Genomic DNA, 54,826 nt, shown 5'->3' on the forward strand with positions numbered 1-54,826 from the left:
TTCGCGTTCGCCGTGCTCGCACCGAGCCTGCTCAGCCTTCTGCTGTGGTGGACCGACTCCCTGCACGGGCTGCCGTCCGAGGCGATGCTGCTCATGACCGTCGTCGTGGCGACCGCGCTGATCGGCGGCCTGTGGCCCGCCGTGCTGTCGGCCGTGCTCAGCGGGGTCCTGCTGAACGTGCTGTTCACGCCGCCGCGCTACACGCTCACGGTCGCCGAGCCCGAGAACGCCGCAGCACTCGTGCTGTTCGTGCTCGTGGGGATCGCGGTGGCGAGCGTCGTCGGCATCGCCGCGCGACGAGCCGTCGAGGCCCGGCGAGCCCGTGCCGAGGCGGACAGCCTCACGGTGCTCGCGCACACGCTGCTGACCTCCGGGCACGACCTCCGCGCGCTGCTGACCTCGGCCGTCGAGCTCTTCGGTGCCGACGGGGCGGCGGTGCTCCGGACCGACGGCCCGGAGATCGTCGCCGCCGTCGGGGACGCGCCGACGAGTCCCGAGAACGCCACCACCAGCACGTCCATCGACGACCGGACGGTCCTCGCCCTGCGCGGTGGCGCCCAGCACGCCGACGAGCGCGGGCTGCTCAATGCGTACGCCGCCTACGCGAAGGTGATGGCCGACCGCTCGCTGGCGCAGGAGGCGGAGGTCGACCGCCACCGTCTGGAAGAGGCGAACCGGACGCGCACGGCGCTGCTCGCGGCGGTCTCGCACGACCTGCGGTCGCCGCTGGCCGCGATCAAGGTCGCGGTCGCCAGCCTGCGCGGCACCTCGGTCACCTTCTCGCCCGAGGACGAGGCCGCCCTGCTGGAGACGATCGAGGAGTCCACCGACCGGCTCACCGCGCTCGTCACGAACCTGCTCGACATGAGTCGCATCCAGGCCGGCGCCGTGACCGCGCACCCGAGCGTGGTGGGGCTCGAGGACGCCGTCCTCTCCGCGCTCGCGCCGCTCGAGTCCGGTGAGCGCATCCGCGTGGACGTCGCGCCCGACCTCGACGTCCTCGCGGACCCCGGCCTGCTGGAGCGGGTGCTGGCGAACATCGGCGAGAACGCCGTGAAGTACACGCCCGCGGACACCCCCATCCGGGTCGACGCCGCGGTGGTCGGCGGTCGCGTGACGCTGCGCGTCGCCGACACCGGTCCGGGCATCGGCGACGGCGACCTCGAGCGCATCTTCGCCCCGTTCCAGCGGCTCGGCGACGTCCCGGGACAGGACGGCGTGGGCCTGGGGCTGGCCGTCGCCCGCGGCCTGACCGAGGCCATGGGCGGGACGATCGCCACCGAGCCCACCCCGGGTGGCGGGCTCACCTTCGCCATCGACCTCCCCCGAGCACCCGAGGAGCAGCCATGACCTTCGTGCTGGCCGTCGACGACGACCCCGCGATCCTGCGCACGCTCGGGATCAACCTGCGGGCGCGCGACTACGACGTCGAGACGGCGGGCGACGGTCGCTCCGCGCTGCAGATCGTCGACGAGCGGATGCCCGACGTGGTGCTGCTCGACCTCGGCCTGCCCGACCTCGACGGCATCGCCGTGCTGCGGCGCCTGCGCGAGTTCACCCAGGTTCCGGTCATCGTGGTCTCGGCGCGCACCGAGCCGGACGACAAGGTCGAGGCCCTCGACCTCGGCGCGGACGACTTCATCACCAAGCCGTTCTCGATCGAGGAGCTGATGGCACGCATCCGCGTGATGACGCGGCGCGCCGCGGCCGAGCCCGCCCTCGTCGTCCGCGCCGGCGACCTGACTCTCGACGTGACGGAGTCCCGCGCCACCCGCGACGGCGAGGAGATCCACCTGACGCCGCTCGAGTGGAAGATCGTGGCGGCGCTGGTGCGCCGGCGCGGCCGGCTGGTGCGCCAGGGCGAGCTGCTGCGCGAGGTCTGGGGCCCGGGCTACGAGGGCCAGTCGAACTACCTGCGCGTCCACCTCGCGAGCATCCGTCGCAAGCTCGAGACCGATGCCTCGCGCCCCACGCTGTTCGTCACCGAGCCCGGCATCGGGCACCGGTTCGATCCGCAGGACATGCCAGCAACCCCTTGACCACTACTCAGTGATGCTATCTACTGGTACTCAACAACACTGAGTAGCAGCAGGAGTGACGTGGGCAAGCAGCTGACCGAGATGCTCAAGGGCACGCTCGAGGGGATCGTCCTGGCGATCCTGTCGGACCGTCCGGCGTACGGCTACGAGATCACCTCGTGGCTGCGCGACCGAGGGTTCGCCGAGATCGCGGAGGGCACGGTCTACGCCCTGCTCATCCGCATCGAGAAGCGAGGGCTCGTCGACGTGTCCAAGGTGCCGTCCGAGAAGGGCCCGCCGCGCAAGGTCTACTCGCTCAACGACGAGGGCCGGCAGTACCTCGACGAGTTCTGGGAGACGTGGAGCTTCCTGACCGAACGACTCGCCCAGCTCCACGAAGGAGAGAACTGACATGACCAACCCCATCTCCCGCATGATCGGCGAGAAGAAGCAGTGGCGGCAGTACAAGGCGCGCGTCGCGGCACTCCCCCAGCCGCACCGCGCGGCCGCCGAGGCGGTCGAGCACTACCTGATGCGCGTCGGCGCGGTGTTCGTGAGTGACGCCCAGGGCCTGATGCAGATGTTCGACGACCTGGCCGAGCTCTTCGAGCAGTCCGCCGCCGACGGCACGCCCGTCCGCGACATCGTCGGCGACGACCCCGTCGCGTTCGTCGAGGACTTCATCACCAACTACCCGTCCGGCCGCTGGCTCACCAAGGAGCGCGAGCGGCTGATCGAGGCGATCACGGAGGCGGGGACATGAGCGCGATCAGCGTCCGCGACGTCCGGAAGTCGTTCGGCACGGTGGAGGTGCTGCGCGGGGTCGACCTCGAGATCGAGACTGGCAGCGTGTTCGCCCTGCTCGGCTCCAACGGCGCGGGCAAGACCACGCTGGTGCGGATCCTGGCCACCCTGCTGCGTGCCGACGCCGGCGAGGCCACGGTCGAGGGCTTCGACGTGGCCACGCAGGGCGGCGACGTCCGCGGCGCGATCAGCCTCACCGGGCAGTTCGCCGCCGTGGACGGGATGCTCACGGGCCGCGAGAACCTCGTGCTCATCGCCCGGCTCCGGCACGTCGACGATCCCGGTGCCGTCGCCGACGAGCTGCTCGCGCGGTTCGACCTCGTCGAGGCCGGCGCCCGGCGCGTGGGCACCTACTCCGGCGGCATGCAGCGGCGGCTCGACATCGCGATGAGCCTCATCGGCGACCCGCCGGTCGTCTTCCTCGACGAGCCCACCACCGGGCTCGACCCGCAGGCGCGGCTGGAGGTCTGGCGCACGATCGAGCGACTCGCCGCCGGCGGCACCACCGTGCTGCTCACCACGCAGTACCTCGACGAGGCCGAGCACCTCGCCGACCACATCGCGATCCTGCACGGCGGCCGGATCATCGCGCACGGCACGCTCGAAGAGCTCAAGCGGCTGCTGCCGCCCGCGAAGGTCGAGTACGTCGAGAAGCAGCCCACCCTCGAGGAGATCTTCCTCGCGATCATCGGCACGCCCGAGGAGGCGGCATGACCACCCACTCCGTTCGATGGACCCCCCTCAGTGACACCGCGGCCCTCACCGGCCGGTCGCTGCGGCACGTGCTGCGCAGCCCCGACACGATCATCACGACCACGGTCATGCCGATCATGTTCATGCTGCTGTTCGTCTACGTGTTCGGCGGCGCGATGGAGGTCGGCACCGACGACTACGTCGACTACCTGCTGCCCGGCATCCTGCTGATCACGGTCGCGTCCGGCATCGCCTACACGGCGTTCCGGCTGTTCATGGACCTGCAGGGCGGGATCTTCGAGCGCTTCCAGTCCATGCCGATCGCCCGGTCCGCCGTGCTGTGGGCGCACGTGCTGACCTCGCTCGTCGCGAACCTCGTCTCGCTGGCCGTCGTGGTCGGTGTGGCACTGCTGATGGGCTTCCGGTCGAGCGCCGGCGTGCTGGAGTGGCTCGCGGTGCTGGGCCTGCTGGTGCTGTTCACGCTGGCTCTCACGTGGCTCGCCGTGATCCCGGGACTGACGGCGAAGTCCGTCGACGGCGCGAGCGCGTTCGCGTACCCGCTGATCTTCCTGCCGTTCCTCAGCTCGGCGTTCGTGCCCACCGAGACGATGCCCGGACCCGTGCGCGCCTTCGCCGAGAACCAGCCGGTGACGTCGATCGTGGACGCCCTCCGCGGGCTGCTCGACGGGCAACCCGTCGCCTCGGACGTGCTGATGGCGACCGCCTGGTGCGTGGCCCTCCTGGTCGCCGCATGGGTCCTCGCGACCGCGGTCCACCGGCGGAAGGTCAGGATGGGGGCATGACCTCCTCGCCGCAGCCCCGCTGGTTCACCGACACGAAGCCCGGCCACTCCCAGTGGTTCATCGAGCGCTTCCGGGCGCTGGAAGCCGACGGCGCCGACCTGCTCGGCGAGGCGCGGTTCGCCGACATGCTGGCGGCACGCGGATCCCGCATCCTCGACGCCGGCTGCGGCACCGGGCGGATGGCGGCGGCGCTGCACGAGGCCGGGCACACGGCCTACGGCGTCGACGTCGACCCCGAGCTGATCGCCGCCGCCGAGACCGACCACTCCGGGCCGACGTATGGCGTCGCCGACCTCAGCGAGCTGGCGCTCTCGGACGTGGGCGGCGAGCCGGTCGACCTGGTCATGTGCGCCGGGAACGTGATGGTCTTCCTCGCCCCGGGCACCGAGCGGCTGGTCCTCGAGCGGCTGTGCGCGGTCACCCGTCCCGGCGGTCGCGTGGTGGTCGGCTCGCGCCCCGGAGGCGACTACGCGTTCGAGGCCCTCGACGCCGACCTCGCCTCGCTGGAGGAACGCGGCATCGCCACCGTCCAGCACCGCTTCGCCACGTGGCACCTCGACCCGTTCGAGCCCGGCGGCGACTTCGCCGTCACGGTCCTGGAGCGCGGAGAGGCGCCGATCGACGTAGCGTGAAGGGGAACCCGATCCTCGAAGGAGACTCCCCCATGAAGCTGGCCGAACTCCCCCTGCGCCTCGCCACCGGAGCGTTCATCCTCAACAGCGGCCTGAGCAAGCGGAACCTGCCGCCCGAGGCGGCCGAGGGTCTCCAGGGCATGGCCGCGAACGCCGTGCCGCAGGCCAAGGAGATGGAGCCGACGGCGTTCGGCAAGGCGCTCAGCAACGGTGAGATCGCGCTCGGCGCGGCCCTGCTGGCCCCGTTCGTGCCGTCCGCGGTGGCCGGCGCCGCGCTCACCGCGTTCGGCGGCGGGCTCATCAAGATGTACCTCAGCACGCCGGGCATGACCGCCGAGGGCTCGAGCGTCCGCCCGAGCCAGGACGGCACCGCGATCGCCAAGGACATCTGGCTCGTCGGCGCCGGCCTCAGCCTGCTGATCAGCGGTCTGACGCCGAAGAAGCCCCTGATCGGGCACTGAGTCGACCGACCACCGCCTCCGCCGCGTCGCGCAGCGCCTCCAGCTGTGAGGGACTCAGCGCGTCGAAGAACAGGTCGCGCACCTGCGCCACGTGCGCCGGCGCGGCGGAGCGGACGGTCGCCCAGCCGTCCTCGGTGAGCGCCACGAGGGGCGCGCGTCCGTCCTCCACGCACGCGTCGCGGCGCACCAGGCCGCGCTGCTCCATGCGCCGGACCTGATGCGCGAGACGGCTCTTCTCCCAGCGGAGGCGGCAGCGCAGCTCGCGCGCTCGCAGGACGCCATCGGCCTCCTCGGAGAGGTGCGCCAGCACGGCGTAGTCGGCCGCCGAGAGGTCGGCGTTCGCCTTCAGGCCCTGCGCCAGCTCGGCCATCAGGTCGTCGTGCATCGCGAGCAGTGCGCGCCACGTGCGCTGCTCCTCGTCGTCGAGCCACTCAGCCACGATTGACCAGCTCGCGCACGGCGGGGGCGATCTCGGCCGCGAACCGCTCGGTCGTGGCGGTGTCATCGGACGCGACGATGAACCCACTCGTGCCGTAGGACAGCGCGATGTCCGCCAGCTGCTCGGCCGGCAGGTCAGGCCCGATGTTGAGCAGTCGACGGATGTCGCGCGGGTCGCGCCCCGCGCCGACGGCGGCGTCGTCGATGCGCCGGTTCATGTCGGCCAGGTCCGACGCGCCACCCTCGAGGTACGACAGCGAGGGCAGCCAGCCGTCGGCGACCCGTCCCGTCATCCGCAGGATCCGCGGCTTGTACGCGCCGACCCAGATGCCCACCGGGTGCGCCGGCGCCGGGCCGCGCTTCGCGCCGTGCACGTCGTAGTGCTTGCCGCGCACCGAGAGCACGGCGCCGTTCTCCGCGTCCCAGATGCCCCGGATGATCTCGATGGCCTCCTCGAGCGCTTCGATCGACTCGCCCGGGGTGCGGCGTGGGCCACCCATCGCCACGATGCCGTCCCAGAACGCGCCGGCGCCGAGCCCGAGCTCGATGCGGCCACCGCTGAGCTGGTCGAGCGTGGCGACCGCGCGGGCCAGCACGGCCGGCGGCCGCAGCGGCAGGCTCGTGACGTTCGCCGCCAGCCGGACCCGCTCGGTTCTGGCCGCCACATAGGCCAGCAGGGTGGAGGTGTCGTGGAACTTCGCGACGTACGGGTGGTCCTGGAAGGTCACGAGGTCGAGACCCGCGCGGTCGGCCACGACCGCCTGCTCGACGGCGTGCTGGACGGGCCGGTTCGCCGGGGTGACGAAGGTGCCGAACAGCAGGTCGTGGCCGTAGGCGGTGGTGTCGGTCATGAGGCGCTCCTGGTCTCGGGGACGTCGATGTTGAAGTTGTCGCGGAAGAGGTTGTCCGGGTCGAGCTCGGCCTTCAGCCGCCGTAGTCGCGCGAGCGTCGCCGGCGGGAACGCGTCGGCGAGCCGCGCCGGATCGTCACTGCTCTCGAAGCTCAGGTAGAGCCCGTCGGACTGGCGGCGCACGGAGTCGAACCAGTAGTCGAGCCGTTGGGCGTTCGAGCCCATCGCGGTGATCGAGTAGGTCGCGTCGCGGTGGGCGTAGGCCGTGGCGTCCGACGGCACGTCGGCGACGGCACCGCCGACGGTGCGGACCTGGAAGAAGTGCGAGGCACCGCTGTTGATCAGGTCGGCCGAGGCGGACGCGAGTCCGGGCGTCATCTCGCGGGCCAGGACCGAGCGCGAGACGGGTTCGCCGCGACCGTGGTGCGGCGTCTCGGGAAACATGTTCATCACCGCCGCATACGGCGCGACGACGACCTGCTGCTGCACGAGCGGCGCGGCCTCGGCGAACGGCTGCAGCTGGCTCACGATGACGTCGGGGTCGGACGAGTCGACCATCGCCATCACCTGCGCCATGCCCTGACCGAGGATGAGGAACGGCGTGGTCTCGCGGGGCAGGTCGGCCACGACGCGACCGAACGACTCGAGGTAGGCAGCGGGATCGGGGGCACGGAACGCCAGCTGCGCCCAGCCGACGTCGGCGACCTCGTCCACCTCGAACTCGAAGGCGACGGCGATGCCGAAGTTGGCCCCGGCACCGCGGGCCGCCCAGAACAGCTCCTCGTGCTCGTCCGCCGTCGCGCGCACGAGACGGCCGTCGGCGAGCACCATCTCGACGGCGCGCAGGTGGTCGATGGTCAGGCCGTGCGCACGGCCGAGGAAGCCGATGCCGCCGGCCGTGGCGAGTCCGCCGACGCCCACTCCGCCGTAGTCGCCCGAGCTCAGGGCCCAGCCGTGCGGCTGGAGCGCCGTCGCGACGTCGCGCCAGCGCGCGCCGGGCTCGATGCGGACGAGCCGGGTGGCCTCGTCGAGGACCGTGATCGCGTTCATCCGACCGAGGTCGATGACGAGGCCGCCGTCGTTCGTCGAGCGGCCGCTGATGCCGTGTCCGCCGCTTCGGATCCCCAGCGGCAGGTGGCGGTGGGTGCGCGCGAAGGCGATCGCGCTGGCGACCTCGTCGGCGTTCGTCGGACGCAGGACGAGGCCGGGATCGCCGCCGCGCAGATAGGTCGATCGGAGCCCGGGGAACTCCGGATCGCCGGGCTCGACGACCCGGTGCGCAAGCTCCTCCGGGACGTGGTCGTAGCCGATGCCGGGGCGCCGCAGGGCGCGTCGGCGCGGTCCCTCGATGGCCTCGCGCACCTTCGGCAGGATCTCCACGGCGAACGTGCGCATCGCCGGCTCGTCCGCCCGGAGGACGAACGTGTCGTGCTCGAGCGCGAGCGCCGCCAGCTCGGCGATGCTCTCCGTGGTGATCGGGACCGCGCTCGCGTCGTCACGTGGCCAGACCGGGCTGACGACCTCGATGCGGCCGCCCGAGAGTCGCTCGAGGGTGCCCACGGCATGGGCGAGCATCTCGGGCGTCCGCTCGCCCGCGTCGACGCGCGCCACGAGGTGCAGCGCCTCGGTGCGCGCAGCCGCCCAGGCCGCCGTAGTGAGCGCGTCGTCGTCGGTCAGGAGGGCGAAGTCGTAGCCGAGCGCGTCGACGAGGTGGGCCGTCGCTGCCGTGGCCTCGACGCCGAACCGGAGCGGCCGGCCGTTCGCATAGGTTGACACATCAACATCTTACGTGGCCCTGCGTGAGAAGGTCACGTGCACGACACCGCTCTCGGCGGTCTCGGTGTGCGGGTCGTGGGTCAGCTCGAGGCCGCGCAGGTCGTCCCACAGTCGGATGCCGTCGCCCAGGATCATCGGCGTGATGCCCACGTGGAGCCGGTCGACGAGCCCCGCCCTGAGGAACTCGCGCACGGTCGACGCGCCGCCGCCGATGCGCACGTCGCCCCCGTTCGCCGCTTCCGTCGCCCGGTCGAGCGCCTCCTGCGGCGTGGCGGAGAGGAAGTGGAAGACCGTGCCGTTCTCGAACTCGATGTCGGCGCGCGGCGTGTGCGTCAGGACGAACACCGGGACGCGGAACGGCGGCTCCTCACCCCACCAGCCGCGCCAGTCCGGATCGTCGGGGAAGGTGTGGAGGCCGAACATGCCGGCGCCCATGACCTCGGCCGCGATGCCCTCGAAGTAGGCGGCGGCGTACCGGTCGTCGACGCCGGTGGTGCCCTCGCCGCTGGTGTCGCCGAACACACGCTCGCGGAACGTGCGCGTCGCGGCGTAGGCGGCGACGAGGCGCATCCAGTCCTGCCCGATCGGGTCGTCCGGCGTCCCGTCGGTGGTGGTGGCGAAGCCGTCGAGGGAGATGTTCAGATCCACGCGCACGCTCATGGGTCCTCAGTCTGGAGGCCGCGGGGCACCCCGACAAGACCGCGCCGCCCGTCCACTAGCGTGAGCCCGTGACCACGACGACCCGCCGCTTCGGCCACCGTCTCCTGCGTGACATCGGCGCGCCGGTCGAAGGCACGATCGTCGGCGCCGCGGCCGTCACCATCGCCGGCGCGCACGCGAGCTCGGCCGCCCGTGTGACGGTCGCGTGGGCGGTGGTGATCGTCGTGTATTGGCTCACCCACGTGTACCTGCATGCGCTGCGCGACCAGCTCAGCCGCCAGGCCGCTCCGCTGCACCGGCGTCTGGCCGACAACGCCGGCCTGCAGGTCGGCGTGCTCGTCGGGGGCGTGCCGGTCATCCTGGCCTACCTCGCCGCCGTCGCAGTCGGGCTGAGCCTGAGCGAGGCCGTCTACGTCTCGATCGGGTGGACGATCGTCCAGCTCGGCGGCACGGTCTTCATCGCGTCACGCGCGGCGCGCCTGTCGACGCGCCGCGCGTTCCACGAGTCCCTCATGGCCAGCCTGCTGGGCTTCCTGCTGCTGGGCGCGAAGGTCTTCCTGCACTGACCTCGCTCAGCAGCTGAAGCCGGAGGCGGCCCGGTCGCGCGCCGCCTGCAGCTGGGCGAAGTCGTCGACGAGGGAGGCGCGCGCCTCCTCGGGAGTGGAGCTGCCGTCCACGTTCTCGACCGCGTCCTCGAAGCGGTCCCACGCGTCGTCCACCTCGTCCCAGGACGCCTCGTCGGCCTCCTCGATCCGATCCTCGGCCTTCTCGATCGCCTTGCGGACCTCGAAGCGGGCGTCGCGCCACTCGTCGACCGTGGACTGGGCGTTCAGGGTCGACCCGACGTCGGCCAGCGTGGTGCGCAGCTCGTCGATCGCCTCGCAGGCGGCGGCCTCCTTCTCCTCCTGCGACTGGCCACAGGCGCTCAGGCCGAGGGTCAGCGCACTGGCGGTCAGGACGGTGGCGAGGGTCTTCTTCATGGTGCTCCTGCTCGGGGATGTCATGGGAGGGGGACGAGTGCGGGGACCTGCCACGTGCCGTCGAGGATCTCGCGGCGCGGGCGGTAGAGGCGGACGAGGAAGTTCCAGCCCTCGGGTGTGGGGATCACGTTGGGCACCTCGGGCCCGAAGTCGCCGAAGCGCACGGTGACCGAGCCGTCCTCGTTCCGGGCTGCGGTGATGTCGTTGAGGTTGTAGGCGTCGCGGTCGTTCTTCGCGAAGAAGCCCTTCGCGTCGTAGACCGAGACCGACCAGAAGCCGTCGACGGGCACGTCGCGCATCGTCAGCTCGAAGCGTCCGTCGCCCTCGGGCTGGACGCCCACGTAGGCGGCCTCGGAGCTGGGCAGTCCGCCCCAGCCCGCGGCCGTGCCGATGAGGTGGCGGACGGGATCGACGTCCTCGGGACGGCCGAACATCCGGTCGAAGCCGGTGAGGCCGCGGGCGAGGTCGAGCAGCGCGTCGCGCGTGGCGTCGAAGCTCGACGAGTCGTAGTCGGCCATCGCGAACGGCTCGGACGAACCGGCCTCGATCGTCACCTGGTCCTGGAGGCGGTTGACCTCGGCGACGTCGGCGGGATCCTGCGAGTCCACCAGGATCCGCAGCGCCACGGCGGCATACCGCGAGCCGACCTGGGCCTGCGTGAGGCGGTGGGTGCCGGAGTCGTGCAGCACGAGCGGGACGAAGTGGCCCTCGTTGACGACCATCGCCGACAGGTACCGCTCGCCGCAGTCGGGCAGCGTCAGGATCGCGTCCTGCGCGAGGTCGACGACGGCGAAGCTGTACAGGGTGTCGCGATTGAGCCGTACGACGAGCTGGTGGTCGACGGGCGAGGGCTCGCGTACGTGCGAGAACGCGTTGACGCCGCCGGCGTCGGCCTGCAGGTCGCGAAGCATGCGGGAGTTCTCGGCGTCGACGAAGTTGTCGACGTTGACGCGTACGGGCACGGATCAGGCCTTGCGCGAGGCGAGGGCGCCCCAGGCAGCGGTCACCACGAGCGCACCGAGGAACGAGCCGATGAGGCCACTGGCCCGCAGCTCGATCCCGTCGCCGGCGATGAGGCTCGACACGAGGCCGCCGAGCAGCGAGCCGAGCAGACCGGCGACGATCGCCACCGTCCAGTTCACCGACTCCATGCGACGGCCCAGGACCATCTGCGCCAAGCCACCCACGAGGATTCCGAACACGATGATCGCAATGATGAGCATGGGCACAGCGTAGGGGTCCGCGCGCCCGATGAGAACGGCCCCGCTCCCGTGGGGAGCGGGGCCGAGGGCTCCCATGTGCGGCGGTCAGCCGCGGGAGGTCACTTCTTCAGGTTGTCGACGAAGTCCGGGTTCTCGTCGAGCCAGGTCTTGACGGCGGCCTCGACACCGGCCTCCTTGTCCGCGTCGTACGCGTCGACCACGGACTTCTCGAGCGAGCCGTAGGTCTCGTCGTCGAGCGTGAAGTTCGCGAACATCTTCGCGACCTCCGGGTGCTCGTCGCCGAAGCCCTTCGTCGCGATCGCGTGCAGGGCCTCGGTCTTGCCGAGCGCGCCGTCCGGGTCCTCGAGGTCCTTGACCTTGAACTGGGCGTTGGCCCAGAAGGGACGCCACAGGGTCACCACGATCTCGCGCTGGTCCTTCACGGCCTTCTGCAGCTCGGCCAGCATCGCGGTCGTCGAGGACTCGACGAGCGTGAAGTCGTCGTCCAGGCCGTACGCCGGGATGACGCTCTCCTTGGTGGTCTTGGTCAGGCCGGCGCCGGGCTCGATGCCGATGATCTTGCCGTCGAGCTCCTTGGCGTAGTCGGGCAGATCCGCGATCGAGGAGATCTTCGAGTACTCGGGGACGGCCAGGGTCAGCGCAGCGCCCTCGTAGTAGGCGCCCAGGTCCTCCAGGTCGTCGCCGTACTGGTCCATGTACGCCTCGTGCGTGACCTCGGACCAGGCCGAGGGGTACACGTCGATGTCGCCCTTGGCGACGCCGGTGTAGAGCGGCGCGGCGTCGGCGATGTCCTTGATCTCGACGTCGTAGCCCTCGCGGTCGAGGATCTCCTTCCACAGATACGCCGTGCTGAGGCCGTCGGTCCACGACGGGATGATGCCCAGGGTGATGCTCTTGTCAGCGCCCCCGGCACCGTCTCCGTCGTCGGAGCCACAGGCGGCCAGGCCGGCGCAGAGGGCCACGAGCGCCGCGGTCAGTCCGACCACGCGGCGGATGTGTGTCGTCAACTTCTTCTCCTTGTTTCGTCTTGCTTCGTCAGGTTCGAGAATCGTGCGTTCAGTCAGTGCGTGAGGTGCGTGATCAGGCGGCCAGGGCGGGCTCCTCCGCTTCTCGCGAGCGCCGTCGCGACGGCCGGCGCCGCTTGCGCGCGCCGACGCCCGCGGTGACGCGGTCGAGGTAGATCGCGAGTGCGACCACGGACAGGCCCGCCTCGAAGCCCAGACCGACGTCCAGGCGCGAGATCGAGGTCATCACGGCGCCGCCCAGGCCGCCGCCGCCGACGAGTCCGGAGATCACCGCCATGGACAGCGCGAGCATGATCACCTGGTTGACGCCGGCCATGACGGTCGGCATCGCCAGCGGCAGCTGGATGCCGCCGAGGATCTGCCGTGGGGTGCCGCCGAAGGCGTGACCCGCCTCGACGATCTCGCGGTCCACCTGGCGGATGCCGAGCTCGGTGAGCCGCACCGCGGGCGGGAGCGCGAAGATCACGGTCGCCACCAGACCCGCGGCGACGCCGATGCCGAAGAGCATGACGACCGGCACGAGCCAGACGAAGGCCGGCATCGTCTGCATGAGGTCCATGACCGGCCGCACGAGGCGACTCACGCCGTCCCAGCGCGCGGCCGCGACGCCGATCGGCACGCCGATGAGCAGGGCGATCGCACTCGCGACGAGCACCACCGAGAGCGTCTGCATCGCGTTGTCCCACTGGTCCATCGCGATGACCGCGGTGAGGATGAGCGCCGCGCCGATCCCGAGTCGCCAGGTGGCCGACAGCGCGGCGATCACGGCCATGACGAGCACGGTGACGAGCGCGGGCGGCCACTGGAGCAGGTCGGTCAGCGCGCCCGAGACGGCGCCGATGCCGTCGGCGATCGCGTCGAAGAACCCGCCGGCGTGGTCGAGGACCCAGTCGAACGCGACCTCGATCCACTCGCCCACGGGGATCCGCGGGACGCCGGACTCCACGGTGTCGATGGTTGCCAGGGTCGAAGTCATCACACTGCTCCTGCCGTCGTGCCGATGCCGTTGTCGCCGGTCTCCTTGCCGCCGACGGAGCCCAGCGCGCTGAGCAGCGTCACCCGCGGGATCACCCCGATCAGCCGGTCGTCCTCGACGACCGCGAGCGCCGCCGGGCTGTCCGCCGCGGCGCCGAAGAGGTCGACGACGGGCACGTCGGGACGCACCGTCACCGCGGGCTGCACCAGTCCGTCGAGCGACTCCTGGCCGCGGGCCAGCGCGGAGACGACGTCCTCCTCGAGCACGACGCCTCGCAGCCGCCGCTCGCGGTCGACGACCATCAGGGTGGAGATCTGGTGCTCGCGCAGGAGTCGGTGCGCGGCGCGCGGCCCCTGGAGCGAGCCGAGCACGGCCACCGGCGGCTCCATGACCGAGGCCGCCGTCAGCACCCGGGTCCAGTCCACGTCCTGGACGAACTGGGCGACGTAGTCGTTCGCGGGGTTGTTGAGGATCTGCTCGGCCGTGCCGACCTGCACGACGCGTCCGTCCCGCATCATCGCGATGCGGTCGCCCAGTCGCATGGCCTCGTTGAGGTCGTGCGTGATGAACAGGATGGTCTTGCCCAGCCGGTGCTGCAGCTCGACCAGCTGGTCCTGCATCTCACGGCGGATCAGGGGATCGAGCGCACTGAAGGCCTCGTCCATCAGCAGCACGTCCGTCCCGGCGGCCAGCGCCCGCGCGAGGCCGACGCGCTGACGCATGCCTCCGGAGAGCTCGTCGGGCATGGAGTCGCCCCAGCCGTCCAGCCCCACCATCGCCAGGGCCTCGTTCGCCGCGCGCTCACGATCACTGCGGTTCAGACCCCGCAGCTTCAGGCCGTAGGCGGCGTTCTCGCCGACCGTGCGGTGTGGCAGCAGGGCGAAGTGCTGGAACACCATGCTCACCTGGTCGCGGCGGATCTCACGCAGCTGCTTGGCATTCGCGCGACTGACGCTCTGCCCGCCGACCGCCAGCTCGCCCGCGGTGGGGGTCAGCAGACCGTTGACCATGCGGATCAGCGTGGACTTGCCCGAGCCCGACAGGCCCATCACGACGAAGATCTCGCCGGCCTGGACGTCGAAGCTCGCGTCGATCACGGCCGGAACGAGGCCGCGCTCCATCAGGTCCTGTCGCGAGGCTCCCTGTCGCAGCGGATCGAGCGCGCGTTCGGGTCGCTTGCCGAAGACCTTGAAGACGCTCTCGGCTTGGATGACTGGCACTCGCGCTCCTGCGGATCGGTGGTCGGGTCGGGAGCGTCGCTCCCACGACGAGAGCCGATCTCTCCGGTTCGACCACCATGCGATCGCCACATCAAGCCAGGCACCACACGACAGAAATCGTCCGATGAACGCTCACGCCGCGTCCTCGAACGTATCAAGGCCCGGCGGAGCACCGAGCACCCGGTGCAGGCGAAGGGCGGCCCCAGGTGGGAGGGGGCCGTCCTTCTCCTGCTCCCTCAGAACCGGGAGAACGGCCTCGGCGTCGCGTAGCCGAAGGTCGCGTTCTCGGCGAAGGCGTCGACCCCGAAGGTGGCGTTGAGCGCACCCGCGGCGGTGTCGGTGAGCGTCAGCCGCACCGCGCCGAGGTCACGACGATCCGAGCTGCGGATCTTGAAGAGGTCCACCCGGCCGACGTCGCCGATCGTGCCGGTCACCTTGCCGCTGACGCGTCCCCGCGCCAGGTCGATGGTGAAGTCGGAGACCGTGATCGTCGACGCGCCGGCGGTCAGGCTGAGGCCGCCGCTGTGCTTGATCTGCAGACCCTTGAGGCGGTAGCCCGTGATCGGGAACCGGGCGGCGAGCGTGCCCTTGTACGCGAACGCCTTCGCGCCCGCGGTCGGAGCGGGGGTGATGCCCGCGCCCGCGATCAGGTCGTAGACCGGCGGTGCCACGACGACCTGCGTGTAGCCGACCTTCTTGCCGCTGTGCTTCGCCGACGTGGCCTGCGCCGGTGCCCCCAGGGCGGTCGCCATGCCGAGCGTGAGCACGACCGTCAGCAGCGCGAGAATTGCCTTCCTCATGATGGATTCCCCTTTCGGCGACCGGCGGATCCGGCCGCTCGAGGGGGCTTCGTAGGCGGCTTCGATTCGGATGGGTCCGAATCGGTCAGGCTCTGTGGGCCTTCCAGATGCCCATCAGGAACAGGCTGATCGCCGACGCGATGGCCAGGGCGGTCCAGCCGGCAGTGACGCCGTCGACGGCACCCGAGCGGGCGGGGCCGAGGCTGAGCAGCGCGACGACCGAGGCCGCCCAGCAGCCCACGGCGACGAGCATGCCGATGCCGAGGATGACGCCGCCGATGTGGGAGGGTCTGGTGCCGTCGCGGTGGGCCTGGTCCTGCGGCTGGCCGACGTGCGGCACGTGCAGGTGCGGCAGGTGGAGATGAGCAGTGGCCATGATGCTCTCCTTCGCTCGAGGTCGCATCGACCGGTCCTTCGACTGTACGCCCGGTGCGCCGGGTCGACAACGGTGATTGAATGGCGCCGTGAACAAGCGTTCACGGCGTCACGAGGCGCCGGCTCCCAGTGCGGCACTGATCGTGACGACGCTGTCGCTGTGCGGCATCGTCGTCTCGCTCCAGCAGACGCTCCTGCTCCCCCTGCTCCCGGTCCTGCCGGACCTGCTCGACACGTCGGTCGACAGCGCCTCGTGGCTCGTCACCGCGACCCTGCTGGCCGGAGCGATCGCCACGCCGACCGTGACGCGCCTGGCCGACATGTACGGCAAGCGCCGCATGCTGACGCTGGCCCTCACGATCTCGGTCCTCGGCTCGCTCCTCGGCGCGTTCAGCCAGGACCTGCCGCTGCTGATCGTCGCCCGGGCCCTGCAGGGCGTGGGCACCGCCGTGGTCCCGGTCGGCATCGCGATCATGCGCGACGAGCTGCCGCGCGAGCGGATCCCGCTGGGCGTGGCCCTCATGAGCGCGACGCTCGCGATCGGCGCGGGTGTCGGGCTGCCGGTGGCCGGCCTGATCTCCGAGCACCTCGACTGGCACGCGATCTTCTGGGTGACCGGCGCCGTCGGTCTCGTCCTGCTCGGCGCGGCCATGGCGGTCCTGCCCGAGTCCCCGGTCCGCACCCGCGGCACCTTCGACATCCGCGGCGCCGTCCTGCTGTCGGCCGCGTTGACCGCCCTCATGCTCGCGATCTCGAAGGGCTCGATCTGGGGGTGGACCTCGCCGACGACGCTCGGCCTGGTCGTCGTGGGCGGCCTGCTGCTGGCCGCGTGGGTCCCCATCGAGCTGCGGACGCCCAGCCCGCTGGTCGACCTGCGCGTCTCGTCGCGCCGCGCCGTCGTGCTGGTGAACTCGACGTCCATCCTCGTCGGGTTCGCGATGTTCGCGAACATGCTGCTCACCACGCAGCTGCTCCAGCTCCCCGAGGAGACCGGGTTCGGGCTCGGTCTCGGCGTGCTGGAGACCGGCTGGTGGATGGTGCCGAACGCGGCCGCGTTCGGCCTGATGGCGCCGGTCTCGGCGTGGCTGACACGCCGCTTCGGCCCCCAGGTGACCGCCCTGTCCGGGACGCTGATCATGGGCGTCGCCTACATCCTGCGCGTGTTCCTCAGCGACGACCTCGCCCAGGTCGTGATCGGCTCGGTGATCGTCGGGATGGGCACCGCCATGGTATACGGCGCGCTGCCGACGATGATCATGCGCGCCGTCCCGGTCACCGAGACGGCGTCGGCGAACGGCCTGAACGTGCTGCTGCGCTCGATCGGCACCACGAGCGCCAGCGCGATCGTCACGGCCGTCACGTCCGCGTTCGTCGTGACGGTCGGCGGGCAGGAGGTGGCCGGCGAGCAGGCCATCACCCTGCTGTTCTGGCTCGCGGCGGCCACGTCCCTCGCGGCGGCGGCGGTCACGGTCCCGACGCTGCGGATGCAGGACTTCTCCCCCGACGCCGACCGCGCCGGCACGGCGACCACGAGCCGCCCGACCCGCGTCGTGCGTGGCCAGGTCGTCGACGAGCAGGCCCGCCCGGTGCGCAGCGCCGTCGTGACCGTGCTGACCACCGACGGCAGCGCCGTCGACTGGGGCCAGGCCGACTCCGAGGGTCAGGTGGCCGTCGCGGTGCCGGGCCCGGGCGACTACTTCGTCGTCACGTCGGCCGACGGCTGGCAGCCGAGGTCGCGCATCGTCACGCTCGGCGACGAGACGCGGATGCCGCCGCTCGTGCTGCGCCACCGGCTGACGCTCGAGGGCACGATCACCGACACCGACGGCCAGCCCATCCCCGGTGCGCTCGTCATCCTGACGCACCACGCGGGCGAGGCGGTCCACTCCGCGCGCACCGACCACGACGGCCGCTACGCGGTGCCTCGACCGCCGAACGGACGCTACGTGCTCAGCGCGATCGCCGACAACGGCGCGACGGGTGCGCGGCCGGTCACGGTGTGGGAGGCCAACCGCACGGCCGACCTCACGCTCGGGACTCCCCTCGCATGACCGTCCGCGACGAGCCTGCCGCCCTGCGTGCCTCGGTGCTGCGGGCCGCCGCCGAGCTGTTCGCCCGCAACGGCTTCCCCGAGGTGACGATCCGGGCGATCGCCGCGCGCGCAGGCACCTCCCCCGCACTCGTCATGAAGGTCGCGGGCAGCAAGGAGGAGCTCTTCCACCGCACGGCGACGATCAGCGCGCCGACGCTGCCGGACGCCCCCGCGAGCGGCCTGGGCGCCGCCTTGGTCGAGGAGCTCGTCGACCGCCAGCGGCGCGGCGACCTCGAGCACCTGGGTCGTGCGCTGATGCTGCGCGTCAACGCGCCCGATCCGGAGGCGGTCCGCGCGAAGTTCCTGCGCGGCTACGTCGATCCGCTGGCCGAGCGACTCGAGGGCCCCGACGCGCGCCTGCGCGCCGAGCTGGCCGTGGCGGCGCTCACCGGTCTGGCGACCGTGCTGCGCTTCTTCGAGAGCCCCGAGCTGCTGGCCGACCTCGACGGGGTTGCGCAGGCCTACGGCCCGATCGTCCAACGGCTGCTCGACGGCGCGTGAGGGAGCGACCGCCGCCCGACTTGGGCATGCTTGCGGTCATGACGATCCTGGACGACAACCGGTACGTCGCGCTGGCCCGCCTGGTCCGGCGCCACGGCCGGTCCGACCTGCTCGCCGGAGCCCACCTCGACGAGTTCGACATCGACGACGAGACCCCGCTCGGCGACGCCGAGCGCGCGGAGGCCTTCGCCGCCGACCTCGAGCGCATGGGCCCCACGTTCATCAAGCTCGGCCAGCTGCTCTCGACGCGGTTCGACCTGCTGCCGTCCTCGTACACGACGGCGCTCGAGCGCCTGCAGGACGAGGTCGACCCGATCGACTTCGAGACCGTGCGCGAGGTCGTGGAGACCGAGCTCGGGGCCACCATCAAGGAGCGCTTCAGCGACTTCGACCCCGAGCCCCTCGCCGCCGCCTCGCTCGGGCAGGTGCACCGGGCGGTGCTGCGCAACGGGCGCGAGGTCGTGGTGAAGGTCCAGCGGCCCCACGTGCGCGAGACGGTGCGCGAGGACATGAAGGTGCTCGGCCGACTCGCCCGCGTGGCCGACAAGCGCACCGAGGCCGGGCGCAGCTTCGGGTTCGGGCGCCTGCTCGACCAGTTCCGCCGGTCGCTGGCCGGTGAGCTCGACTACCGCCGGGAGGCGCGCAACCTGGTGACCTTCGGCGAGCTCACGGCGGCCTACGACCTGCTCCTGGTCCCCCAGCCCGTGCCGGCGTACACGACCTCGAAGGTCCTCGTCATGGACTACGTCGAGGGCCGCAAGGTCACCGACATCGGTCGGCTGGGCCTGGTCGACGTCGACGCGCGGCCCATCGTCGAGCAGCTGTTCAGCGCGTACCTGCACATGATCCTCGACGCCGGCATCCTGCACGCCGACCCGCACCCCGGCAACCTCCTGCTCACCGACGACGGCCGGCTCGCGCTCCTCGACCTCGGCATGACCGCCTCGGTGCCCCCGCGGGTCCAGCACGACATCATCAAGCTGCTGCTGGCGATCAGCGACGGCGACGGCGAGGAGGCCGCCTCGATCCTCGCGAGCGCGGGACACCGGCTCGACGGGTTCGACGCCGCGGCGTTCCGCGACGACGTGGCCCACCTCGTCTCCGAGGCCGTGGCCAGCGGTGCCGACGTCGAGGTCGGTGCCGTGCTGGTGGACCTCAGCCGGCTGTCCGGCAGCCACGGCCTGCGCCCGCCCGCCGAGATGTCGATGGTCGGCAAGGCGCTGCTCAACCTCGACCGTGCCACCTCGCACCTCGACCCCGGCTTCGCTCCCGCCGAGGCGATCCGCGAGAACGTCTCGAGCATCTTCACGGCCGGGCTGACGATGTCGCCGGGCGGGATCGTCGCGGCGGCGATCGAGTCGCGGACCTTCGCGGCCGAGCTGCCCAAGCGCGCGAACCGCATCATGGACGCGCTCGCCGAGGGCGAGTTCCGGGTCAAGGTCGACGCGGTCGACGAGGAGCGCCTGCACACCGTGCTCCAGCGCGTCGCGAACCGGCTGACGCTCGGCATCATCATCGCCGCCACGATCCTCGGCGCCGCCCTGACGATGCGCGTTCCCTCGGAGTGGACCCTGCTCGGCTACCCCGGCCTGGCGATGCTGCTGTTCCTCTTCGCCGTGTGCGCGGGCGTCGCCCTGGCCGTCTGGATCGTCATGACCGACCGCAAGGTGGCCCGCACCGAGCATCCGACGGGGCCACCGCGGACCTGACTCAGGCGTCCACCCGCGGGCGTCGTCGCGCGGCCCGTCGGATGACCGAGCCGGGCTTGGACGCGAGCAGCGGGTCGAAGTCCTCGGTGATCTCCGTGAGCCGGGACTCGTCCACGAACACCGCACCGTCGCGAACCTCCTGCACGAGGTCGCGGCCCAGGATCGCGCTCGCCGTGCCCATGCCGCCCCAGATGGTGGCGTTGATGCCGAACAGGAACTCCGTGCTGCCGCCGGCCAGGAACAGGCCGGGGACGTGGGTGGTGACGCGCGGGCGGAACGGGCCGAGGTTCTTCATCAGCGGGGCGATGCCGTAGCAGGAGCCGTCGGTCGCGAGGGTGAACCGCTCCTGCGTGATCGGCGTCGACGCCTCGCAGAACACCATGCGCTCGCGCAGGTCGGGGATCATCATCGAGGCAGTGTCGAGCACACGCTCCGTGAGCTCGGCCTTGAGCTGGCGGTACTGCTCGTCGCGGCCGTAGCCCGCGCCCTGCGTCGGGTCCGAGTCCACGTTCCAGAACGCGTGCTCCTTCGGCGCGAAGCTCACGAGCTCGAGGGTCGAGTAGCCGGGCGGCGCCGAGTGCGTCCCGTGGGGATCCTTCGCGGTCGGGCAGCTGATGCCCACCGGCATCTGCTCGGGACAGCGGCCCGCGGCCACCTCCCGGTAGTAGCCGTCGACGTCGTGGTTCGGCCACACCCAGGCCAGCGGCGGGGTGTCGCGCTCGCGCAGGTCCACGTCGAGTGCGACGTAGACCGCGAACATCGGCAGTGTCATCTCGAGGTCGCGCAGGCGCCGCCGCAGCCGACGGGTGAGGTGCTCGTCGCCCACCAGCTCGGCCCACGTCTTCTTGAAGTCGGCCGCCGACACGACGACCTCCGAGCGGATCTCCTCCCCGCCCACGAGACGGACCCCGGCCGCGCGTCCGTCCTCGATCAGGATCCGCTCGACCGTGGCCTTGGTGCGGACCCGACCGCCGTGGGTCTGGATGACGTCGGTGAGGTGCGCGCCGATCACCTGGCCACCGCCGCGGGGGTAGTAGGCGCCGGCCTGGAGGTAGTGGTGCAGCAGGCCACCGTGCATGACGGCGGGCGTGCGGTGCGGGGGCCAGGTGTAGTCGCCGTTCTCCGCGAGGATCACGGCCTGGGCGTCGGCACTGAGCCCGCAGGCGTCGAGCAGCTTGGTGATCGGCCGGACGCCCCAGCGCAGCAGCGCCCACGGGCGCCGGCGCGGCTCCTCGCCCGCGGAGATGATGCGCAGGATCCGCACGCAGCGGCGCAGTCCCGCCTCCTCGTCGGGGAACGTCTCGACGAGGCGCTCGAGGTAGGCGTCCCAGCCGGTCGGCGTCTCGAAGGTGGTGCCGGGCACCATGACCCGGCAGTGGCCGTCGGGGTTCTGACGCAGCCACTCGATCCGCCGGGTGAGGGCGAGGCCCGCGAGCGCGGTCTGCATGCGGCCACCCGGCTCGCACTCGCCGACGTAGTGGGTGCCGACGTCGAACTCGAACTTGTTGCCCGCGCGGCGGAAGACCTGCGTGCTGCCGCCGACGACCTGGTTGGCCTCGAGCACCAGCACCCGCTTGCCGTTCGCGGCGAGATACGCGCCGGTCGTCAGGCCGCCGGGGCCCGCCCCCACGATGACGACGTCCCAGACGGCGGGGTCGGGCGAGGTCGTCGGAGTCTGCGTCATGGCGGCCCTTCGGAGAGTGATCTGGAGTCTGACTCCAAGTCAACCATGCTCGGGCGCCGCGGCACCCACCAACAGGCCTTCGAGCAGCACGAGTCCCGACTCGATCACGGCCGCCTCGACCCGCTCCGGCGAGAGCTCGAGGGCGTCGCGCCGCAGGGCCAGGGCGGCGACGCCGTTCCATGCGCCGAAGAGGAAGAAGGAGGCGAGCTCGGGGTCGACCCGCCGGATCGCGCCGGACTCCACCGCGTCGCGGATGCTCTCCTCGAACTCGCGGCGCAGCTCGCCGAACCGCTCGACGACCTGGACCTCGACGGGAGTCCGCGGCCCGCGCTCCCCCGTCACCATCAGGTACTTCACGACGACGGGGTGGTCGAGCACCAGCCGCAGGTAGGCGGCGCCGACACCGGCGAACCGCTCGAGCGGCGAGGTCTCGGCGGCGTACGCCGCACGCAGCGTCTCGGTGGCGACCGCGACGACCCGTTCGGTCACGGCGGCCAGCAGCCCGTCCTTCGTGCCGAAGTGCACGTAGACCGACGCCGGCGAGACGCCCGCTTGCGCGGCGACGTCCTCGATCCGGATCTCCTCGGGCGCGCGCTGCGACACGAGCAGCTCGGCCGCGTCGAGCAGCGAGGTGCGCGTGCGCTCGCGCCGACGCGCGCCACGCGCCGCGGCGGACTTCTCGGCGTCGCTCACGGCCCCACCCTAGGGGCGGCGACGCCCGGGTCAGCCGAGCGCGCGGCGGGTGGCCTCGTCGGCGGGGTAGAACGCCTCGATCGCGAGCTCGGAGAGCGTCACCTCGCGGGGCGTCCCGAAGACCGTGGTGGTCGAGATGAACGAGAGCACCCCGGCCTCGGTGCGCAGCTGGAACGGCACGACGAGCGCGGGCGAGGTGACCGGCTCGATGCCGCCGGCCACGACCTCGTCGTGCAGCTCTGCGAGGAACGAGTCACCGGTGCTCGTGTGCTCGCGGTGCAGCCGCTCGGCCAGGTGCGCGCGCCACTCGTCGAGGTTCGCGATGCGGGGTGCGAGCCCTCGCGGGTGGATCGACAGGCGGATCACGTTGACCGGCGGCTCCAGCAGCTCGGCGCCGACGCCCGCCAGCAGTCCGTACGCCGCCTCGTTCGCGGCGACGAGGTCCCAGCGGCGGTCCACCACGAGGGCCGGATAGGGGTGGTGGGCCGCGAGGATCGCCTCCAGCGCGCGGTTCGCCTCGGCCATCGGCGGATCGGCCAGGCCGTGCTCGGGGTGCGCGGGCGCGTGCCCGGCGGCGAGCAGCACCTGGTTCTGCTCGCGCAACGGCACGTCCAGCTGGGTGCACAGGCGCAGCACCATCGAGCTCGTGGGACGACTGCGTCCCGTCTCGATCCAGCTCAGGTGTCGCGTGGACACGTCGGCCCGGTTGGCCAGGTCCAGCTGGGAGAGGTGGCGGCGCTGGCGCCACTCGCGGATCAGGGTGCCGGCGGTTGCGCTCACGATCGTCAACCTAGCCACGCGAGGGCATGGTGACCATGACCTCGGAGGTCATCGACCATCAAGCGTGCTCGGGGTGTGATCGAGCCATCCACCCCGACGAACGGAGCACCTCATGACCACCACGACCAAGGCCTACGCCCTCGCCTACCTCCGCGAGGTCGACCTCGGACCCGAGATCGTCGAGTACATCGAGCGGATCGACGCGACGCTGGAGCCCTACGACGGCCGCTTCCTCGTGCACGGCGGTCAGCTCACCGGCATCGAGGGGCCCTGGGACGGCGACCTCGTGATCATCGAGTTCCCGAGCGCCGACGCGGCCCGCGCCTGGTACGACTCGGACGCCTACCGGGCGATCCTCGCGCTGCGCACCGAGCACTCGAACTCGATGACCTGCATCGTCGAGGGGGTGCCCGACGGCTACCGCGCCGTCGACAAGATCGCGTCGCTGCAGGCCTAGGAAGGACTCGCGTGCCCACCTCCGCGATCGCCGGTAGCGTGAGGTGGGTCACACGAGGAGAGGCAAAGGCCGTGAGGATCGGTGTCCCGCAGGAGATCAAGAACCACGAGTACCGTGTCGCGATCACGCCTCTTGGCGTACGCGAGCTGACCAGTCGCGGACACGAGGTGCACATCCAGACCGGCGCGGGGGTCGGCTCGTCGATCAGCGACGAGGACTACGTCGCCGCGGGCGCCACGATCGTCGGCGAGGCGGAGGCCGCGTGGGGCACCGACGGCGGGATGGATCTGGTGCTGAAGGTGAAGGAGCCCGTCGAGGCGGAGTACCACCGGATGCGCGAGGGACAGCTGCTGTTCACGTACCTGCACCTCGCGGCCGACCGCCCACTGACCGAGGAGCTGCTCACGCGGAAGATCACCGGTGTCGCCTACGAGACGGTCACCGGCGCCACCGGCGGGCTGCCGCTGCTGTACCCGATGAGCGAGGTCGCGGGCTGCCTCGCTCCGCAGGTCGGGGCGCACGCACTGATGAAGGCGCAGGGCGGTCGCGGCGTGCTGCTCGGCGGGGTGGGCGGCGTCGCGAACGCGAAGGTCGTCATCATCGGAGCCGGCGTCTCGGGGCAGAACGCGGCCAACATCGCGCTCGGCATGGGCGCCGACGTGACGCTGCTCGACACCGACCTCGACAAGCTGCGGATGAGCTTCTGGCGGTACGACAACCGCGTCCACGGACTGGCCTCATCGATGCTGGCGATCGAGCAGCAGGTGCTCCAGGCCGACCTCGTGATCGGGGCCGTGCTGCTGCCGGGCGCCGCCGCGCCGAAGCTGGTGACCAACGAGCTGGTCTCGCGGATGAAGCCCGGATCCGTCCTGGTGGACATCGCGATCGACCAGGGCGGCTGCTTCGAGGACTCGCACGCCACCACCCACGACGACCCGACCTTCACCGTGCACGGCTCGACGTTCTACTGCGTCGCCAACATGCCCGGCGCGGTCCCGAACACCTCCACCTACGCGCTGACGAACGCGACCCTCCCCTACGTGATCGCGCTCGCCGAGCACGGCTGGGTGGACGCGATGCGGGCCGACGCCGGACTCGCGCAGGGCCTCAACACGCACGCCGGCGAGGTCACCCACGCCGGCGTCGCGGCGGGCGTCGGGCTCGATTCGGTCGAGGTTGAGTCGGTGCTCGCCTCCGCCTGACGCGTCGCGCGGGCGCGAGCGGGTACGTCCCTCACATGAGCGACTCGACCCTCTACGCCGCCCTCGCCGCGACCCTCATCGCCACCGGCTGGCTGCTGCCGATGGGCGTCATCCGGACGATGGCCACGCACGAGGTCGACCGCACCCCCGGCATGCGGAACCTCGCGCGGATCTCGCTCGCCCTCGGCTGCATCTCAGCGATCGCCTGCCTCGTCATCGCGATCGTGATCCTCGGTCGCGCCGGCTGAGTCATGATGGTCCGGTGCCTGACACCACGGAAAGCGCTGTAGCCCGACAGCGCGCGAGGTCGATCCGCTTCGACATCGCACGCGCCGACGATGGCGGCCGCAACGGCCGCCAGCTGCTCGTCTTCGTCGACGACGTCGAGATGACGTCAGAGGGCGCGGGGATGGGCATCGACCCACGCGAGCTGCTGGTCCGTCGCAACCGACTGATCGCCTCGAACGTGCCACACCGCATTCCGATCGCCCGCTGCTCGTGCGGCGAGTACGGCTGCGGCTCGACCGACGTGACGATCGTCCGCGACGGGGAGGTCGTTCACTGGGACTGGCACGTCGAAGTGCCGGTTCCGCACGGGATCACCTTCGACGCCGAGACGTATGACCGGGAGGTCGCGCGGATCGGCGCTCAAGACCCCGCGGTGGTCGCAGACTGATCGCGGAGTCGCTTCGGCGCGACCCTCAGGTGGGCCCGCTCGCCCTGCTTGCCGACGAGGCTGAGGAACTCGACGGGGCCGGCGCTCGTCGCGCCGAACCAGTGCGGGGTGCGGGTGTCGAACTCGACGGCCTCGCCCGGCTTGAGGACGATGTCGTGCTCGCCCAGCACGAGCCGCAGCCGACCGTCGAGGACGAAGGCCCAGTCGTAGCCCTCGTGCGTGCGCAGCTCGGGCTCGTCGTCGTCGCGACCGGCCGGCAGCACGAACTTGTAGGCCTGGATGCCGCCCGGGCGGCGGCTCAGCGGCACGATCGTCCGCCCGTCCTTCGTCGCGAGAGGCTTCAGGGTGACGCGCGGATCGCCGGTCGGCGGGGCGTCGACGAGCTCGTCGAGCGTGACGCCGTGCGACTTCGCGAGCGGGAGGAGCTGCTCGAGCGTGGGACGGCGCAGTCCCGCCTCGAGACGCGAGAGGGTGCTGGTCGAGATGCCGGTCTCGGCGGACAGCTCGCTCAGCGTGACGTCGCGCCGCTGGCGCAGCTCCTTGAGCCGAGGGCCGACGGCATCGAGCGTGCGATCGAGATCCATGCGTCGAGTTTGCCATTTGGCAACAAGACTTGCTGAAACGCGCACGTGCGCATCATGGTCGATGCATGGAGCACACCTTCGACGACCACTACTGGAACGACATCTGGACGGGCGACCGCGCCGTCGCGATGAGCACGAGCGAGCCGAACCCCCACCTGCAGCGCGTGACGCGCGACCTCGAGCCCGGGACGGCGCTCGACGCGGGGTGCGGCGCCGGAGCCGAGGCGATCTGGCTGGCGAGCCGAGGCTGGACCGTGACGGCTGCCGACATCTCCCCAGCAGCACTCGCCTTCGGGCAGGAGCGCGCGGTGGCCGCCGGACTTGCCGGGCAGGTGGAGTGGCTGAGCGCCGACCTCTCCACGTGGGACCCCGGCACCACGTACGACCTCGTCACCACGCACTACGCCCACCCGGCAATGCCGCAGCTGGAGTTCTACGACCGCCTCGCCGAGTGGGTCGCGCCCGGCGGCACGCTGCTCATCGTGGGACACCTCCACGGCCACGACTCCCCGGACGAGGCCTCCGCGACGGCCGCGAACATCACCGCCCGCTTCGACTCACCCGGTTGGGAGATCGTGACGGCCGAGGAGTCGCAGCGCATCGTCGACGGCCCTGGCGGCCACGCGACCGTGCTGCACGACGTCGTGGTCCGTGCGGTTCGCCCGGCGTGACGCCGAGTGATGCTCAGGGGTACAGACCTCGCGCCAGGTGAGCCGTCGCCACGGTCTCGATGGCCAGCACCGTCGCCGCCTGGCGCAAGCTGACGTCGCGGCTCTTCGCGGTGCTCAGGACTCGCTCCCATGCGTGGTCCATCCGCTCCTTCAGCCGGGCCTCGACGTCCAGCTCGCTCCACCAGTACGCCTGGTTCGCCTGGACCCACTCGAAGTAGGACACGATCACGCCCCCGGCATTGGCGAGGATGTCAGGGACCACGAGGCATCCGGCATCCTCGAGGATGCGATCGGCTTCCGGCGTCGTCGGGCCGTTCGCGCCCTCCACCACGATGGACGCACGGACGCTCTCCGCGTTGCCGGCGTGGATGACGCCTTCGACCGCCGCAGGCACGAGGAGATCGACATCGGCGACGAGCAGATCGTCCCGGTGCGGCAGGTCGTCCGCACCGGGAAAGCCGACGACGCTGCCCGACTCGTCGACGTGCCGCTCCAGCGCCGGGACGTCGATGCCGAACGAGTTCTGGACCGAGCCGTACTGGTCGCTGATGACGGCGACCTTCACGCCCGCCCGCCACAGGAAGAGCGCAGCATCGCGTCCGACCTTGCCGAAGCCCTGGACGGCAGCCGTGGTCCGTTCCGGCTCGAGTCCGCGATGACGCAGCGCGGCGAGTGCGACCAGGACCACGCCCCGCGAGGTCGCACTGGCTCGTCCGAGGGAGCCGCCGAGCTGCGTCGGCTTGCCCGTCACCACGCCGGGGATGGTGAAGCCCTTGTTCACGGAATAGGTGTCCATCATCCACGCCATGACCTGGCTGTCCGTCCCGATGTCAGGCGCGGGGATGTCGGTCGTCGGGCCGAGGATCGGCATCAGCTCGCTGGTGTACCGCCGCGTCACGCGCTGGATCTCGGCACGGGAGTACTCGCGCGGGTCGAACGCGATGCCGCCCTTCGCGCCTCCGTAGGGAATGTCGACCAGCGCGCACTTCCAGGTCATCCACATCGCCAGCGCCCGGACCTCGTCGAGGTCGACGGTCGGGCTGTACCGCAAGCCGCCCTTGGACGGGCCGCGCGACATGTTGTGCTGGACGCGATGGCCGACGAGCAACTCGACCGAGCCGTCGTCGCGCCGCAGCGGCACCGAGACCGTCACCTCCCGGCGCGGCGTCGCGAGCATGTCGTACATGCCGTCGTCATAGCCGAGGATCTTGACGGCTTCGGCGAGCTGGGCTCGCGCGTCCTTCAGCGGGGTGGGGGTCGCGTCCGCGACGAGAGCGCGTGAGGGGTGGGTGGACATGGGTACCGGTCACTCCGTTGTGTCGGTGGAAGGGGCGAATCGAGGGAGGTCAGACGGGGGTGCGCTGGCGGTCGGCCTCGTACGCGACGAAGTCGACCCGTGCGGGGCGGAAGACGACGGTGTCTCCCGCCCGAGCCTGGGCGAGCGAGTCCAGCCCCTCGCGTGTCACCACGCCGATGACGGGATAGCCGCCGGTGACGGGGTGGTCGTCGAGGAACACGATGGGACCCGAGGTCGGCACCTGGACGGCACCCACCGGGACTCCTTCGCTGGGCAGCTCACCAGGGACGGCACGGGCGAGCTGGGGCCCGAGGAGACGCACGCCGATCCGGTTGCTGGCGGCTCCCACCGTCCACCGCGTCGCCACGAGGGTGGACAGCGCGGCCTCGGTGAACCAGTCGTCGCGCGGCCCGAGCACCAGTGGCAGCTCGATCGGACCGTGGGAGGGCCCGTTGGGCACCGGCGCGTGGTCGACAGGAGGGAAGCGTCCCCAGTCGGTGCCCAGGGTGACCTCGTCGCCGCGCTCGAGTGGCGCGGGACCGATGCCGGCCAGCGTGTCCCGCGAGCGCGATCCCAGCACCTGCGGGACGTCGAGGCCGCCTCGGACTGCGAGGTAGGTCCGCAGGCCCCACGTCGGCTGGCCGAGTCGGATGGTCGCGCCCGCGGGGACCTGGACGCGCGAGTTGGCTCCGTGCCGGACGCCATCGACCCACAGGGGCGCCGTCGCACCCGTCGTGGCGATCCAGGTCGCGCCCGTCGTGACGGCCTCGAACCCGCCGAAGGTGACTTCGAGCACCGCACATCCCGGCGAGTTCCCGACCAGGCGGTTCGCGAGCGCGTAGGCAGATCGGTCGGCGGCCCCGGAGACGGTCACGCCCATCGCGGCGAGACCGCGGCGGCCCTGGTCCTGGACGGTCGTGAGGATCCCGGGCTCGACGATGCGCAGGACGGGCGTGGTCGCGGGGCGCCTCACGGACGCACCTCGAAGCGCACGGCCGTGCCGGGGGTGAGCGTCACCGGCTCGGGTCGGTCGACGTCGAACAGGAGGTGGTCGGTGTGCCCGACGATGCGCCAGCCACCCGGGGAATCGGAAGGGTAGATGCCGGTGAAGTGGTCGGCCATCGCGATGGATCCGGCGGGCACCCTGGTACGCGGCTCGCTCAGCCGAGGGATCGAGGCGGTGTGACCCGGCGCGACCAGGTAGCCGAACCCGGGCGCGAAGCCCGTGAAGGCGACCCGCCACGACAGACCCGTGTGCCACTGCACGAACGCTGCACGCGTCATGCCCAGCTCCGCGCACGTGGCGTCGAGGTCGACGCCGTCGTAGACGGCCTGGATCGTCAGGACGTCGACTGCGCCGTCCGACACGGTCGCCAAGGACTGCTCCGCGGCGATCGCGGCCACGCGACGCGCCGTGGTGATCGCCGCGTCGAACTCGATGAGGACGGTCCTCACCGCCGGCACGAGCTCGGTGATCCCGTGACCCTCGGGCGTGTCGCGAGCCTGCTGCAGTCCGCGGTACAGCGCCATCATCTCCTCGAGATCGGCGACCTCCGCCAGCACGGCTGCCGTGCCGGCGGGCATCAGCCTCACCGTGTGCTCCCCACCGGCTCGTCCACCGACGACGTGAGCTCCACACCGGCGGCGGACAGTGCCGATCGCACCCGACGCGCCAACGACACGGCGCCCGGCGAATCGCCGTGGACGCAGATGCTGGCGGGGCGGACGGCTGTCGGGCCGCCGTCCAGCGTGTCGACCACGCCTCGGGTCACGACCTGCACGACTCGGTCCGCGACCGCCTGGGGATCGTGGATGACCGCTCCGTCCATCGAGCGTGGCGCGAGGCGACCGTCAGCGAGGTAGGCCCGGTCCGCGAAGGCCTCGGTGATCGTCGAGAGCCCTCGAGCAGCAGCCGACTCCAGCAGCACCGATCCGGGCAGGGACATCACCCCGAGGGACGCATCGATCCGGCACACGGCGTCGACGATCGCCTCGGCCTGCTCGGTATCGTGCACCGCCGTGTTGTAGAGCGCGCCATGGGGCTTCGCGTACCGGACCTCGCCCCCTTCTGCGCGGGCGATCCCGGACAGGGCGGCCAGCTGGTAGGCGACGAGATCTGCCAGCTCCTCGCGCGCGATCGTCATGGGTCGCCGGCCGAACCCCGCGAGATCGGGATAGCCGACGTGCGCACCGATGCGCACGCCGTTGGCCACGGCACGGGAGACGGCACGGCGCATGACGGTGGGGTCACCGGCGTGGAAGCCGCACGCGATGTTCGCCGACGTGACGACGTCGAGCAGATCGTCGTCCGTTCCGAAGCCCCACCGGCCGTACCCCTCTGCGAGGTCGGCGTTGAGGTCGATCCGATGAGGGCGTGCCCGGGGCTCAGTCGCCGAGTCGCTCACGAGCAGCCTGCTGGGATCGTGCGTCCTCGAACGCGCTCACGGCGGCGGCACTGATCTGCGTGTCGTCGTCGAGCGTGCCACCGGACACGCCGACGGCGCCGATGACGTTCCCCGTCTCGTCCATGAGGGGGCGACCGCCCGCGAAGGTGACGAGTGGTCGGCCGTTCAGCGCCGTGTTCAGTCCGTAGAACGGACCTCCGGGCTGGACGGACGAGTCAAGCGCCCCGGACTCGGCGCGGAGCGACAAGGAGGTGTAGGCCTTGGCCACGGCGAGGTCACGCGCAGCCAGGATCGCGTCGGGGTCCGCGGCGAAGGCGAGCAGGTTTCCGCCGAGATCGACCACGGCCACCGCGGAGTGAGCCTCCCGCTGAGCGGCGTGGGCGAGAGCACCGGCCACTGCGGCCTGGGCGAGGTGGAGCTCGAGTCGAGTCACAGCAGGCCTCCGTCGATGATGACCGTCTGACCGGTCATGTAGGACGAGTCGTCCGTCGCGAGGAACGCGACGGCCTTGGCGATCTCCTGCGGAGTCCCCTGACGCTTCATCGGCACGGAGGAGGCGACCATCTCGTCGAGCACCTCGCGACCACCCATGTTCTCGATCGCGGGCGCGTTGAACGGAGTGTCGACCCAACCGGGCGCGAGGCAGTTCACGCGGATGCCCTCGTCCGCGAGCTCGTTCGCCAGCGCTCGCGAGAACGCCACGATCGCGCCCTTCGACGCCGAGTAGGCCACCTGACCGGGTCCGCCACGCACGCCGGCGATGGACGAGATGTTCACGATCGCTCCGCCGCCACCTTCGGCCAGGAGCGGCACGCCGTACTTGGCCGCCAGGAAGCACGTCTTGGGATTGACGCCCATCAGCTGGTCCCAGGTCCCCTCGTCGAACTGGGTGATCGGACCGGACCTCTGGATGCCAGCGTTGTTGACGACGGCGTCGAGTCGGCCGGCCCACTCCCGGACGCGCTCGATCAGCGCCGCCACGTCCGTCGCCGAGGTCATGTCGGCGTGGACGAAGATCGCCGTGCCGGCCTCGGAGAGCTCGGCCGCCACGGCGTTCCCGTTCGTCTCGTCGAGATCCGCGACGACGACCGCGTACCCACGGCCCACCAGCTCGCGCGCCGACGCCAGTCCGATGCCCGATGCCGCTCCCGTGACGATCGCGACGGGCTGCGTGAACCTCTCGCTCATGCCTCTGCTCCTTCGGCGGGGGTGGGTCGGAAGATCGGTCCGCGCTCGACGACTCGTTCGAGCATGTCGAGGTAGTCGCCGGTGTCGTCGACCAGCCGGCGGTCCTCCTGGCCCGGGTATCCCAGGGCGAGGCGGGCGCGGTCATCCATGTAGTAGGCGCCGGACACCAGAACACCGACGGCGACGAACGCCTCAGGATGCTGCTTCGCATAAGCGCGCAGCGCGTCCTCGAGGCCGGCGTCGATCGGCTCGAGGGTCTCCAGCGCGTGCAGGAGGTCGTCGCGGAGGTCGGGTCGCAGCCTCAGCGCCTCATCGATCCACCGATCCGCGACGCCGACCTCGGCACCCGAGGGCATCCCGGCCGCCGCGGGGATCAGCACGTCGAGGACACGGACCAGCGTCTCGCGCTGCGCCGTGTTCAGGGCAGTCGGACTCATGCCGATGGGCGTCGTCACGATGCCACCTCCTGGTCACGACGACCGGCGATGAGGTGACGGACCGCGCGCAGGGTGAGCGCCGCGATGGTCGCCGTCGGGTTCTGACCCGTCGAGGTCACGAAGGTGCTCCCGTCGTAGATGTAGAGGTTCGCGATGTCGTGGGACCGGCCGTACTGGTCGACGACGCTCGTCTCCGGGTCGTCTCCCATCCGCGTCGTTCCCAGCAGGTGCCAGCCACAGTCCCGCATGAGCGGGGTGTCGTAGGTCTCGATGGCGCCGGCGGCCAGGTGCGCCTCGCGCGCCCGCGCCAGGTGGAAGTCGAGCAGCCGGCGCGTGTTCTCGCTGGTCTTGTAGATGATCTTCGGAGCGGGAAGTCCGTCGGAGTCGACGAGCGAGTCCGACAGCACGACGCGATTGGCCTCGTCCGGGAGGTCCTCGGCGATGATGCCCCACTCGAACGACCGGCCGAACGTCCGGCGCGCCGCCTCGTGGAAGGAGGGACCCCACGCCGCGAGCGGGTCGGGCTCGCCGTCTGCGTCACCGTGCTCGGCATGGCCGCCGTAACCCGAGCGGTTGCCCAGCGGGCCACCTGCCGGCATGACCTGCCACTTCGCGCCGCGGACGAATCCACGGGACAGATCGGTCTCGTAGAACTCGTGAGAGACGATCGACTGACCGGCAGGACCCAGCCAGCTCTCCAGGTCCTCCTCGTAGACGCCGTTCACCGCCGCGTACGGGTGCATCATGAGGCGGCGCCCCACCAGGCCCGAGGAGTTCGCCAGACCGTGGTCGAAGCTGTCACGACCCGACATCAGCAGCAGACGCGGGGTGCCGACGCCGTTCGCCGCCACGATCACGGTCGAGGCCGCCACGTGGTGGCGCACGCCGTCGCGATCGATGTAGACGGCACCGTCCGCCAGCCCCTGCGCGTTGACGGTGATCTCGGCCACGCGCGCTCCGGTGATGAGCCGCACGCCTGCCCGGATGGCCTCCGGCCAGTGCGTCAGGTCGGCGCTGCCCTTCGCGCCCTCGGGGCACCCGGTCTGGCACGTGCCACGCCGCACGCACGCCTCGCGGCCGCGGTAGGCCTTGGACGCGATGGCGTTGGGCGCGGGCCACCAGTGCCAGCCCAGCTGGTCCATTCCCTGCGCCGCGCGCAGGCCGATCTTGCCGATCGGCAACGGCGGCAGCGGGGGCGCCTCCCCGTCGGGGTAGGTCGGGTCGTCACCGAGCCCCGCGGTGCCCATCTGCTGGTCGATGTCCTCGTAGAACGGCTGCAGGTCCTCGTAGGTCAACGGCCAGTCGTCGGCGACCCCGTCGAGCGTCCTGACGCGGAAGTCCGACGGGAGCGCACGCACCCAGTGGGCGCCGTAGAGGATCGTCGCGCCACCGACGCCGGCGTACATGAGCGGGTTGACGTCGGACTCGGTGACGTCGATCGGGTAGTCCGCCGCCCGGCCACGCACGTTCGGGTTGGGGTGCCAGTCACGCTGCGCGGACAGCTCCCAGTCCTTCGTGGCGCCCTTGAACGCCGCACGATGGGTCCAGTCGCCCTGCTCCAGGCAGGTGACGGAGAATCCGGCAGCGATGAGCTCGCTGGCGGCGATGGCTCCGGTGGGTCCGGCGCCGACGATGAGGACCTCGACTCGGTCGGGCTGTGCCATGGGATGACGCTCCTTGCGTTGCGTGGTGGGAGGCGGGCTCAGGCGCCGACGAGCCGGCGGGACTTGCCGATCGAGAGACGAGCGAGTCCGATGGCGACGATCAGAGCGGTGCCGTTGAAGACCGGCTCGACCCAGGACGGGACGCCGAGAATGGTCAGGCCGTTGACGCCGACGGCGAGCAGGTAGACCGAGAGCACGACGCCCAGGGGGTTGAAGAAGCCGAGCCGGAACGCCGCGAGGCTGAGGAACGCGGCCGCGAACGCCGGCAGGAAGTACGCGTTCGAGATCGACGGGTTGCCCGAGCCCACCCGAGCCGTGAGGACCAGGCCCGCCAGGGCTGCGAGCGTGGAGCAGGCGATCAGGGCCGTGGCGCGCGTCCGCGCGGTGTTCACGCCAGCGAGGCGGGCAGCGACCTCGGACGAGCCCACGGCGTACAGGTTGCGGCCCCACGGTCGACGTTCGAGGACGAACCACAGCACAGCGGCGACGACGATCATGTAGTACACCGGCAGCGGAAGGCCCAGGAACGACTTCGAGCCGAGGTTCGTCAGGGCGGCCGGCACACCCTCGTAGAGCACCGCTCCCCCGGTGTACCAGAGAACGATTCCGCCGAGGACGGTGCTGGTGCCCAGACTCACGACCACCGAGGGCAGGTCGAACTTCACGATGAGGAGCGCGTGGAGGAGTCCGACCACCGCGCCGACGGCGAGCACGGCCACGATCACGACCGGAACGGGAAGTCCCTGCTTGGCGGGCAGGCCGGCGGCCAGGATGGACGCCAGCCCCAGGACCGACGCCACGGACAGGTCGAAGTCGTTGGCGATCAGCGGGATCATCACCGCGAGCGCCAGGATCGTGAGGACGGCGCTCTCGACGAGGATCGTCCGCAGGTTGGCGCTGTTGGCGAAGGACACCGGCCGCAGGATGCTGAAGACGACGAGGAGGAGGATGAACAGGCCCACCATGCCGAAGCGGGGCAGGATCGCGCGAAGTCGGTGCGCGGGCGGGACGGCGGTGGATGCGGTCGACACGTCGGTCGTCTCCGATCGGGTGCTGGATGTGGTCACGATGCTCTTCCTGGTGGTCAGTGCATCGCACTGAGAATGTCGGTGATGACGACGTCCTCGCGCCGGGCGTCGAGGACGACGCGACCCGCGCGAAGGACGACGACGCGGTCGCAGAAGTCGATGATCTCCTCGGGTTCGACCGCGGTCAGCAGGACGCCGGCACCGGTCTCCGCCGTCATGCGGAGCCGGCGCAGGATGTCCTGCTTCGCCCAGACGTCGATCCCCTGGGTGGGCTCCTCCGCGACGATGGCGGCCGGCTCGATCGCCAGCCAGCGACCGAGGATCGCCTTCTGCTGGTTGCCGCCGCTCAGCGTCAGGATCGACGCCTCGGGGTCGCGCGGCTTGACGCTCAGCTCTTCGGTCCACCGGGCCGCGAGCGCCTGCTCGCGACGTCGCGAGATCCCCCCTGCACGGATGGTCCGCGCGAGACTGCGGACCGAGATGTTCTCCCGCACGGTCAGTCCCGGCAGGACGCCGCGGCGCGGCCGGTCGCTGGGGACGTAGCCGATGCGGCGCGCGCGGGCGTCGCCTGCGGTGAGGGGCCGACCCTCGAACTCGACGGTGCCCGCGCGAGCGATCTCGCGTCCGGCGGCCAGCGCACCGAGGCGCTCCAGCCCGCTGCCCACCATGCCGAAGGCGCCGACGATCTCGCCTCCGTAGATGTCCAGATCCAGGTCGTCGATGGTGTCGTCGTGCAGCGCGCGGATCGACAGGACGGGCTCAGCGGTCCGCACGGCGGCCCTCGCCTCGTGAGTGGTGTGCACGGGCGCGTCCCCGACCATCAGCTGCACCATGTCCGGGATGGCCAGATCCGCGGTCGGGCCGGTGAAGACCGACTCGCCGTTGCGCAGGACCGTGACCGTGTCGGCGAGATCCTTGACCTCTTGCAGGCGGTGGGTGATGAAGACGATGCCGACCCCGCGTGCCGCGAAGGCCTTCATGGCATCGGCGAGCAGACCGATCTCGTGCGAGGGAAGCGCTGAGGTCGGCTCGTCGAGGACGAGGGAGTCGATCGCCGCTCCGCGGGAGCGGTCCAGCGCCCGAGCGCAGGCGATGATCGCCTGGTTGGCCAGGCTCAGGCTGGCGAGCTGCTGGTCCAGCGTGTTCTCGAGGCCGAACTCGGCGAGGGCGTTGCGGGCCCGCTTCGCCTCGGTCTTCCAGTCGATCTGTCCGAAGCGCATCGCCATCGGTCGACCGATGACGAAGTTCTCCAGGACGGTGAGGCTGGGGAGGAGGCCCAGGTCCTGGTGGACGAAGGCCACCTCCCCCATGCTGACGGTGCCCTCGTCCGCGCTGTGGTAGCCGTCCATCACCTTGACGAGGGTGGACTTGCCGGATCCGTTGAGGCCGATGAGGGCGTGGATGGAGCCGGGGGCCACCTCGAGCGAGACGTTGCGCAGCGCCTTCGTCGCCCCGAAGGTCTTGCTGACGTTCTCGATCCGGATGGGCTGATGACCCGCGGTCGAGGGCACCTGACTCACTTCGCGTCCCAGATCTTCTGGTACTCGGCGGCGTAGTCGATGTCGCCGGTCCACGGGCCGCCGGGCTCGATGCTGTCGATGTTCTCGGCGGTGATCAGGCGGATCGGGACGTTCTGCTCGACGGCCTCCTCGCCGGCCAGCATGCGGTTCATGTTGTCCATGGCCGCCCAGGTGCCCCACTCCATCGCGCCACCGACGCTGGCGGCGAGATCGCCCTTGCGGATGAGGTCGAGCGCCGGGGAGACGCCGTTGAAGGTGCCGACCTTGACCTGGTCGAGGATGCCGGCCTGCTTCATCGACGGGATGGCGGCGAGCATGGCGGCGTCGTAGGACGCGATCATGACGTTGAGGTTCGGGTCCTTGCGCGCCGCCGTCACCGCGAGCTGCGGAAGTCGGGTCGCGGCGTCACCAGCGGTGAAGTCCTGGCTGTCGACGAGCTCGCACGAGGAGCACGACTCGATCTCCTTCTGCGCCACCTCGGTCCAGGCGTAGGGAGCGTTGAACTCCGGCGAGTTGAGGACGTAGGCGTTCGTGGCGCCCTCGGTCTTCCAGATCATGTAGGCCGCCATGGCCTTGCCCTGATCCTCGATGCTGGCCTGCACGTCGTAGGAGACGCCCGACTCGGAGACCTCGTTCAGCGAGTCGTAGCTGCCGACCACCAGACCGGCGTCACGGGCGGCCTTGACCTGCCCCTTCACCGAGCTGGCCGACACGGCGTCGAGGATGATGCCGTCGGCTCCGTCGTCGATGGCCTCCTGGATGGTGCGGCTGTAGACGCGCGGATCGAACTTGCCGTCCACCACCTTGACGTCCCACCCGAGAGCCTTGCCGGCTTCGGCAGCGGCCTTGCCCGGGAGGTTGCAGCCCTCCGCCTCGAAGCCGCACGTCAGGAAGACCACCTTCTTGCCGGGCTGCGCCGCGGGTCCTTCGGTGGGGCCGGTGAACTCGGTGACCGGCTCCATCGCCTTCTCGGCAACGGCCTGGTACTCGGCGGTGTCGGCAGCGCTGCCGCTCGCGGCACCGGGATCCTCACTGCACGCGGCGAGCAACAACAGGGGTGTGGCGGCCAGGGCCGCCACCGCCATCCGCACGGGGCGCTTCTTCAACATGCCGTTCTTCCTTCTCATCAGGAGTCGGGGAGTCCCGATTCTCGGGGGAGGTGGCGCAGGCCACAGCAGGAACATACGGATTGTTCACACATTAGGCAATACCCAAATTCCGATGTGACGGGGTTTTTACCTTGATGCAACACGGGGCATTGTGCGGATCGCGATGTCCCCTTAGCCTGAGCGGCACCGCAACGCGCGGTTGTTCACGCATCACAAGAAGGATCCCATGACCGATCTGACGTCTCCGGACGCCGTCGCGGCGCTCTTCTCCGGCTCCAGCAAGCCGACGTTCGCCACGACGGGCGAGCGCGTCGCCGACGTCCTGCGAAACCTGTTGATCGAGGGCCGCCTGGAACCGGGATCGCACCTGCCGGAAGAGGCGTTCGCGCACGGCCTCAACGTCTCGCGGAACACCCTGCGCGAGGCGCTGCGGCTACTGGCCCACGAGGGGCTGGTCGTTCACGAGGTCAATCGCGGGATCTTCGTCCGCAGGCTCACCGCCGAGGACATCATCTCGATCTACCAGGTGCGAGAGTTCATCGAGGTCGCAGCGGTACGCAGCGCGTCGACCCACTCCCCCGCAGGCATCTCCCGCGCTCGACTGGCCGTCACGCAGGCCCTCGAGGCGGCCGAGGCCGGCGACTGGAACGGCGTCGGCACGGCGAACATGCGCTTCCACAACGCCTTGGTGGCGCTGGCGGGCAACGAGCGCATCAACGCCATGACCCGCCAGACCCTGGCCGAGCTGCGCCTGGCCTTCCACGTCATGCAACCGCTCAAGCCGTTCCACGAGCCCTACCTGCCGGTCAACCAGATCATCTGCCGCCTCCTGGAGGACGGCCGCACCGACGAGGCCGCCGATCACCTGACGTCCTACCTCCACACGGCTCGGGACCAGCTCGTCGACGCCTATCGCGCTCGCGCGGGTCACGACGTCTGAGAGGTTCGGCACACTCGGCAGACTCGCGAGTAACGGGGATTGCAGGGTAGAAACGCTGTCGTGTCTGCTCCCGGAGTGTCCAACTCGATCACCGTCCGCCTCACCGTTCCTGCCGGCGGCTCCGGCGTGAGCGCGCTGAGCGCGTGCGTCGAGGAGGCCGGTGGGCTCGTCACCGCGCTCGACGTGACGGGCTCGGGCGTCGACGTGCTGCAGATCGACCTCACGTGCGCGGCGTCCGAGGGCGACGGGGCCGCCGAGCGCGTGGTCGACGCCCTGCGCCACCTCGAGGACGTCGAGATCCTCAAGGTCTCCGACCGGACGTTCCTCATGCACCTGGGCGGGGTCATCGAGACCGCCTCGAAGCACCCGCTGCGGAACCGCGACGACCTCTCGATGATCTACACGCCCGGCGTCGCCCGGATCTGCAACGCCATCGCCGCCGACCCCGAGGACGCGCGCCGGCTCACGGTCAAGCGCAACAGCGTCGCCGTGGTCAGCGACGGCTCGGCGGTCCTCGGCCTGGGCAACATCGGCCCGTACGCGGCCCTGCCCGTCATGGAGGGCAAGGCGGCGCTGTTCAAGTCGTTCGCCGGCATCGACGCCTGGCCGATCGTGCTGGACACGCAGGACGTCGACCAGATCGTCGAGACGGTCGCGGCGATCGCGCCGGGCTTCGCGGGGATCAACCTCGAGGACATCTCGGCGCCACGCTGCTTCGAGGTCGAGCGTCGGCTGCGCGAGCGACTCGACATCCCGGTGTTTCACGACGACCAGCACGGCACGGCGATCGTCGTCCTCGCAGCGCTGACGAACGCGCTGCGCGTGGTGGAGAAGGAGCTCGCACATGTGCGCATCGTGCTCGCCGGCGCGGGCGCCGCGGGCACGGCGATCCTCAAGCTGCTGCTGACCGCCGGCGCGCGCAACGTCGTGGTCTGCGACGTCGACGGCGTCGTCCACCGCGGCCGCGAGAACGACCACGAGTCGCTGCGCTGGATCGCCGAGCACACCAACCCCGACGACGTCACGGGCACCCTCAAGGAGGTCCTGCCCGGCGCGGAGGTCTTCATCGGCGTCAGCGCCCCGAACATCATCGACGGCGACGACGTCGCGGCCATGGGCGAGGACGCCATCGTGTTCGCACTGGCGAACCCGACGCCCGAGATCGACCCGGCCGTCGCCCGCCGCACGGCGCGCGTCGTGGCGACCGGGCGCTCGGACTACCCCAACCAGATCAACAACGTCCTCGCGTTCCCCGGCACGTTCCGCGGCCTGCTCGACGCCCAGAGCCACGACATCCCCGCGGGCGCCCTCGTGGCCGCGGCCGAGGCCATCGCCGACGCCGTCACCCACGGCGAGCTCAACGCGAACTACATCATCCCGAGCGTCTTCCACCCCGGCGTGCACCACGCCGTCGCCAAGGCCGTCCAGGACGCCGCCGACCCCAGCTTCACGTTCACGGAGTTCGGCGACTCCTGGTGAGACGGCCGGCTAGGGCCGGATGAAGGGGACGAGGCGGCGCAACTGGGTGACGTGGGCGGGCTCGAGCTCCGCGATGGAGGAGGCCCCGAGCAGCTTCATCGTGCGCACGATCTCCGTCTCGAGGATCTCGATCGTGCGGTCCACGCCCTGGCGCCCGCCCGCCATCAACCCATAGAGGTAGGCGCGGCCGATCATGGTGAAGTCCGCCCCGAGCGCCATGCACGCGACGATGTCGGCGCCGTGCATGATCCCGGTGTCGACGCCGATCTCCAGGTCGGCGCCCACCTCGCGCACGACGTCGGGCAGGAGGTGGAACGGGACCGGGGCGCGGTCCAGCTGGCGGCCGCCGTGGTTGGACAGCACGATGCCGTCCACCCCGCGGTCGGCCAGGGCGCGCGCGTCCTCGAGGTTCTGCACGCCCTTGACCACGATCCTCCCCGGCCACAGCCCACGGATGACGTCGAGGTCGTCGTAGGAGATCGTCGGGTCCATCGCGGCATCGAGCAGCTCGCCCACGGTGCCGCCGGTGGAGCTGAGGGAGGCGAACTCGAGCTTCGGCGTGGTGAGGAAGTCGTACCACCACCACGGTCGGACGGCCGCGTTGAGGATGGTCTTCAGGGCGATCTGCGGCGGGATCGAGAACCCGTTCCGGCGGTCGCGCAGACGAGCCCCGGCGACGGGCGTGTCGACGGTGAACTGCAGGGTGTCGAAGCCGGCAGCGGCCGCCCGGCGCGTCAGGTCGTACGAGATCTCCCGGTCACGCATGACATACAGCTGGAACCAGTTCCGGCCGTCCGGATTGGCCGCCTTCACGTCCTCGATCGACGTCGTGCCCAGCGTGGAGAGCGTGAACGGGATGCCCGCGGCGCCCGCCGCACCGGCGCCGGCGATCTCCCCCTCGGTCTGCATGAGGCGGGTGAAGCCCGTGGGCGCGATCGCGAACGGAAGCCGCGACGGCCCGCCGAGGATCGTGGTCGAGGTGTCCACCGAGACAGCGGGTCGCAGCACGCGCGGGTGGAACTCGACGTCCTCGAACGCCTGCCGAGCCCGCGCCAGGGACAGCTCGTTCTCGGCCGCGCCGTCGGTGTAGTCGAAGGCGGCACGCGGCGTCCGACGCGCCGCGATGCGCCGCAGGTCGTGGATGGTCAGCGCGGCGTCGAGCCGTCGCCGCCTGGCGCTCCAGACCGGCTTCTTGAAGCGGAGGAGGTCGAAGACCTCCCTCGGACGCGGCAGCTGACGTTGGGCCATGACTCAACCTCTCACGGCTACGGTGGACGGATGCCGACCGCTTCCCGCTGGGGCGCCCTGGCGCTCGTCGCGCGTCCGCTCTACATCGCGACGGAGATCTTCGTCGCCGCCGCGGTGATCGGCGACTACAGCCTCCTGGCCGACACCGTGAGCAGACTGGGCGAGACCGGCTGCGCGCCCGACTACTGCTCGGTCCGCCACGCCTGGATGAACGGATCGTTCGTGGCGTTCGGCCTGCTGCTGGCCGGCAGTGCGGTGACGCTGAGCCGTCGGCTCGGCCCGTGGGCGACGGGCCTGCTGGTGGTCTCGGGACTGAGCTCGGTCGCGACGGGCCTGACGCCACAGGATCAGCACCCCACCGCCCACGTGATCGCCGCGACCCCTCTGTTCGTCGCCCAGCCGGCAGCGCTCGTGGCACTGGCGTTCCACATCCGCGACGAACAGCCGATCCTGGCGCGCGTGATGCTGGGCGGTGGCGTGGTCACCGGCGCCGGCGCCGCGGCGTTCATCCTCGCCGGGGACGAGTACGCGGGCCTGTTCGAGCGCCTCGCTCTGTGGCCCGTGGTGATCCTGCTTGCCGTCTACGGCGTCGTCCTGAGCAGGGCGAGCCGCTGCAGCTCGTCCTGGTAGGCGCGATAGGCGTCGCGCAGGTCGGCCGCGGGCCAGTGCGGCGGGCGCAGGGCCGCCGGCAGCAGCGGATCGGTGCTGAGGTGGTGCACGAGCATCGCGGCCGCAGCGAGGCGAGATGCCGGCTCCCGGACGCTCGCGAGCCGCTCCAGCAGTTCTTCACCCTCACGCGCCCAGCCGCCGAGGTCCCACAGGCGCGCGGTCAGCTCCTCGGGATCCTGCTCCGGCGTCGCCCTGAAGGTCCGCAGCACGGGGTCGACCGGGGACGCGCGGGTGAGGTTCGCCGGACGGGTCCAGACGCCCTCTCGCAGCTCCGCGAGACGGCGGGCCGCCAGCGCGTCGCGAAGGGAGGCGCGCTCCGCACCCGAGCGGCCGGAGACGACCACGATCGCCATCTCCCACGTGCCGTCCCAGGCCGTCTCGGCGTCCCGCACGGCCTCGTCCTGGTGCTGCTGGCGTCGCAGCAGGCGGTCGCCGAGTCGGTAGCCGGCGTCGGTGCGCCGCAGGTCGCCGTCGGCCACGGCGCGGGTGACCGCGACGCGCACCGTCGAGGGCGCGATGCCGAAGTACTGGCCGGCACGGGTGAGGTCGGCCGGCGTGAACGGCTCCGGGTGCGCGCCGAGCACCAGGCTCAGGACCGTCGACCGCGCGGAGAGCGACGCGGGAGCGACACGCTGGGAAGCCACGGCCCCATCCTCGCACGCTACGCATCTGGACACGACTGTTGTCGAATATGTAACATCGCGGCATGACGAGTGCCACCCACGAGGTGTTCAACCAGGTGCCGCCGCTGACGGGGCACAACACGGCCGCGGACCCCGCACTGCGCGAGGGCCTCGAGCGCGAGGGCGCCGGCTGGGCGCTCCCCGAGATCGACGAGCTGGGACGGCTCGCCGGCACGGCGGAGGCGCAGGACTGGGGCCGGCTCGCCGAGCGCGTGCCGCCGCGCCTCCACACGCACGACCGCTACGGACACCGCGTGGACGAGGTCGAGTACGTCCCGGCGTACCACCAGCTGATGCGCACCGCGGTCGAGCACGGCCTGCACGGGGCGCCGTGGGCCGACGACCGTCCCGGTGCGCACGTCGCCCGCGCGGCCAAGTTCTTCACCTGGAACGTCGACGCCGGCCACGGCTGCCCGATCTCGATGTCCTACGCCGTCGTTCCCGCCCTGCGCGCCAACCCCGAGCTCGCCGCGCGGTTCGAGCCGCTGCTGACGAACCGCGAGTACGACTTCGGCCTGCGCGACCCCGAGACGAAGCGCGGCCTGATCGCGGGCATGTCCATGACCGAGAAGCAGGGTGGCTCCGACGTCCGCGCGAACACCACCACGGCCACCCGGCAGCCGGACGGCACCTACGTCCTGCGCGGTCACAAGTGGTTCACCAGCGCGCCGATGAGCGACCTGTTCCTCACGCTCGCGCAGACTCCCGCCGGCGTCTCGTGCTTCCTCGTGCCGCGCGTCCTGCCCGGCGGCGAGCGGAACGCGATGCGGTTCATGCGGCTCAAGGACAAGCTGGGCAACCGGTCGAACGCCTCCTCGGAGATCGAGTACGACGCGGCCGTCGCGTGGCTCGTCGGCGAGGAGGGCCGCGGCGTCCGCACCATCGTCGAGATGGTCAACATGACGCGCCTCGACTGCGTGATCGGCTCCGCCTCCGGCATGCGCTCAGCGCTCACAATGGCCGCCCACCACGCCCGACACCGGTCGGCGTTCGGGAAGCGGCTCGTCGACCAGCCCGCGATGCGCAACGTGCTGGCCGACCTGCAGGTCGAGTCCGAGGCCGCGACCACCGCGATGCTGCGGCTCGCGGGAGCGAACGACCGCGCCACCCACGGGGACGAGGGCGAGGCCGCGCTGCGCCGCATCGCGCTCGCCGTCACCAAGTACTACGTCTGCAAGCGGGCGCCCTCCATGGTCAACGAGGCGCTGGAGTGCCTCGGCGGCAATGGGTACATCGAGGACTTCGACGTCGCGCGCATCTATCGCGAGATGCCGCTGCTCTCCATCTGGGAGGGCTCGGGCAACGTCGCCGCGCTCGACGCGCTGCGCGCCATGACCAAGGAGCCGCACACGCTCGACGCGTTCTTCGCCGAGGCCGAGCTCGCGAGCGGGGCGGACCGCCGGTACGACGCCGCGGTCGACCGGCTCAAGAAGGAGTTCACCTCGTTCGACGACCTCGAGTTCCGTGCCCGGCGCATCGTCGAGCAGATGGCCCTCGTCTTCCAGGGCAGCCAGCTCGTCCGGCACGCGCCGGCGGCGGTCGCGGACGCCTTCACCGGCTCGCGCCTCGACCGCGACTGGGGCGGCGCCTTCGGCACGCTCCCCCCGCGCGCCGACGTCGCCGAGATCATCGACCGCGCGATGCCGGCCTGAACGATGTCCGTCACGATCACCCGGGACGGCCCGGTCACGACGATCGGGATCGCGCGGCCCGAGGCCCGCAACGCCGTGGACCGGGCCACCGCGGAGGCGCTCGTCGAGGCGTTCGCGGCCTTCGACGCCGACGCGGAGGCCAGCGTCGCCGTGCTCCACGGCGAGGGCGGGACGTTCTGCGCCGGAGCAGACCTGAAGGCGCTCGCCGCCGGTGACCCCAACCGGTTCGAGCCCGACGGCGACGGACCCATGGGACCCACGCGGATGCGGCTCGGCAAGCCCGTCATCGCGGCGATCGAGGGTCACGCCGTCGCCGGCGGCCTCGAGCTGGCGGTCTGGGCCGACCTGCGCGTCGTGGCGCAGGACGCGGTGCTCGGCGTCTTCTGCCGGCGCTGGGGCGTGCCGCTCATCGACGGCGGCACGGTCCGCCTGCCGCGCCTCATCGGCACGAGCGTCGCGATGGACCTGATCCTCACCGGACGCGCGGTCGAGGCCGACGAGGCCCTGCGCATCGGCCTGGCCAACCGCGTCGTGCCGCCGGGCGAGGCCCTCGCCGCCGCTCAGCAGCTCGCGCGCGAGATCGCCGCGTTCCCGCAGACGTGCCTGCGCGAGGACCGCCTCTCGGTGATCGAGCAGGAGGGTCTCGACGAGCAGGCGGCGCTGGCCGCCGAGTACCGCCACGGCGTCGTGTCCATCGACGCCGGCATGGTCGCCGGGGCGACCCGGTTCGCCGAAGGCGCCGGCCGACACGGCGCCTTCGACGACTGAACTCGAGCCCATGAAGGTCATGGGGAGTCTGTGTACGGCAAGCAGGCTGACGGCGACCTGGGAGCGCGCCCCTCGGAGCCGGCGCCGGTCATGCAGGCGTCCGGGTCCCGTAGGCACGCATGAACACGCGTGCGCCGTCCGCCATGACGTGCCGGACATGCTCGAGGTCTGCACGCCGGCGAAGCGGTTCGTTCAGCACCCGCAGGGTGGTGAGGGCATGGAAGTGGTCGGCGGCAAGGCGGGGGTCCTCGACGTCGAGCAGACCGATGCTCGCGAAACGGGCAAGCCGCTCGGCCAACGCGTCTGCATGCGCCCGGTCCAGGGGTGATCGTCCAGCTCAGGCAGCGGGCGCGCTGGCGATCATGGTCACCGTCGCCCTACTCGTCCCCGCTCTCGCTCCGGGAATGCCCGGCCTCGTCGGTGACGTCGCAGGAACCTACTGGCCCATCACCACCCTCTGGACGACGCTTGCCGCCCATCTGGTCCTCAGGACACGCGACGCCTGAGGGCGGAGCCGTGGGCGGTGGCCACGGCCGAGATCGACCGTGGCCACCGTCGGATTCACATGGCGGCAGCGGCCGGCTCTCGGCCGGTCAGTGCCAGCAGGTCGTCCCCGTCGATGCGGTAGGTCTCCCACACGTCCATCTGGTCGCCGCCGTGACTGACCAGGGCGCTGCGCAGGGGGTTGCTGCTGATCACCTGCCCCTCCAGACGGGTGTAACCCTGATCGACGGCGAGTCGTGCGAGCTCGGTCATCAGGATCAGACCCGTGCCCTGGCCCCTGGCCTCAGGGTCCACGTAGAAGTCCTCGACGTGGATGCCCGGCGCGGCGTCCCAGGTCGAGTACGTGCGGTACCAGAGCACCATCCCGGTGATGCGCCCGTCCCGTTCGGCCACGTGAGCCCTCAGGGTGGGATCGGTTCCGAAGAGCTGGATGCGCAGGATGGGCCAGGTCATCCGGCAGGATTCACCTTCGCCATGGAAATCGGCGAGGGCCTGGATCATCTCGGCCAATCTGGGCACGTCGGTCACGCGGGCCGGACGGACGTGAGTGGATGGGGAACGGGGGTTGTTCTTCATCAGGTGTCCTTTCACGGGGACGGAGCAGGTGATCCGTCCTGTGTGTCGGGACATTGCCATCAAGAGTCCGATGAGCCATAGGGGCTGTGCAGCAGTTGGACTCGCCGGACGAAGCGCTCGGCGTCCTCACCCGGCGTGGGCACACAGATCGTGGTGGCGACGGACGCATCGAGACCCAGGGCCGTCTGCGCCTCGTCGTCGATGAGCAGCTTCGCCTGCTGAGCCTGGGCTGGCTTGAACAGGGCGACGAAAGCCCAGTCCGCGAGTCGTCCCCAGCGCACGCCGGGGAACATCATCTCCAGGCGCCGGGCGACGACGAACATGGTCTCGTCCTCACGGGCCCCAGCGTCTGCGGGGAGAACGTCCACGCGGACTGCTGCGTGCCTGCTCGTCGTGGCAGCGCGCAGGAGGTCGATGGTCTCGCGCTGGTTGAGGGTCTGCGTGGCAGGGTCGTGACCGGCGAGGGCTCCGGAGATCGAGGGGAACGACGACGTACTCACGCTCGACCGCACGGGCCGCAGCATCACCACCCAGTCGCTCCGTCCTGTTCGCGAGGTGGGATCGACCCGGTGGATGTGGGCGGAGGTGCGCATGCGCCCACCCACGAGGTCGAGGTCGATCCGCTCGCCATCCTCGAAGGGAAGCGGGCGACCGAGAATGTCCGCTGCCGTGAGCTCGCGTTCTGACCGCTCTCCCGTGATCAGCTCGATGAGCCGATCGGCTGGTCCGTTCCAGTCCTTGAGCCGGCCCAAGTGGTCGAACACGAACAGGAAGACGCCGATGGCGTTGAGCAGACTGTCGGCACGGGCTCGCGACGTGCTCCAATCGTCCGGGTGGCGCGCGACCCAGACGGCGAAGAGGGCGGCCAGGACCAGCACGAAGTGCGTCTGGTCGCTGGCTGAGACCTCCATCGCGATGATCGCGATCACCAGGACCTGGGACGTGAGGACGAAGATCCGAACGCGACGCTGAGGGTGCCGTTGACGGATGTTCAACGTCAGGATCACGCTCAGCAGCAGGGCGAAGCAGTAGGCCGCGTGGACGATGAACGGCGCGGTGCGACGGAACTCGGCCGAGGTGAGGTCCGGGTACACCACCAGGCGGACGAACACGATCACGATCGGCTCGATGAAGAAGACGATCATCACGAGGGTGGGTATCGACCATCGACCCGACACGAGGCGCTGGGCAGCCACGAAGGCGGCGGCTGCGGCGGAGGCGGCGGCCGCGAGAATGCAGGCGTTCGCGCTGGCGTTCGGGCCGGGCTCGGCGTAGTTCCAGGCAGCGCCGGCCGACCAGAGGGCCGCAGCAAGGCACAGGATGGCGATCGGTCGCGCGGCAGCAGAGGTCCGCACCGGCAGAAGGAGGCACGCAGCGACCAGAGCGATGGAGGCTGCAGCCAGACTCGCTCCGATCACCTGCTCATTGTCGCGCATGGTCACCGAGCGCGGGCCCGATGGCCCCACAGACAAGCGATCAGGCCCGGAATCCAATGGATTCCGGGCCTGATCTTCGTGGTAGCGGGGGCAGGATTTGAACCTGCGACCTCTGGGTTATGAGCCCAGCGAGCTACCGAACTGCTCCACCCCGCGTTGCTCAGACAACTCTACCGGAGGGGGTGGAGGGACCCCAAATCGGGGTCCCTCCACTCGCCGCCGTCCTCAGATGAGGTCGTCGGTCAGGTGGTTCGGCGTGCCGAACCGGTGGGCGGTGATGCTGACGGCCTGCTCGTGGACGAACGGGAGCAGCTCCACGTGGCCCGCTTCGGTGGGGCGCGCCGCCCAGATCGCGAGGTCGGGCTTGCCGCCGGTCTGCTGCGCCACCGTCGTGCGGCTGCCGCCGACGAGGCGGACCCGGCCGTCGGTGAGGTGCGAGGCCATCGCGGTCCACGCCGCGTCGTCCTCGACCAACACCGAGACGCCGAAGGCGCGCAGCGCGGCGTGGACCGCGTCGGGCACCTCGAACGCCGACGAGACCTGCAGCGGAGCGCCGGAGGTGAGGCCGGCGCCGATCACGCGGAGGCCGTCGGCCAGCTGGGCGTCGGCGGCCAGGCGGACGTGCACCCGCGTCGGCACGTAGCGCAGGATGTTGCGCTCGGCGAACAGGTTCGAGACGTCGCGGGCGACGCCGAACTCCTCACGCCACGCCACCGCGTCGCTGCTGAAGCCACGCTCCAGGAACGCGAGGTCGTCCGCCGGCAGGTGCGCCTCGCGGGCCGCCTGCAGCAGCCGCTCGGCGCGTGCGTCGAGGCTCGCCTTGACGGTCGAGCGGGACCGCTCCCAGTCGCCGAGTCCGAACAGGTAGTGCGGGCCGCCCGCCTTCGTGCCGGCGCCGATGGCCGACTTCTTCCAGCCGCCGAACGGCTGACGCCGCACGATCGCGCCGGTGGTGCCGCGGTTCACGTAGAGGTTGCCCGCCTGGACGCCGTCCAGCCAGACCGCGATCTCGGCCGGGTCGAGGGCGTGCAGGCCGGCGGTCAGGCCGTAGTCGACCTGGTTCTGGATCTCCAGCGCCTCCTCCAGCGTCTCGGCGGTCATGATGCCCATCACCGGCCCGAAGTACTCGGTCAGGTGCGTGGTCGAGCCGCGCTTCACGCCGACGCGGATGCCGGGCGACCAGAGCTGACCGGCCTCGTCCAGCTTCTTCGGCTCGACGAGCCACCGCTCCCCCGCGTCGAGCTGAGTCAGGCCGCGCAGCAGCTTGCCGCTCGCGGGCTCGATCAGCGGACCCATCTGGGTCTGCGGGTCCGAGGGCCAGCCGACCGTCAGGGACGTCACGGCGTCGACGAGCTGCTCGCGGAAGCGCTTCGACGTGGCGACCGAGCCGACCAGGATGACCAACGAGGAAGCCGAGCACTTCTGGCCCGCGTGGCCGAAGCCCGACGCGGCGATGTCCTTGGCGGCCAGGTCGAAGTCGGCCGACGGCGTCACGACGATGGCGTTCTTGCCGCTCGTCTCGGCCAGCAGCGGCAGGTCGGGACGGAAGCTGCGGAACAGCTCGGCCGTCTCGTAGGCGCCCGTCAGGATCAGGCGTTCGACGCGCGGGTCGGACACGAGACGCTGGCCGAGGTCGGACTCCTCCACGTGCACGAGGTGCAGGACCTCACGCGGCACCCCGGCCTCCCACAGGGCCTCGACCATCACCGATCCGCAGCGCGCGGCCTGCGGCGCCGGCTTGATGACGACCGCGGAGCCGGCGGCCAGTGCGGCGAGCGTGGAGCCCGCCGGGATCGCGACCGGGAAGTTCCACGGCGGGGCCACCACGGTCAGTCGCGACGGCACGAACGTGGCGCCGTCCACCGAGTCCAGCCGGCGCGCGAGGTGCGCGTAGTAGCGCGCGAAGTCGATCGCCTCGGACACCTCCGGGTCGCCCTGGTCGAGCGTCTTGCCCGCCTCGGAGGCCATGACCTCCAGCAGGTCGGCGCGACGCTGCTCCAGCCGAAGCGCGGCGCGCTCGAGGATCTCGGCGCGCTCGGTGGCCGGACGGCGACCCCACGCGTCGCCCGCGACGACGGCGCCGGCGACGATCGCCTCGAGGGCGTCGGCGTCGGTCACGGTGTGCTCGGCGACGAGGTCCTTCCCGAGGGCGGAGTCGGCGACCTTCGCGAGGATCTGGCGGCCCCATGAGCGGTTCGCCGGCAGCGACGGGTCGGTGTCGGGGGTGTTCTCGAACGGCGCACCGATCGGGGTCTCCTCCACCGAGGCGAGGCGGTTCTGCTGGCGGTTCGGCGCGGGCACCGAGTCGTCGAGGGCGGCCAGCGAGGCGAGGAAGCGCTGCTTCTCTCGCTCGAACAGCTCGGTGCTGTCGTTCAGCTCGAACACGGCCGACATGAAGTTGTCGTGGCTCGCACCCTCCTCGAGGCGGCGGATCAGGTACGCGATCGCGACGTCGAAGTCCTTCGGGTGCACGACCGGCGTGTACAGCAGCAGTCCGCCGACCTCACGGCGCACGACCTCGGCCTGGCTCTGCGCCATGCCCAGCAGCATCTCGATCTCGACGCCGTCGCGGACCCCGCGCTGACCGGCGAGCAGCCACGCGTGGGCGAGGTCGAACAGGTTGTGGCCGGCCACGCCGATGCGCACGTTCCGGACGCGCTCGGGGTGCATCGACCAGTCCAGGACGCGCTTGTAGTTCGTGTCCGACTCCTGCTTCGACGACCACGTGGCGAGCGGCCAGCCGTGCAGCGAGGCGTCGACGCGCTCCATCGGCAGGTTGGCGCCCTTCACGACGCGCACCTTGATGCCCGCGCCACCACGGGCCCGGCGGGCCGCCGACCACTCCTGCAGCTGGATCATCGCGCGCATCGAGTCGGGCAGGTAGGCCTGCAGCACGATGCCGGCCTCGAGGTCCTCCAGGCCGGGGGTGTCGAGGATCTTGGTGAAGACCGCGATCGTCAGGTCGAGGTCGTGGTACTCCTCCATGTCGAGGTTGATGAACTTCGGCGTCGCGGCCGCCGCGGCCTGGCGGTACAGCGGCATGAGGTTCTCGGCGACGTGGTCAACGGCCTCGTCGAACGCCCACGGCGAGTGCGGCGGCACGGTGGACGACACCTTGATCGACACGTAGTCGACGTCGGGACGCGCGAGCAGGTCGTGCGTGCCCTTCAGACGGCGGGCGGCCTCGCGCTCCCCGAGCACGGCCTCGCCGAGCAGGTTGATGTTGAGGCGCACGCCCTCGCCGCGGATCGTGGCGATGCTGCGACCGAGCCTCGCGTCGGTGGCGTCGACGATGAGGTGACCCACGAGCGAGCGCAGCGCCCGCTGCACGATCGGGATCACCAGGCGCGGCACGAAGCGGCCGGCGAACGCCCCGAGGCGCACGGCGTTGCGCAGGTGCCACGGCAGGAAGGCCGGCACGTCGGACGCCAGCACGGCGAAGTTCCGCGCCGCGATCCTCGGGTCCTCCGGACGGATCACGCCGTCGATGAAGCCCACGGTGAAGTCCAGGCCCTTCGGGTCCTTCAGCAGACCGGCGAGCTGCGCGCCCGCCTTGTCGGCGGGCACCTTCGCCGCCTCGGCGAGCCAGTGGCGCACGAGCGCCACCGACTCCTCGGCCAGCGCGTCGGTCGGAGGGGAAGCGAGATCGGGGGTCATGCCGCCAGTCTGAGTCGCCCAGCCGTTAAGGTAAAGCGATCTTTTGTGACGGATATCGATCAGATTAGGTGAAGGACGCACATGCTCGACGTACGCCGCCTCCGCCTCCTGCGCGAACTGCAGATCCGGGGCACGCTGGCCAGTGTCGCGGCCGCCCTGCACCAGAGCCCGTCGTCGGTCTCGCAGCAGCTCTCGCTGCTCGAGCAGGAGGTCGGCGTCGAGCTACTGAGGAAGGTCGGGCGCCGCGTCCAGCTCACGCCGCAGGCCGAGATCCTGGTCGAGCACACGTCGGCCGTGCTGGAGCGGCTGGAGCGGGCCGAGTCCGACCTCGCGGCCTCGCTCGACGAGGCGACGGGCACGTTCCGGCTGGCCGTGTTCCAGTCCGTCGCGCTCGCGCTGATGCCGGCGACGCTGTCGATCCTCGAGACCGAGCACCCCCGGCTGCGCGTGACGATGACGCAGCGCGAGCCCGAGTCGGCCCTGTACGAGACCTGGGCGCGCGAGTTCGACCTCGTGATCGCCGAGAAGTACCCCGGGCACAACACGCCGTGGCACCCCGAGCTGGACGCCGTCGACCTCACCACCGACGAGGTCCGGCTCGCCGTGCCGCCCGCGGGCAGCCGCTTCGGCGACATCACCTCGATCGCCGAGGCCGCGCGGGCGCCGTGGGTGATGGAGCCGTCCGGCGTCGCCTCGCGCCACTTCGCCGAGCAGGCGTGCCGGGTCGCCGGATTCGAGCCCGACGTCCGCTACGAGACCGCCGACCTCCAGGCCCAGATCAGCCTCATCGAGTCCGGCCACGCCGTGGCGCTGCTGCCCGACCTGCTGTGGCTGAACCGCACGCCGCCGGTGACGCTGCACCGGCTCGCGGGCCGGCCCCGCCGCACGATCTTCACGTCGGCGAGGCGGGCCTCGGCCCACTCCCCCGGCGTCACGGCCACCCGCCAGGCGCTGTCGCGCGCCGTGGCGGAGGGCCGGTGACGCCAGCGGTCATCGAGTGACCACCCGGTCGCGCCGCGTCTTGACCAGGCTGGCCACCGTCACGACGGTCAGGACGACCGCGATCACGATCAGGCTCAGCCACGTCGGGATCTCCGGGACGGAGGCCGACACGTCCACGTGCGCCCAGTGCAGGATGAGCTTCACGCCGATGAAGGTCAGGATCAGCGACAGCCCCGTCGAGAGGTAGACGAGCCGGTCCAGCAGTCCGCTGACCAGGAAGTACAGCGCCCGCAGACCCAGCAGCGCGAAGGCGTTGGCGACGAAGACGATGTACGGCTCCTGGGTCACCCCGAAGACGGCCGGGATGGAGTCCAGGGCGAACAGCAGGTCGACGCTGCCGATCGCCAGGAGCACGATCAGCATCGGGGTCACCATGGTCCGCCCGTCGACCCGTGTGACGATCTTGCCGTCGACGAAGTCGTCGGTGACGGGAAGGAACCGTCGGGCGAGCCTGACCACGGCCTGGTTCTCGATGTCGGGGTCCTCGCCGTGGTGGCGGTACATCTGCACGGCCGTGTAGATGAGCAGGACGCCGAACAGCAGGAACATGAAGGAGAACAGCGAGATCAGGGCCGCCCCGGCGACGATGAAGGCCGCTCGCATCACGAGGGCCAGGATGATGCCGAACGTGAGCACCTTGTGCTGGTGCCGGTCCGGGACCGCGAAGGTGGACATGATGACGACGAACACGAAGAGGTTGTCCACCGAGAGGCTCTTCTCCAGCACGTAGCCGGCGAAGTACTCGGTGCCGAGCGTCGTGCCGTAGGCCCAGGTGAACCACACGCCGAAGGCGATCGCGATGGCGACGTAGAACGCCGACCACACCGCCGCCTCGCGGAACCCGACGTGGTGCGGCTTGCGCCACCCGCGGACAAGGTCCAGGGTCAGCAAGCCGACGATGACCGCGATCGTCACGGCCCAGGTGACGCCGCTGATCTCGGTCATCGGTGCGTCTCTCGGTCGAGCCCCGTCCGGGCGCGGTGGCGCCCGTGGTGACTGCGGTACCGACGAACGTCGGCCACCGCCATCCACACCACTGCGCCGCCCCAGACGACCGCGCCGATGATGGCGATCGCCTCCACGGCGCCGAGGTCGCCGTCCAGCGCGAACCATGACGTACCGGGGGATCTCAGGTATGACGTACTCATCACGAGCCTCCATCGAGTCGTTGCACGATGAAGGTCTTCTCCAGCCCGCAAAGGCCCCGCGCGCCGGGTCTGAGCCGTAGTGACGACCACGCGGTGGAGGAGTACTCCCCTTCCTTGCCGATCAGGTTACCTCCCATCGACCAGACCTGCCGCCCCTCGAGGTGTGGCACCCCGCTCGCGGCCCTAGCGTCGAGACATGGCCACCATCGCGAAGAACATCGTCGACACCCTCGAGGCCAACGGCGTCCAGCGGGTCTACGGCATCCCCGGCGACTCCCTCAACGGCTTCACCGACGCGCTGCGGACGTCGGGCGTGGAGTGGGTCCAGGTCCGCCACGAGGAGGCCGCCGCGTTCGCCGCGGCCGGCGAGGCGGCCACCACCGGACGGCTCGCCGTGTGCGCCGGCAGCTGCGGTCCGGGCAACCTGCACCTCATCAACGGGCTCTACGACGCCAACCGCTCGCGCGTGCCCGTGCTGGCCATCGCGGCGCACATCCCGACCTCCGAGATCGGCACCACCTACTTCCAGGAGACGCACCCGCAGGAGCTGTTCCGCGAGTGCAGCGTCTACGTCGAGCACGTCTCGAGCCCCTCGCAGATGCCGCGGATGATGCGCATCGCCATGCAGACGGCGATCGAGAAGCAGGGCGTGGCCGTGCTGGTGGTCCCGGGCGACATCGCGCTGATGGAGGCGCAGGACGACGCGATCACCGTGCTGCGTCCGTCCGAGTCGCGCGTCATCCCGTCCGACGCCGAGCTGCAGCGCGCGGCGCACCTGCTCCAGGGGAAGGTCACGATCCTCGCCGGGGCCGGATGCGAGGGCGCCCACGACGAGCTCGTCACGATCGCCGACCACCTGGCCGCGCCGGTCGTGCACGCGCTGCGCGGCAAGGAGCACGTCGAGTGGGAGAACCCGTACGACGTCGGCATGACCGGCCTGCTCGGCTTCGCGTCGGGCTACCGCGCGATCGAGGCGTGCGACGTCCTGCTCATGCTCGGCACCGACTTCCCCTACCCCGACTTCTTCCCGCCGAAGGCCAAGGTCGTCCAGGTCGACGTGCGCGGCGAGCAGATCGGCCGACGGACCCCGGTGGACCTCGGCCTGGTCGGCACGGTGCGCGACACGGTGCAGGCGCTGCTGCCCCTGCTGAACCGCACGTCCGAGCTCGACCACCTCGAGGACTCGCGCCAGCACTACCTCAAGACCCGCGAGAGGCTCGACGACCTCGCCACCCCCGTGAAGAAGGGGCGGGCCCAGCACCCGCAGTTCGTCGCCCGCGCGATCGACGAGGCGGCCGCCGAGGACGCCGTCTTCCTGCCCGACGTGGGCTCCCCCGTCATGTGGGCCGCGCGCTACCTGCACATGAACGGCCGGCGCCGGCTGATCGGCTCGTTCAGCCACGGCTCGATGGCCAACGCCGTCTCGCAGGCGATCGGCGTGCAGGCGGCGCACCCGGGCCGCCAGGTCGTCGCGCTGTCCGGTGACGGTGGCCTGACGATGATGCTCGGCGAGCTCATCACGCTCGTGCAGGAGGAGCTGCCGGTGAAGGTCGTCGTCTTCGAGAACAGCTCGCTCAACTTCGTGGAGCTGGAGATGAAGGCCGCCGGCTTCGTCAACTGGGGCACTGGACTG

General features: G+C 71.0%; 58 protein-coding genes and 1 tRNA gene (2 of these 59 cut by a window edge). 24 read left to right on the forward strand and 35 right to left on the reverse strand.

The window, feature by feature from the left end:
* The 8 genes in view from BJ975_RS10840 to BJ975_RS10875 are tightly spaced (at most 60 nt apart) and all read left to right on the forward strand, a layout consistent with a single transcriptional unit that may run on beyond the window.
* Positions 1-1,350: the 3' portion of a sensor histidine kinase KdpD gene (locus BJ975_RS10840; protein ID WP_317628341.1), read on the forward strand. 1,155 nt of this gene lie to the left of the window's left edge; the window shows 1,350 of its 2,505 coding nt (coding positions 1,156-2,505); its start codon lies off the left edge, out of view; the stop codon is at positions 1,348-1,350.
* Positions 1,347-2,039 carry a response regulator gene (locus BJ975_RS10845; protein WP_179425767.1) on the forward strand — a complete coding sequence of 231 codons (693 nt, stop codon included), beginning with the start codon at positions 1,347-1,349 and terminating at the stop codon, positions 2,037-2,039. Before BJ975_RS10840 ends, BJ975_RS10845 begins: the two co-directional genes overlap by 4 nt.
* 60 nt (positions 2,040-2,099) lie before the next feature.
* Complete coding sequence (locus BJ975_RS10850; protein ID WP_179425769.1) at positions 2,100-2,429, forward strand: PadR family transcriptional regulator; 330 nt, start codon at positions 2,100-2,102, stop codon at positions 2,427-2,429.
* A 1-nt stretch (position 2,430) separates the two neighbouring features.
* Positions 2,431-2,781 carry a DUF1048 domain-containing protein gene (locus BJ975_RS10855; RefSeq protein WP_179425771.1) on the forward strand — a complete coding sequence of 117 codons (351 nt, stop codon included), beginning with the start codon at positions 2,431-2,433 and terminating at the stop codon, positions 2,779-2,781.
* On the forward strand, positions 2,778-3,536 hold the full coding sequence (locus BJ975_RS10860) for an ABC transporter ATP-binding protein (RefSeq protein WP_179425773.1): 759 nt from the start codon (positions 2,778-2,780) through the stop codon (positions 3,534-3,536). Before BJ975_RS10855 ends, BJ975_RS10860 begins: the two co-directional genes overlap by 4 nt.
* On the forward strand, positions 3,533-4,318 hold the full coding sequence (locus BJ975_RS10865) for an ABC transporter permease (RefSeq protein WP_179425775.1): 786 nt from the start codon (positions 3,533-3,535) through the stop codon (positions 4,316-4,318). Before BJ975_RS10860 ends, BJ975_RS10865 begins: the two co-directional genes overlap by 4 nt.
* Positions 4,315-4,950 carry a class I SAM-dependent methyltransferase gene (locus tag BJ975_RS10870; protein WP_179425777.1) on the forward strand — a complete coding sequence of 212 codons (636 nt, stop codon included), beginning with the start codon at positions 4,315-4,317 and terminating at the stop codon, positions 4,948-4,950. Before BJ975_RS10865 ends, BJ975_RS10870 begins: the two co-directional genes overlap by 4 nt.
* 32 nt (positions 4,951-4,982) lie before the next feature.
* Entirely contained in the window at positions 4,983-5,411 is a 429-nt protein-coding gene (locus tag BJ975_RS10875; protein ID WP_179425779.1) for a hypothetical protein, read from the forward strand.
* Here BJ975_RS10875 and BJ975_RS10880 read toward each other — a convergent pair.
* Genes BJ975_RS10880 through BJ975_RS10895 form a run of 4 tightly spaced genes read right to left on the reverse strand, consistent with a single transcriptional unit; the run spans position 5,371 to position 9,135 of the window.
* Positions 5,371-5,850 (reverse strand): MarR family winged helix-turn-helix transcriptional regulator, encoded by a 480-nt coding sequence (locus tag BJ975_RS10880; RefSeq protein ID WP_179425781.1) that lies wholly within the window; start codon positions 5,848-5,850, stop codon positions 5,371-5,373. The two genes, BJ975_RS10875 and BJ975_RS10880, sit on opposite strands and share 41 nt — an antisense overlap.
* Positions 5,843-6,700, reverse strand: coding sequence for an LLM class flavin-dependent oxidoreductase (locus BJ975_RS10885; RefSeq protein ID WP_179425783.1), 858 nt, complete (start codon positions 6,698-6,700; stop codon positions 5,843-5,845). The genes BJ975_RS10880 and BJ975_RS10885 overlap by 8 nt, the downstream gene beginning before the upstream one ends.
* On the reverse strand, positions 6,697-8,475 hold the full coding sequence (locus BJ975_RS10890; protein WP_317628340.1) for an FAD-binding oxidoreductase: 1,779 nt from the start codon (positions 8,473-8,475) through the stop codon (positions 6,697-6,699). Before BJ975_RS10890 ends, BJ975_RS10885 begins: the two co-directional genes overlap by 4 nt.
* Before the next feature lie 9 nt (positions 8,476-8,484).
* Positions 8,485-9,135, reverse strand: a complete 651-nt coding sequence (locus BJ975_RS10895; protein ID WP_179425785.1) for a dihydrofolate reductase family protein — start codon at positions 9,133-9,135, stop codon at positions 8,485-8,487.
* Between the two features lie 68 nt (positions 9,136-9,203).
* Here BJ975_RS10895 and BJ975_RS10900 point away from each other — a divergent pair, with 68 nt between their 5' ends.
* Positions 9,204-9,701, forward strand: a complete 498-nt coding sequence (locus BJ975_RS10900; protein WP_179425787.1) for a hypothetical protein — start codon at positions 9,204-9,206, stop codon at positions 9,699-9,701.
* A gap of 6 nt (positions 9,702-9,707) precedes the next feature.
* Here the strand turns inward: BJ975_RS10900 and BJ975_RS10905 are convergent, their stop codons facing one another.
* From BJ975_RS10905 to BJ975_RS10940, 8 genes are all read right to left on the reverse strand, one after another.
* Positions 9,708-10,115, reverse strand: a complete 408-nt coding sequence (locus tag BJ975_RS10905) for a hypothetical protein (RefSeq protein ID WP_179425789.1) — start codon at positions 10,113-10,115, stop codon at positions 9,708-9,710.
* Between the two features lie 20 nt (positions 10,116-10,135).
* Entirely contained in the window at positions 10,136-11,077 is a 942-nt protein-coding gene (locus BJ975_RS10910) for a DUF1214 domain-containing protein (RefSeq protein WP_179425791.1), read from the reverse strand.
* Between the two features lie 3 nt (positions 11,078-11,080).
* Entirely contained in the window at positions 11,081-11,338 is a 258-nt protein-coding gene (locus tag BJ975_RS10915) for a GlsB/YeaQ/YmgE family stress response membrane protein (protein ID WP_179425793.1), read from the reverse strand.
* Between the two features lie 98 nt (positions 11,339-11,436).
* Positions 11,437-12,345, reverse strand: a complete 909-nt coding sequence (locus tag BJ975_RS10920; protein WP_179425795.1) for a glycine betaine ABC transporter substrate-binding protein — start codon at positions 12,343-12,345, stop codon at positions 11,437-11,439.
* Between the two features lie 73 nt (positions 12,346-12,418).
* Positions 12,419-13,339: an ABC transporter permease gene (locus tag BJ975_RS10925; protein ID WP_179425797.1), complete on the reverse strand. Its 921-nt coding sequence runs from the start codon at positions 13,337-13,339 to the stop codon at positions 12,419-12,421.
* Positions 13,339-14,559, reverse strand: coding sequence for a quaternary amine ABC transporter ATP-binding protein (locus tag BJ975_RS10930; RefSeq protein ID WP_179425799.1), 1,221 nt, complete (start codon positions 14,557-14,559; stop codon positions 13,339-13,341). The genes BJ975_RS10925 and BJ975_RS10930 overlap by 1 nt, the downstream gene beginning before the upstream one ends.
* Positions 14,560-14,795: 236 nt before the next feature.
* The gene (locus BJ975_RS10935) at positions 14,796-15,359 is read right to left on the reverse strand and encodes a hypothetical protein (RefSeq protein WP_179425801.1); all 564 of its coding nucleotides are present in this window, start codon (positions 15,357-15,359) and stop codon (positions 14,796-14,798) included.
* A gap of 85 nt (positions 15,360-15,444) precedes the next feature.
* Positions 15,445-15,735 carry a hypothetical protein gene (locus tag BJ975_RS10940; protein WP_179425803.1) on the reverse strand — a complete coding sequence of 97 codons (291 nt, stop codon included), beginning with the start codon at positions 15,733-15,735 and terminating at the stop codon, positions 15,445-15,447.
* Between the two features lie 88 nt (positions 15,736-15,823).
* On the opposite strand from BJ975_RS10940, the gene BJ975_RS10945 reads away from it, so the two are divergent.
* From BJ975_RS10945 to BJ975_RS10955, 3 genes are read left to right on the forward strand one after another with little or no spacing between them, the layout of a single operon-like run.
* On the forward strand, positions 15,824-17,785 hold the full coding sequence (locus BJ975_RS10945) for an MFS transporter (protein WP_179425805.1): 1,962 nt from the start codon (positions 15,824-15,826) through the stop codon (positions 17,783-17,785).
* Complete coding sequence (locus BJ975_RS10950; RefSeq protein ID WP_179425807.1) at positions 17,782-18,327, forward strand: TetR/AcrR family transcriptional regulator; 546 nt, start codon at positions 17,782-17,784, stop codon at positions 18,325-18,327. The genes BJ975_RS10945 and BJ975_RS10950 overlap by 4 nt, the downstream gene beginning before the upstream one ends.
* Positions 18,328-18,365: 38 nt before the next feature.
* Positions 18,366-20,036 carry an ABC1 kinase family protein gene (locus BJ975_RS10955; RefSeq protein WP_179425809.1) on the forward strand — a complete coding sequence of 557 codons (1,671 nt, stop codon included), beginning with the start codon at positions 18,366-18,368 and terminating at the stop codon, positions 20,034-20,036.
* A 1-nt stretch (position 20,037) separates the two neighbouring features.
* Here BJ975_RS10955 and BJ975_RS10960 read toward each other — a convergent pair whose 3' ends face one another.
* The 3 genes from BJ975_RS10960 to BJ975_RS10970 are packed head-to-tail and all read right to left on the reverse strand — an operon-like array spanning position 20,038 to position 23,193.
* Complete coding sequence (locus tag BJ975_RS10960) at positions 20,038-21,720, reverse strand: phytoene desaturase family protein (protein ID WP_179425811.1); 1,683 nt, start codon at positions 21,718-21,720, stop codon at positions 20,038-20,040.
* A gap of 39 nt (positions 21,721-21,759) precedes the next feature.
* On the reverse strand, positions 21,760-22,413 hold the full coding sequence (locus BJ975_RS10965; protein WP_179425813.1) for a TetR/AcrR family transcriptional regulator: 654 nt from the start codon (positions 22,411-22,413) through the stop codon (positions 21,760-21,762).
* Between the two features lie 30 nt (positions 22,414-22,443).
* Positions 22,444-23,193 carry a helix-turn-helix domain-containing protein gene (locus tag BJ975_RS10970; protein WP_317628339.1) on the reverse strand — a complete coding sequence of 250 codons (750 nt, stop codon included), beginning with the start codon at positions 23,191-23,193 and terminating at the stop codon, positions 22,444-22,446.
* Positions 23,194-23,305: 112 nt separating this feature from the next.
* Between BJ975_RS10970 and BJ975_RS10975 the strand changes: the two genes are divergently transcribed.
* The 4 genes from BJ975_RS10975 (at position 23,306) to BJ975_RS10990 (ending at position 25,528) form a co-directional block, all read left to right on the forward strand.
* Positions 23,306-23,650 carry a DUF1330 domain-containing protein gene (locus BJ975_RS10975; protein ID WP_179425815.1) on the forward strand — a complete coding sequence of 115 codons (345 nt, stop codon included), beginning with the start codon at positions 23,306-23,308 and terminating at the stop codon, positions 23,648-23,650.
* 71 nt (positions 23,651-23,721) lie between these two features.
* On the forward strand, positions 23,722-24,852 hold the full coding sequence (ald, locus tag BJ975_RS10980; RefSeq protein WP_179425817.1) for an alanine dehydrogenase: 1,131 nt from the start codon (positions 23,722-23,724) through the stop codon (positions 24,850-24,852).
* A gap of 35 nt (positions 24,853-24,887) precedes the next feature.
* On the forward strand, positions 24,888-25,100 hold the full coding sequence (locus BJ975_RS10985) for a hypothetical protein (RefSeq protein ID WP_179425819.1): 213 nt from the start codon (positions 24,888-24,890) through the stop codon (positions 25,098-25,100).
* 14 nt (positions 25,101-25,114) lie between these two features.
* Positions 25,115-25,528, forward strand: a complete 414-nt coding sequence (locus BJ975_RS10990) for a hypothetical protein (protein ID WP_179425821.1) — start codon at positions 25,115-25,117, stop codon at positions 25,526-25,528.
* On the opposite strand, the gene BJ975_RS10995 is transcribed toward BJ975_RS10990, so the two are convergent.
* A complete protein-coding gene (locus BJ975_RS10995; RefSeq protein ID WP_179425823.1) occupies positions 25,501-26,112 on the reverse strand; it encodes a helix-turn-helix domain-containing protein in 612 nt (203 codons plus the stop codon). The genes BJ975_RS10990 and BJ975_RS10995 overlap by 28 nt on opposite strands.
* 65 nt (positions 26,113-26,177) lie before the next feature.
* On the opposite strand from BJ975_RS10995, the gene BJ975_RS11000 reads away from it, so the two are divergent.
* Positions 26,178-26,783: an SAM-dependent methyltransferase gene (locus BJ975_RS11000; protein ID WP_179425825.1), complete on the forward strand. Its 606-nt coding sequence runs from the start codon at positions 26,178-26,180 to the stop codon at positions 26,781-26,783.
* 13 nt (positions 26,784-26,796) lie between these two features.
* Here BJ975_RS11000 and BJ975_RS11005 read toward each other — a convergent pair whose 3' ends face one another.
* From BJ975_RS11005 to BJ975_RS11055, 11 genes are read right to left on the reverse strand one after another with little or no spacing between them, the layout of a single operon-like run.
* Positions 26,797-28,080 (reverse strand): Glu/Leu/Phe/Val family dehydrogenase, encoded by a 1,284-nt coding sequence (locus BJ975_RS11005; protein WP_179425827.1) that lies wholly within the window; start codon positions 28,078-28,080, stop codon positions 26,797-26,799.
* Positions 28,081-28,129: 49 nt separating this feature from the next.
* Positions 28,130-29,053: a 5-oxoprolinase subunit C family protein gene (locus tag BJ975_RS11010; RefSeq protein WP_179425829.1), complete on the reverse strand. Its 924-nt coding sequence runs from the start codon at positions 29,051-29,053 to the stop codon at positions 28,130-28,132.
* On the reverse strand, positions 29,050-29,664 hold the full coding sequence (locus BJ975_RS11015) for a 5-oxoprolinase subunit B family protein (RefSeq protein WP_223303408.1): 615 nt from the start codon (positions 29,662-29,664) through the stop codon (positions 29,050-29,052). The genes BJ975_RS11010 and BJ975_RS11015 overlap by 4 nt, the downstream gene beginning before the upstream one ends.
* 5 nt (positions 29,665-29,669) lie before the next feature.
* Positions 29,670-30,485, reverse strand: a complete 816-nt coding sequence (locus tag BJ975_RS11020) for a LamB/YcsF family protein (protein WP_317628338.1) — start codon at positions 30,483-30,485, stop codon at positions 29,670-29,672.
* A complete protein-coding gene (locus BJ975_RS11025; protein WP_179425833.1) occupies positions 30,466-30,918 on the reverse strand; it encodes a GlcG/HbpS family heme-binding protein in 453 nt (150 codons plus the stop codon). The genes BJ975_RS11020 and BJ975_RS11025 overlap by 20 nt, the downstream gene beginning before the upstream one ends.
* Entirely contained in the window at positions 30,915-31,673 is a 759-nt protein-coding gene (locus BJ975_RS11030; RefSeq protein ID WP_179425835.1) for an SDR family NAD(P)-dependent oxidoreductase, read from the reverse strand. The genes BJ975_RS11025 and BJ975_RS11030 overlap by 4 nt, the downstream gene beginning before the upstream one ends.
* Positions 31,670-32,128: a hypothetical protein gene (locus BJ975_RS11035; RefSeq protein ID WP_179425838.1), complete on the reverse strand. Its 459-nt coding sequence runs from the start codon at positions 32,126-32,128 to the stop codon at positions 31,670-31,672. The genes BJ975_RS11030 and BJ975_RS11035 overlap by 4 nt, the downstream gene beginning before the upstream one ends.
* Positions 32,125-33,774 carry a GMC family oxidoreductase gene (locus tag BJ975_RS11040; RefSeq protein ID WP_179425840.1) on the reverse strand — a complete coding sequence of 550 codons (1,650 nt, stop codon included), beginning with the start codon at positions 33,772-33,774 and terminating at the stop codon, positions 32,125-32,127. Before BJ975_RS11040 ends, BJ975_RS11035 begins: the two co-directional genes overlap by 4 nt.
* 38 nt (positions 33,775-33,812) lie before the next feature.
* The gene (locus BJ975_RS11045) at positions 33,813-34,841 is read right to left on the reverse strand and encodes an ABC transporter permease (RefSeq protein WP_179425842.1); all 1,029 of its coding nucleotides are present in this window, start codon (positions 34,839-34,841) and stop codon (positions 33,813-33,815) included.
* A 17-nt stretch (positions 34,842-34,858) separates the two neighbouring features.
* Entirely contained in the window at positions 34,859-36,322 is a 1,464-nt protein-coding gene (locus tag BJ975_RS11050) for a sugar ABC transporter ATP-binding protein (protein ID WP_179425844.1), read from the reverse strand.
* Positions 36,319-37,431 (reverse strand): sugar ABC transporter substrate-binding protein, encoded by a 1,113-nt coding sequence (locus tag BJ975_RS11055; RefSeq protein ID WP_179425846.1) that lies wholly within the window; start codon positions 37,429-37,431, stop codon positions 36,319-36,321. The genes BJ975_RS11050 and BJ975_RS11055 overlap by 4 nt, the downstream gene beginning before the upstream one ends.
* Positions 37,432-37,657: 226 nt before the next feature.
* On the opposite strand from BJ975_RS11055, the gene BJ975_RS11060 reads away from it, so the two are divergent.
* Positions 37,658-38,371 carry a GntR family transcriptional regulator gene (locus BJ975_RS11060; protein WP_179425848.1) on the forward strand — a complete coding sequence of 238 codons (714 nt, stop codon included), beginning with the start codon at positions 37,658-37,660 and terminating at the stop codon, positions 38,369-38,371.
* Positions 38,372-38,431: 60 nt separating this feature from the next.
* On the forward strand, positions 38,432-39,850 hold the full coding sequence (locus tag BJ975_RS11065; protein WP_317628337.1) for an NAD-dependent malic enzyme: 1,419 nt from the start codon (positions 38,432-38,434) through the stop codon (positions 39,848-39,850).
* A gap of 9 nt (positions 39,851-39,859) precedes the next feature.
* Here the strand turns inward: BJ975_RS11065 and BJ975_RS11070 are convergent, their stop codons facing one another.
* Complete coding sequence (locus tag BJ975_RS11070) at positions 39,860-41,098, reverse strand: alpha-hydroxy acid oxidase (protein WP_179425852.1); 1,239 nt, start codon at positions 41,096-41,098, stop codon at positions 39,860-39,862.
* Between the two features lie 30 nt (positions 41,099-41,128).
* Between BJ975_RS11070 and BJ975_RS11075 the strand changes: the two genes are divergently transcribed.
* Positions 41,129-41,728 carry a DUF998 domain-containing protein gene (locus tag BJ975_RS11075; protein ID WP_179425854.1) on the forward strand — a complete coding sequence of 200 codons (600 nt, stop codon included), beginning with the start codon at positions 41,129-41,131 and terminating at the stop codon, positions 41,726-41,728.
* On the opposite strand, the gene BJ975_RS11080 is transcribed toward BJ975_RS11075, so the two are convergent.
* Positions 41,680-42,411, reverse strand: coding sequence for a PaaX domain-containing protein, C- domain protein (locus BJ975_RS11080; protein ID WP_179425856.1), 732 nt, complete (start codon positions 42,409-42,411; stop codon positions 41,680-41,682). The genes BJ975_RS11075 and BJ975_RS11080 overlap by 49 nt on opposite strands.
* A 62-nt stretch (positions 42,412-42,473) precedes the next feature.
* Between BJ975_RS11080 and BJ975_RS11085 the strand changes: the two genes are divergently transcribed.
* Positions 42,474-44,102 (forward strand): acyl-CoA dehydrogenase family protein, encoded by a 1,629-nt coding sequence (locus BJ975_RS11085; protein ID WP_179425858.1) that lies wholly within the window; start codon positions 42,474-42,476, stop codon positions 44,100-44,102.
* 3 nt (positions 44,103-44,105) lie between these two features.
* Positions 44,106-44,870 carry a crotonase/enoyl-CoA hydratase family protein gene (locus BJ975_RS11090; RefSeq protein WP_179425860.1) on the forward strand — a complete coding sequence of 255 codons (765 nt, stop codon included), beginning with the start codon at positions 44,106-44,108 and terminating at the stop codon, positions 44,868-44,870.
* A gap of 88 nt (positions 44,871-44,958) precedes the next feature.
* Here BJ975_RS11090 and BJ975_RS17280 read toward each other — a convergent pair whose 3' ends face one another.
* The 5 genes from BJ975_RS17280 to BJ975_RS11115 all read right to left on the reverse strand — a co-directional run bounded on the left by BJ975_RS17280 (position 44,959) and on the right by BJ975_RS11115 (position 51,043).
* A complete protein-coding gene (locus BJ975_RS17280) occupies positions 44,959-45,168 on the reverse strand; it encodes a TetR/AcrR family transcriptional regulator C-terminal domain-containing protein (RefSeq protein ID WP_218845857.1) in 210 nt (69 codons plus the stop codon).
* A gap of 263 nt (positions 45,169-45,431) precedes the next feature.
* The gene (locus BJ975_RS11100; RefSeq protein WP_179425862.1) at positions 45,432-45,950 is read right to left on the reverse strand and encodes a GNAT family N-acetyltransferase; all 519 of its coding nucleotides are present in this window, start codon (positions 45,948-45,950) and stop codon (positions 45,432-45,434) included.
* A gap of 59 nt (positions 45,951-46,009) precedes the next feature.
* Positions 46,010-47,386: a hypothetical protein gene (locus BJ975_RS11105; RefSeq protein ID WP_179425864.1), complete on the reverse strand. Its 1,377-nt coding sequence runs from the start codon at positions 47,384-47,386 to the stop codon at positions 46,010-46,012.
* 79 nt (positions 47,387-47,465) lie between these two features.
* Positions 47,466-47,542 (reverse strand) — tRNA-Met (locus BJ975_RS11110).
* Between the two features lie 69 nt (positions 47,543-47,611).
* Positions 47,612-51,043, reverse strand: coding sequence for a bifunctional proline dehydrogenase/L-glutamate gamma-semialdehyde dehydrogenase (locus BJ975_RS11115; protein WP_179425866.1), 3,432 nt, complete (start codon positions 51,041-51,043; stop codon positions 47,612-47,614).
* An 81-nt stretch (positions 51,044-51,124) separates the two neighbouring features.
* On the opposite strand from BJ975_RS11115, the gene BJ975_RS11120 reads away from it, so the two are divergent.
* Positions 51,125-52,024 carry a LysR substrate-binding domain-containing protein gene (locus tag BJ975_RS11120; protein WP_179425868.1) on the forward strand — a complete coding sequence of 300 codons (900 nt, stop codon included), beginning with the start codon at positions 51,125-51,127 and terminating at the stop codon, positions 52,022-52,024.
* Positions 52,025-52,033: 9 nt separating this feature from the next.
* Here BJ975_RS11120 and BJ975_RS11125 read toward each other — a convergent pair whose 3' ends face one another.
* Positions 52,034-52,990 (reverse strand): TerC family protein, encoded by a 957-nt coding sequence (locus tag BJ975_RS11125; protein WP_179425870.1) that lies wholly within the window; start codon positions 52,988-52,990, stop codon positions 52,034-52,036.
* Between the two features lie 399 nt (positions 52,991-53,389).
* Here BJ975_RS11125 and poxB point away from each other — a divergent pair, with 399 nt between their 5' ends.
* On the forward strand, positions 53,390-54,826 hold the 5' portion of the coding sequence (gene poxB / locus BJ975_RS11130) for a ubiquinone-dependent pyruvate dehydrogenase (RefSeq protein WP_179425872.1). 279 nt of this gene lie beyond the right edge of the window; only the first 1,437 of its 1,716 coding nucleotides appear in the window; the start codon lies at positions 53,390-53,392; its stop codon lies beyond the right edge, outside the window.

It is taken from the genome of Aeromicrobium tamlense (assembly GCF_013408555.1).
Taxonomy (GTDB): Bacteria; Actinomycetota; Actinomycetes; order Propionibacteriales; family Nocardioidaceae; genus Aeromicrobium; species Aeromicrobium tamlense.

Excerpts from the sequence above, each read along its gene's own strand:
- BJ975_RS10845 (WP_179425767.1), top strand. The coding sequence starts at position 1,347 with ATGACCTTCGTGCTGGCCGTCGACGACGACCCCGCGATCCTGCGCACG.
- BJ975_RS10855 (WP_179425771.1), top strand. The coding sequence starts at position 2,431 with ATGACCAACCCCATCTCCCGCATGATCGGCGAGAAGAAGCAGTGGCGG.
- BJ975_RS10860 (WP_179425773.1), top strand. The coding sequence starts at position 2,778 with ATGAGCGCGATCAGCGTCCGCGACGTCCGGAAGTCGTTCGGCACGGTG.
- BJ975_RS10865 (WP_179425775.1), top strand. The coding sequence starts at position 3,533 with ATGACCACCCACTCCGTTCGATGGACCCCCCTCAGTGACACCGCGGCC.
- BJ975_RS10870 (WP_179425777.1), top strand. The coding sequence starts at position 4,315 with ATGACCTCCTCGCCGCAGCCCCGCTGGTTCACCGACACGAAGCCCGGC.
- BJ975_RS10875 (WP_179425779.1), top strand. The coding sequence starts at position 4,983 with ATGAAGCTGGCCGAACTCCCCCTGCGCCTCGCCACCGGAGCGTTCATC.
- BJ975_RS10885 (WP_179425783.1), bottom strand. The coding sequence starts at position 6,700 with ATGACCGACACCACCGCCTACGGCCACGACCTGCTGTTCGGCACCTTC.
- BJ975_RS10895 (WP_179425785.1), bottom strand. The coding sequence starts at position 9,135 with ATGAGCGTGCGCGTGGATCTGAACATCTCCCTCGACGGCTTCGCCACC.
- BJ975_RS10905 (WP_179425789.1), bottom strand. The coding sequence starts at position 10,115 with ATGAAGAAGACCCTCGCCACCGTCCTGACCGCCAGTGCGCTGACCCTC.
- BJ975_RS10915 (WP_179425793.1), bottom strand. The coding sequence starts at position 11,338 with ATGCTCATCATTGCGATCATCGTGTTCGGAATCCTCGTGGGTGGCTTG.
- BJ975_RS10925 (WP_179425797.1), bottom strand. The coding sequence starts at position 13,339 with ATGACTTCGACCCTGGCAACCATCGACACCGTGGAGTCCGGCGTCCCG.
- BJ975_RS10935 (WP_179425801.1), bottom strand. The coding sequence starts at position 15,359 with ATGAGGAAGGCAATTCTCGCGCTGCTGACGGTCGTGCTCACGCTCGGC.
- BJ975_RS10940 (WP_179425803.1), bottom strand. The coding sequence starts at position 15,735 with ATGGCCACTGCTCATCTCCACCTGCCGCACCTGCACGTGCCGCACGTC.
- BJ975_RS10950 (WP_179425807.1), top strand. The coding sequence starts at position 17,782 with ATGACCGTCCGCGACGAGCCTGCCGCCCTGCGTGCCTCGGTGCTGCGG.
- BJ975_RS10955 (WP_179425809.1), top strand. The coding sequence starts at position 18,366 with ATGACGATCCTGGACGACAACCGGTACGTCGCGCTGGCCCGCCTGGTC.
- BJ975_RS10960 (WP_179425811.1), bottom strand. The coding sequence starts at position 21,720 with ATGACGCAGACTCCGACGACCTCGCCCGACCCCGCCGTCTGGGACGTC.
- BJ975_RS10975 (WP_179425815.1), top strand. The coding sequence starts at position 23,306 with ATGACCACCACGACCAAGGCCTACGCCCTCGCCTACCTCCGCGAGGTC.
- BJ975_RS10985 (WP_179425819.1), top strand. The coding sequence starts at position 24,888 with ATGAGCGACTCGACCCTCTACGCCGCCCTCGCCGCGACCCTCATCGCC.
- BJ975_RS10995 (WP_179425823.1), bottom strand. The coding sequence starts at position 26,112 with ATGGATCTCGATCGCACGCTCGATGCCGTCGGCCCTCGGCTCAAGGAG.
- BJ975_RS11000 (WP_179425825.1), top strand. The coding sequence starts at position 26,178 with ATGGAGCACACCTTCGACGACCACTACTGGAACGACATCTGGACGGGC.
- BJ975_RS11005 (WP_179425827.1), bottom strand. The coding sequence starts at position 28,080 with ATGTCCACCCACCCCTCACGCGCTCTCGTCGCGGACGCGACCCCCACC.
- BJ975_RS11015 (WP_223303408.1), bottom strand. The coding sequence starts at position 29,664 with ATGCCCGCCGGCACGGCAGCCGTGCTGGCGGAGGTCGCCGATCTCGAG.
- BJ975_RS11030 (WP_179425835.1), bottom strand. The coding sequence starts at position 31,673 with ATGAGCGAGAGGTTCACGCAGCCCGTCGCGATCGTCACGGGAGCGGCA.
- BJ975_RS11040 (WP_179425840.1), bottom strand. The coding sequence starts at position 33,774 with ATGGCACAGCCCGACCGAGTCGAGGTCCTCATCGTCGGCGCCGGACCC.
- BJ975_RS11055 (WP_179425846.1), bottom strand. The coding sequence starts at position 37,431 with ATGTTGAAGAAGCGCCCCGTGCGGATGGCGGTGGCGGCCCTGGCCGCC.
- BJ975_RS11060 (WP_179425848.1), top strand. The coding sequence starts at position 37,658 with ATGACCGATCTGACGTCTCCGGACGCCGTCGCGGCGCTCTTCTCCGGC.
- BJ975_RS11070 (WP_179425852.1), bottom strand. The coding sequence starts at position 41,098 with ATGGCCCAACGTCAGCTGCCGCGTCCGAGGGAGGTCTTCGACCTCCTC.
- BJ975_RS11075 (WP_179425854.1), top strand. The coding sequence starts at position 41,129 with ATGCCGACCGCTTCCCGCTGGGGCGCCCTGGCGCTCGTCGCGCGTCCG.
- BJ975_RS11085 (WP_179425858.1), top strand. The coding sequence starts at position 42,474 with ATGACGAGTGCCACCCACGAGGTGTTCAACCAGGTGCCGCCGCTGACG.
- BJ975_RS11090 (WP_179425860.1), top strand. The coding sequence starts at position 44,106 with ATGTCCGTCACGATCACCCGGGACGGCCCGGTCACGACGATCGGGATC.
- BJ975_RS11100 (WP_179425862.1), bottom strand. The coding sequence starts at position 45,950 with ATGAAGAACAACCCCCGTTCCCCATCCACTCACGTCCGTCCGGCCCGC.
- BJ975_RS11105 (WP_179425864.1), bottom strand. The coding sequence starts at position 47,386 with ATGCGCGACAATGAGCAGGTGATCGGAGCGAGTCTGGCTGCAGCCTCC.
- BJ975_RS11115 (WP_179425866.1), bottom strand. The coding sequence starts at position 51,043 with ATGACCCCCGATCTCGCTTCCCCTCCGACCGACGCGCTGGCCGAGGAG.
- BJ975_RS11120 (WP_179425868.1), top strand. The coding sequence starts at position 51,125 with ATGCTCGACGTACGCCGCCTCCGCCTCCTGCGCGAACTGCAGATCCGG.
- BJ975_RS11125 (WP_179425870.1), bottom strand. The coding sequence starts at position 52,990 with ATGACCGAGATCAGCGGCGTCACCTGGGCCGTGACGATCGCGGTCATC.